A 57671-nucleotide genomic window follows, 5' to 3' on the forward strand; every position below is an offset into this window, starting at 1 on the left:
GATGTTCAATTCGAACGATTTCTACCTTATCAAATTGATGCAAACGGTTTAATCCACGAACGTGTGCACCCCAACTTCCAGCTTCTCTTCTAAAACAAGGCGTGTAACCTGTACATAAAACTGGTAATTCATTTTCTGATAAAATTACATCACGAAAAATATTTGTAACCGGAACTTCGGCAGTTGGAATTAAATACAAATCGTCTTTTGCATCATGGTACATTTGACCTTCTTTATCTGGCAATTGTCCTGTTCCATAAGCTGAAGCTTCGTTTACCATATGTGGAACTTGATATTCTAGGTAACCAGCATCTGTGTTTTTATCTAAAAAATACGAAATTAAGGCACGTTGCAATTTGGCTCCTTTTCCTTTATAAACAGGAAATCCTGGAGCTGTAATTTTAGTTCCTAATTCGAAATCGACTATGTCGTATTTTTTTATTAAATCCCAATGTGGTAATGCACCATCGTGCAAAACTGGGATTTCGCCAGATTCAAATACATTTAAATTATCATCAGCACTTTTTCCAGCAGGAACAATGTCTGCTGGTAAATTTGGAAGCAAGTACATTTTTTGCAACAAATCGTTCGCTAAAGTTTCAAGACGTTCTGACGCGTTTTTACTCGTTTCTTTTAGTCCAACATTTTTTAACTTTAAAATCTCGGCTTTTGCTTTTTCACCAGTTTTCATTAAATCACCAATGTCCTTGGATAACTTATTAGATTCTGCGAGAGCATTATCCATTTCGGCTTGAACCGCTCTACGATTTTCATCAATAGCCACAACTTCGGCAACCAACTCTTTGGCATCCATATTTCGTTTTGCCAAAGCGGTAATTACTTTCTCCTGATTCTCTCTAATAAATGCTATCTGTAACATATCCTGATTTTTATAAGTCCGCAAATTTAATGAAATGTTTTTATTAAACAGAGGAATCTCGTTCAATTGAATAATTGTTAAAAATTAAATGGATTACATCCGCATTTTATATGTAAATCTTATTATTACCTATATTTGAATAAAATTTCTACTTTTTAATGAAAAATAATTACCTCTTTGCCTTTTTGCTTTGCACTTTAGCAACCTTCTCGCAAACTACTACTTTTGAAATTGCCGAAGCAGAAATGAAATCGGCTTCACAATTGATGGCGTTTGCTACCAATCCGAACACGGCAAATTATGACGTTACCTATCATAAATTGGAATTCACAGTTAATCCGGCAGTACTTTTTATCACAGGGAAAGTCACCACTACTTTTACGGCTTTGGCCAACATGTCAACCGTTACTTTCGACTTGACTGATGAACTAACGGTGAGTTCGGTTACTAAAAACGGGATACCTTTGTCTTTTGTTCAAAATGGCAATAACGAATTGGTCATCACACTTCCAGCCATGCAAATTGCAGGAACTTCTGCAACGGTTGTCATCAATTATTCAGGAGCTCCAGCTCAAGGCGAAGATGCTTTTACCATAGATTCTCATGATGGAACTCCAGTGCTTTATACCTTGTCAGAACCTTATGGAGCACGAGATTGGTGGCCTTGCAAACAGGACTTGAACGACAAGATTACCGCTATTGATGTGTATATTACAGCTCCATCTATTTATACAAGTGTTACCAATGGACTGGAAATCGCTCAAACTAGCAACGGAAACGGAACAAAAACCACACATTTTCAGCACAATTATCCAATTCCTGCCTATCTTATTGCCATTGCCGTAACCAATTATCAGGTTTTCACCCAAACTGCAGGAACAGCTCCTAATGAATTCCCGATTGTCAATTATTTATATCCGGAAAATGCTGAATCGGCTCAAAACAGCTTGGCGGTAACGCTACCGATTATGGATTTGTTCGAAGATTTGTTTGAAACCTATCCTTTTGCCGATGAAAAATATGGTCATGCCCAATTTGGTTGGGGTGGAGGAATGGAACACACGACGGTTTCGTTTATGGGAAGCTTCGGCAGGGGATTGATTGCCCACGAATTAGGACACCATTGGTTTGGAAATAAAGTAACTTGTGCCTCCTGGAACGACATCTGGATCAACGAAGGTTTTGCAACCTATATGGAAGGTTTGGTGGTTGAAAATTTTGATGGAGAAAATGCCTTTATAAATTGGAAAGACGGTTTGATTTGGAACATCACTTCGCAACCAGGAGGTTCGGTTTATGTTCCCGAAAGTGATATTTTGAATGTAAATAGAATTTTCAGCGGAAGACTTTCCTACAATAAAGGAGCGATGGTCGTGAACATGCTTCGATGGAAATTGGGCGATGCCAACTTTTTTCAAGGTTTAAAAAATTTTCTGGCCGATACTGATTTAGCATTCGCTTATGCGGGAACGGAGGATTTGAAAACACATCTCGAAACCATTTCGGACGAAAGCCTAACTGAATTCTTTGATGATTGGGTCTATAAACAAGGGTATCCAAGTTATTCCATCGAGGCACAAAATATCGGAAACGGACAAGTGAAGTTTATCGTAAATCAGACACAATCGCATCCTTCGGTTTCGTTTTTCGAGATGCGACTTCCTGTGAGAGTTTACGGAAATGCGGGTCAAGAAATGGATTTGGTTTTGAATAACACCTCAAACAACCAACAGTTTATCGAGAATGTTCCGTTTTTGGTTACGTCTTTCGATTTTGATCCGACAAAGGAAATTATCAGTCAAAATAATGTTACTATTTTATCTACTGAGGGCTTTCCTTCTGTTAATGAATTGGTGCTTTTTCCAAATCCATCTTCTGAAATAGTGCAGTTAAAAGTTCCTCAAGATATAAAAGTACAAGAAGTGATTTTCTACAATACCATCGGACAAATCATTAAAACCTCCACCGAAACTTCATTGAATGTAGCTGATCTTGCTTCGGGGGTTTATTTTGTAAAAGTGTTTACGGATTTTGGGGTGAAACAGATTAAGTTTGTGAAGGGGTAGTTTTTAACAACTGAATTACTATTTCAATATCTTGTATTGACATTTTTATTACCGACTCGATTTGTGATTTTCCATTCGAAATTAAAAGCACGCCTTTATTTTCATCTTCATATCCAGCTGGTTTAATAGAATATACAATTGCATTTTTATCAATGCTTTTTTCACCATCTTTGAACCATTTATAGTCTGCGAAATATGTTATTTCATCATTCTTAAAGACGATAACTTCTTTACCATAACGATTCCATAAACTAACACGCAACATGTAAAATCCAATTAAAGAAAATATTCCTAGCACCAAAATTCCTCCAAATTTTATTCCTTCTCCTTGAATCGCATTAAAAATTAATCCAAAAATGGGAAGGGTAAAACATAAAAATGTAAAGAGAAATAAAACACCTTGTATAAATAATGGCGATTTTACAACTTGAAGTTTTAATTGCTGGTTTTCAAATGAAAATTGACTCATATCTTTTACTAATTTAATAAACTCGTTAACTGTAAAATTATTTTTACCACATAGATACATAGTTTTCGCCAAAATTAAAAGATATCTCATTTTATATAGCCGAACATAGCTATCCTATTTGGTGCGAGATAAGTTATGAACCCAAAAATTAGTCTAATATCTCCCTGTTTTTACAAATTAATTTGTGAAAATTTGTGTAATTCGTGTTGAAAATTTCAACTACTGAATCGCCTTTATCCTAGAAGCCAAAAAGGTAATAAACAACCCGAAAACCCCAATAAAAGCAAACGAAAATTTCAGTCCAAAAGCTTCGGCTATATAACCAATTATAGGTGGTCCCATCAAAAACCCGAGAAAACTTACACTCGAAACTATTGTTAAAGCTTCACTCGGAGAAACGCTTTCATTTTTTCCAGCAACACTGTAAACCATCGGAACGATAGTGGAAACTCCCAATCCAACTACCATAAAAGCTATTGTAGAAGGTATCAAATAAGGAAAAAACACAGCCGTAAAAAGTCCAGCCGAAATCAGAACCCCGCTGATTTGCATTACTTTTTTTCTGCCCAATTTGAGAATAAATTTATCGCCTACAAATCTTCCGGTAGCCATCATAATCATAAACGAAGTATAACCAAGAATTACCAACGCTCCAGGAGCTTTTACGATATCTTTAAAATAAACCCCACTCCAGTCGAACATCACGCCTTCGCTTGCCATACAGCAAAAACCAATGACACCGAGCCATAAAAGTGTGGCATCGGGTTTGGTGAAAAACTTCTTCTTTTCGAGTTGTTTTTTGGCTTTAGCCTTAATCAGATGCTTGAAATTAAGCGACATCACAACGAGAACAAGCCCAAAAACAATGATAAAATGGATGTAAGGTTTAAGTCCGAAAGCCAACATGACCAAACCAATCAAGGCTCCGGTGAATCCGGCCGTGCTCCAAGCTCCGTGAAACGACGACATGATGGTTCGCTTGTAAAGTCCTTCGGCATAAACGCCTTGTGTGTTAACCGAAATATTCGTGAAATTTCCAAAAATCCCGAAGATAAAAAGCACTAAAGAAAGTTGCAACGGCGTCGAGGCCAAACCAATATTGGTCATCATAAAGGCATACAAAACCATGGCAATCAGAATCGTCTTGTGGCTTCCAAATTTGGCAACAAGTCTTCCAGAAAACGGCATTGCTAGAAGTTGCCCTAGCGGAATGGCAAACAAAATTGTTCCCAATTCGCTTTCGCTTAAATTTAACGAAGCCTTCAAATCGGGAATTCTGCTGGCCCAAGTCGAGGAACACAATCCCATGGCAAAATAAAACAACGAAACAGCCCAACGAATCCTTATTAAATAAGATTCCTTTGCATACTTGTAACCTTTTAATTTGGGGCGGGTGTTGAACCTGTTGATAAACCTGAATTCCATAACAACATCTTGGTTTGAGACCACAAATGTCCGATATTTTCCAATGCCAAGAAGCAACACCATTCATTTTTCCGAACTTTTGAGAAAAGGTCAATTATAAATAGTGATACCTCAAAAAAAGAAACTTTTAGCTTGTTATTTTTTACCTTTTAAGTTACAGACTAAAAAACTATATTTGCCGATTAAATCCTTACCTTTAGAGGGATAGGCGAAAAGCGAGGAAGAAAGTTGAATTTAAAAATAATTTGGCTTCGGGATTGCGTGAGGGATTGGACGAAAATCCTTTTCTTTTTTTCTTTAAAAAAGAAAAGATTGTAGGGAAAGCCCGACCCTTGTGGTCACGCCAAAATAATAATTGATACAAAACGAAGATGAAAAATATTAGGAATTTTTGCATTATTGCACATATTGACCACGGGAAAAGCACATTGGCCGACCGTTTGCTTGGTGCTACACAAACCGTAACAGCCCGTGAAGAAAAGGCCCAGTTGCTTGACAATATGGACTTGGAGCGTGAACGTGGTATTACCATTAAAAGTCACGCCATCCAGATGGAATACAAATATAAAGGTGAAGACTATATCCTGAACCTGATTGACACCCCAGGACACGTCGATTTTTCGTATGAAGTTTCGCGTTCGATTGCCGCTTGCGAAGGTGCTCTTTTGATTGTTGATGCTGCACAAAGTATTCAGGCACAAACAATTTCTAACTTGTATTTGGCTTTGGAAAACGACTTGGAAATTATTCCGGTTTTGAATAAAGTTGATTTGCCAAGTGCCAATCCAGAGGAAGTTAGCGACGATATTATCGATTTATTAGGTTGCAAACTGGAAGATATTATCCATGCTTCGGGGAAAACTGGTTTTGGTGTCGAAAATATATTGGCTGCCATTATCGAAAAAATTCCTGCCCCAAAAGGAAACAAAGACGAACCTTTGCAGGCTTTGATTTTTGATTCGCATTACAACCCATTTCGAGGAATCGAGGTTATTTTCCGTGTAAAAAATGGGGAGATTAAAAAAGGGCAGAAAATTAAATTTATGGCCACCGGAAATGAATATTTTGCTGATGAAGTAGGAACATTAAAGTTGAATCAGGTCCCGAAAAGCGTGATTTCTACCGGAGATGTTGGCTATTTGATTTCTGGAATAAAAGAGGCGAAGGAAGTAAAAGTTGGGGATACCTTGACGGATGCCAAAACGCCAACTACTAATATGATTACGGGTTTTGAAGATGTAAAACCAATGGTTTTTGCTGGAATTTATCCGGTTGACACCGAAGATTATGAAGATTTGAGAGCTTCGATGGAAAAACTGCAGTTGAACGATGCTTCACTTGTGTTTACACCTGAAAGTTCTGCCGCTTTGGGATTTGGTTTCCGATGCGGATTCTTGGGAATGTTGCACATGGAAATCATCCAAGAACGTTTAGAGCGTGAATTTGATATGACCGTAATTACTACGGTTCCCAACGTTTCTTATTTGGCTTATACCAAAAAAGAACCGGAAGTTGGGTTTGTAGTAAACAATCCATCGGATTTGCCAGAACCTTCCCGTTTGGACCGTGTGGAAGAGCCTTTTATCAAGGCAACCATCATTACAAAAGCCGATTTCGTTGGTAACGTAATGAGCTTGTGTATCGAGAAAAGAGGCCAGATTACCAATCAAACCTACTTGACAACGGAACGTGTGGAATTGAATTTCGATATGCCTTTGGCGGAAATCGTATTTGATTTTTATGACCGATTGAAAACCGTTTCTAAAGGTTATGCATCTTTCGATTATTCCCCAATCGGGATGCGAACTTCAAAATTGGTTCGTTTGGATGTTTTGTTGAACGGTCAAACTGTTGATGCACTTTCGGCTTTGATACACGAAGACAACGCCTACAACATCGGTAAGAAAATGACCGAAAAATTGCGTGAATTGATACCAAGACAACAATTTGACATCCCGATTCAGGCAGCAATTGGAGCAAAAATCATTGCCCGAGAAACGATTAAAGCATTAAGAAAAGACGTTACTGCCAAATGTTATGGTGGTGATATTTCTCGTAAACGTAAGCTTTTGGAGAAACAGAAAAAAGGTAAGAAACGTATGAGACAGGTTGGAAATGTTGAGATTCCGCAGGAAGCGTTTATGGCGGTTTTGAAGTTGAATGATTAAATTGTATTAAGATAATTGTATTAAGTATTAAGACAGACCCGATGACGAAAGTTGTTGGGTTTTTTGTTTACAAGCATAATTTAATTAAATTTGTTTTATGGAAACAATCAAACTAAATATCGACCTTACTTTTAACCAACTTCTTGAAGCTGTTAAACAACTGTCTCCTAAGGATAGATTAAAAATCAATGATGCAATTTGGTCTGATGATATGGAAGTTCCTATTGAACATCAAAAAATCGTAATGGAAAGAATTGAAAAATCTAAACTAAATCCAGAAAGACTTTTGGATTGGGATGAAGTTTCAAAAAAATTATAATCTTTGAGTTTCAAATTAAAAATTGATATTGATGCGTTTCAAGATATTGAAGAAGCTGCAGAATGGTATGAATTACAATCTAAAGGTTTAGGTTTACGCTATAAAAGTCAAGTGAAAAAACAAATCAATTCCTTAAAGAAAAATCCTTATTTGTTTTCAATAAAATACAATAACATTCGTTGTCGAAGAATTGATAAATTTCCTTTTTTGATTCATTATCTAATTGATGAAGAATTTCAACTTATTAATGTTTTTGCGGTTTTTCACACCTCTAGAAATCCAGAAATCTGGCAAAGAAATATTAAATAAAATCTGCACAAAAACAAGGTTTCTTAAGCCATCAAACTTCCGCAAATCCCCAATCCGGCAATTAGATAAACCGTTGCCAAAATAAAGAACACCTTTGCTGATTTGGGTTGGTACTTTTTTATGGAAAAACCAATAATGGTAAATAAAAGTGGCGGACCAACCATTATGAGTACAAAAATCGCAACTAATCCATTTAAATTTCCTACTTCTAAAGCTGTCATATTATTTGTGTTTTAGTTCTTAATTCTTCCAATTTTTCTCGTTTTTCATCCCGGTAAAACAAATTCATCGTTTCAAACGGAATGATCTTATTGTCTTTGTTGACGATATGGACACATGATTTTTTGATAGCGCGAACATCAAAATTATAAGCATCAATAAATTGCATGATGATGATTCTAAACAAATTATCATAACCCAAATCTGGAGCATCAATATTTGGCAGACAACACAGGATGGATTTCAAATTTTCTTCGGCAACTTCAACTGAATTTCCTGTACTGAAAAGTTCAATCATTTTGCCTTGAAGTGCTTCGTCTTGTTCATAAATAATGGTGTTTTTACTGTTATCGAGCAAATCGTTTGGATTGATATAACGCGTCAACGGAAAAACCTCATCTCCTAATTTCAAGGCATATCCCATTACCAAAGCATCGGGATTGCAGGGAACCGGAAGCAAATCATCAGAATTAAAAATAGAAGTTTGTTCTAATATTTTCCTTCTAACTTCCGTCAAAGTCATCCTGTCGGTTGCGGGATTGAAATTCTCCAATCTTCCAGCAATTTGAGTGGGTTGAAACGTAACACCGCGAACACATTTTTGCTTCAAAGCAAAATCTATTATTTTCCCAATTTCATTATCGTTTAATCCTTTTTGAAGCGTCACAACCAAAGTGGTCGACAAATTCAATTCGTTCAGGTTTTCCAAAGCTTGTTCCCTAATTTTGCTTAAATCAGCACCTCTTAATTCCTGTAAAACGCTATCCTCGAAGGAATCAAACTGCAGATAGATTTCAAAATCTGGAGCATACGTTTTTAATTTTCTTGCAAATTCTTTGTCTTTGGCTATCTTGATCCCGTTAGTATTCAACATCAAATGTCTTATTGGAAGTGATTTTGCATAATCTAAAATCTCAAAAAACTGGGGATGAATTGTTGGTTCGCCTCCGCTTATTTGCACGACATCAGGTTCTTTTTCGTTCAAGACGATGGTGTCGAGCATCATTTTTACTTCCTCCAATGTTCGGTGTCGTCCATAAGAAGGCGAAGAACCTGCATAACATGTTGGACACGTCAGGTTGCATCTGTCGGTAACTTCAACAACCGTCAAACAGGAATGTTGTTCATGATCGGGACACAAACCACAATCATAAGGACAGCCGAAATGTGTTTTGGTGTTGAATGTGTAAGGTGTTTCAGAGGGCTTGTTATAGTTTCTGATGTTTTTATAGTACGGAATATCATCGGCAATCAGCACCTTCGAGTTCCCGTGTTCCGGACATCTTTTGAGCATATAGACATTATCATCTTCAAAAACAATTTTGGCATCAATCCGCTTCAAGCATTCCGGACAAAGGCTCAACGTGAAATCATAATAGGTATATTTTCTAACGGGCATTCTTTACAAGATTTAAAATTGTTTTACGGTAATAAAGCATACAAATTAAGCATAAAATCTGAATGGAACTCAATCCAGCTAAAAAGAAAGTATTGGGTTTTATAAACTCTATACAAAACCGGAAACCAAAATAGGCAATCATGAAATATTGAAACAGTAGTCCGTTTTTTAAATTTGTTCGTTTTAATTTCCATAGAAACACAAACAAAACAGCCAAAAACAGGAGTTCATACAAAGCAATTGGATGTCGCTTCAAGCCATCTCCAAGATTCATGCCCAAGAAAAAAGTGGTCGTTTTTCCATACGTAAATTCGTTTGTCCCTGATAGAAAACAACCAATCCTTCCGATAAAAATTCCTACGATGATGGGAAACGTAAACAAATCGCCAGAAGATTGTTTTTCGCCAATCATTTTTTTCGCTAATTCTACTCCTAAAAGTCCGCCAAATAATCCGCCCATGATGGTTTTGGTATTAAATAGATTCAGGAAAGAAAAAATGTCTGATATCCAAACAGGATTTTCTAGAAAGCCTACAATTCTCGAACCTAAAAAAGCTCCGATAGCAGCTCCTAGAATTATGGACAATCGATTGGTAGATTCAATAGTATCAGTAGTTTTTTTTCGTAGAAAGATATAATAACGATAACCTAGAAAGAACGCCAAATATTCTAAAATCAGATGAACATTGATTTCATATCCAAAAAGAATGGGTTCGAAGGGAAGCGTCATTTTATAAATGGATGATTTAAATATTTATTTGATGATGAAAAATCCGTTATTGTAAAGATGCAAAAAAATATTGTTTTTAGGCTTCTATGATAAAATACTATCTTTGAAAAAACCTTTCCAACATGGACGAAACCCCAAAAAAATTCGATAGAATTGTTGCCATCCTTATCCAATTGCAATCCAAGAAGATTGTAAAGGCACAGGAATTGGCAGAACGTTTTGAGGTGAGTTTACGAACTATTTATCGCGATATTCGGACTTTGGAAGCTTCGGGAGTTCCTATTTATGGCGAGGCCGGAATTGGCTATTCCTTGATGGATGGCTATCGTTTGCCTCCAGTGATGTTTACCCGAGAGGAAGCCAGTAGTTTTATTGCAGCAGAAAAATTGATGCAGAAGTTTACGGATGCGGAATTGGGAAGCCATTATGCTTCTGCTATGTATAAGCTGAAAGCGGTACTTCGGGGTTCGGATAAGGATTGGCTAGCTTCAATTGAATCGAGTGTGTTGATGCAAACTTCTGGCAAGACCATCAACGAGAAAGCTCCTAATGCTTTGGCTTTTCTGTTTAGAAGCATAGCCGAAAAGACCCAGGTTACTCTAGGTTACGAAGCCATTGAAGCCGATGGTATCACGGAAAGGATCATTGAACCTGTAGGTGTTTTTCACGACCACAACAACTGGTATTTTCTGGGCTATTGCCATCTTCGAAAAGATTACAGACAGTTTCGAACGGATCGAATCCATACGATTAAAAACACTACTATCCCATTTGCCATCGAGCACCAGCCATTGGATTTTTATCTTGAAAAAGAAAAGAAGCATTTGACCACGACAAAAATCATCATCCGGGTTGATAAAAAGATTGCAAAATATATTGACGAAGACAAAAAGCACCACGGCTTTGTTTCCGAGAAAACAATTGGTGGTGCTGTTGAAATGACATTTATGTGCCAAAATATCGACGAATATTTCCCTCGTTGGTATTTGTCGTTTGGCGATTATGCTTCGATTATTGAGCCTGAAGCATTGAGGGCAAGGGTTTTGGAATTGATTGAAAAAACAAAAACTGGACTACAATAAAACAAATTATCGCTCCCAAAAAAATGGCGGTTCGATTCCAAGAGCTCTCAAATAGACATATCCCTGACCACGGTGGTGCACTTCATTATCAATAAAATAGAAGATGTTTTGAATGATTGGGAATTCATATTGCCCAAAAAGGTTGAAGGTGTCGCTAAAATCTTCCATACTCAACTGTTCCCAGTAATTGTTGATTGTTTCTGTATCCTTGTCCCATTGCTCCAAAAATTGAGACTTGGTGGTGAATTTTTCGGCTTCTTCCTGAAAAGGTTCTACTTCACGGTTCACGATTCCTTTCAAACCTGGAGCTCCGATGGCGATTAGCTCGGATGTTAATTGTGCAAAGGTTCTCATACCTGCAATTGAAAATTCGAAAAAGTCTTTTTCTGGAAAAAGTTCGATTACTCGTCGGGTTAGGGTTCTGTGTCCTTGCCAGTGTTTTACTAAATCTTCTTGACTGATTACTTGGGCTGTTGCGATCATAATGTTGTTTTTTTAATGATTATACAGCAAAGATAAATCGGACAAGTGACAACAGTTTGTCAGTAGGGTTTGGGAAATTTAAAAAATATTTGAATTTTAAATGCTATCAAAGAAAAATCCCATAACACTCGGAACTGCTATGGGATTTATAAGAAAGATTATTGAAAATTATCTCTTCATCGAAAAGTGGGCCTTGAATTCCTTATCAAGTCCGTCACGGTTTTTGTATTCCAATAAAAACCAGTAATCAGTCGAAGGAAGTTGGTTGCCGTTTAAGGTTCCGTCCCATTCTTCGCCAGAAGCATTAAGGAATTTTACCATTTTCCCGAATCGGTCAAAAATATAGGTTTTTGCATTCAAGTCGGTCAAGCCTTTGATTCCCCAAGTATCGTTATAACCATCACCGTTAGGTGTAAAGAAACGAGGATAATTTAAGGCAAAAATCGTAAATTCTAAATCCTGGCAACTGTTCTTGTCGATAACCGTGATCGTATATTCTCCTTGATAGGCATACGGGAAGACGTTGCTTTCCTGCGGAACGCCGTGATTCAATTGAAACAAGTAAACTCCGGAACCTCCCGTTACATTTACGGTTATGGTTTGATTTTGACTAAAATCTTCTCCAACTGTAGCTGTAGCTTCAGCAGTTGAAGAAGCAAAAACCTCACAACTTGTAGTATTCGAACATCCTGAAATAGTATTGGTTACCGTAACTTCATAAACTCCTAATTCAGTTGCCACATGCCTATTAGTTATTGTTGGCAAAGGATTTCCATCCAAAGTCCAAACAAAAGTGTGGTTTAGATTCGGAACGCCACACTCAATCCTAACCGAATTTAAAGGCAATCCGGAAACATTACTTATACAAAGGTATTGGTCATCTAAAAGTGGTTGCGGAATGGCATAAACAGCTAGCGTAGTTTTGGCTTCCGGTGCACAACCGCTGTTTAAAGTATAAATGATGTCGACAAAATTAGACACTATTCCTGTAACAAGACCGTTGGCATCAACTGTGGCAATACTTTCGTCACTGCTGGACCAAGTGCCGCCCGGAGTTGCATTGGAGAGTTGAAGTGTTTCGCCAACACATAGTTTATCATCTCCTGTAATTGGTGTTATTGCAGCCGTTGCATCAATTGTAAAGTTGAAATCATCGCTACCGCCAGCGGTGCAAGTGGCATTGTTTTGCAAAAGAGTATACGTAACCAAGTGGCTTCCGGGTGTACTGGCTACAACATTTATCTGACCTGTTGTAGGATTGATGATCAAGCCAGGATCGGATGTAAACGTTCCGCCTGTTGTGAAACCTGTTGCTAGAGTTGGATTGACCGGAGGGTCATTTGGACAAACTGGTGTAGCATAAGTAAAACTCACAACAGGAGTACTTAGGCTCTGAATTACAACTGGAAAAATATCATCTCCAAAACCTCTACAAATACTAGGATCTGCGGTAACGGTATAAGTAACTATATAAGAAGCGGGAGTACTTGCCACTACATTGATTTCTCCTGTATTCGGATTAATAATCAAACCTGGATTGTTCGAAGTATAAGTTCCACCGGTTGTAAATCCTGCAACTGGAGTTGGAAAAATAGGTGAACTGCTTTCGCATATTGGTGATGGGTAGGAAAAAGCTGTTATGGGTGTTATGCTGCCTGTAATTTCTAAAGGAGCAGTAAATGAATTGCCACCTTGACAAATTGAAGGATCTGCTAGAACGCTATAAGTAATGGTATGAGGACCAACCGTACTTGAAGTGATATTGACTTCTCCTGTAGCTGCATTAATGATTAAACCAGGGTCAGAAGTAAATGTTCCTCCTGTTGTAAAGCCTGTTGCTGTTGTTGGAGAAACTGGTGCACTAGCTATACAAACTTGGGTTGGATAGGAAAAGCTCACTACTGGGGTGGTTTCTGCTACAAAAGCAACCAATGTGTTATCTGTTCCAACAAGTAAACAATTCGCAGGATTTGCTACAATTGTATAAAACACACTATGAGGTGCGGCTGTACTGGTTGAAGGGTTTATTTCTCCTGTTGTAGGGTTGATGGTCAATCCTGAATCGGATGTAAAAGTACCTCCTGGAGTAAATCCTGGGTTTAGAATTGGCATTACAGACGTACTGCTTTTGCAGATGTTAGTAGGATAAGTAAAGCCAACAACTGGAGTAATTGAACTTTGAATTACGACTGGAAAAGTATCATCTCCAAAACCCATACAGATGCTCGGATCTGCGGTAACGGTATAAGTAACTATATAAGAAGCGGGAGTACTTGCTACTACATTGATTTCTCCAGTATTCGGATTAATAATCAAACCTGGATCGTTTGCACTATAAGTTCCGCCAGGTGTAAATCCTGCAACAGGTGTTGGCAAAATTGGTACACTGTTCACGCAAACCGGAGAAGGATAAGAAAATCCGGTTATTGGTGTTATGTTGTTGGTAATTTCTAAAGGAGCAGCAAATGAATCCCCACCTTGGCAGATTGATGGATCGGCTAGAACGGTATAATTTATTGTATGAGGGCCAACTGTACTTGAAGCAATATTGACTTCTCCTGTTGATGGATTGATTGTCAGGCCTGGATCAGATGAAAAAACTCCTCCCGGTGTGAATCCTGAAGCTGTTGTTGGAGAAACTGGTGCACTAGTAGTACAAACTTGAACCGGATAGGTAAAATTGACTACGGGAGTAACTTCTGTCACAAATGTAACAAGAGCGGTATCTAGACCTGGAGATAAACAAGTTGCCGGATTTGCAACCACTGTATAAACAACGCTGTGTGGAAGTGGCGTACTTGCTGATGGATTTATTTCTCCGGTTAAAGGATCAATTACCAATCCAGAATCAGAAGAAAAAGTTCCCCCTGGTGTGAATCCTGTGGATAGAATTGGCATTACCGAAGTACTGTTTTTACAAATGTTAGCTGGATAGGAAAAACCTAGTACTGGTGTAATTGCATTTACTATTTCTACTGTAAAAGGACTTGATCCTCCAAGGTTGCAACCTCCAGAAGAAGCAATCGTATAGGTAATGATATAAGTATTAGGAGTACTTGTTGAAGCATTTATCTCTCCTGTTGTTGTGTTGATGGCCAGTCCGGCTATATTAACGGAATAAGTTCCTCCTGTTGTAAATCCTGTTGCAGGAGTTGGAAAAACTGAAGCACTTGTTGTGCAAATTTGTGTTGGATAAGAGAAGTTTGTTACGGGTGTGGTGGAGGGAATAACTTCCAACAAATCAGCATTACTCACTACAGTATTGCTTGTTGATGTTGCCACACAAAAATATTGATTGTTATCAAATGACAGCAAAACCGGATCAATAGTTAATGTATTGGTACTACTTCCTGAATAAGATCCTGTGTCAGTGACATCCAACCACATGTTAGAAGCATCCAGTACTTTCCATTGATAGGTAAATCCCGCAGGATTGCTCAATGTGGCCGAAAGACTTACTTGCCCATTTTCGCAAGTAGCAGGAATAGTAACCACTGGCATGGCTGGAGCGGGTATTACAGTTGTGGTATGCGAACCGACATTGCTACAATTTTCCGAATTGGATGAATTCCAATCACTTCCATTAAATACTAATTTGGGAGCAACCGCATTCGGATTTCTAATCATGCTAAAACCTGTATTGTTGGGTGTTTCAACAGTGTCAATGACTGATCCGTTTTGAACCAATTCCAATCTATCATCATCATTAAAACCAGTAGCAAAATTAGTACCCGTTACTGCTCCACATGGGATTGGACTACCAATTCCAATAAGATAAATACCTCCTGCTGGAACAATTCCAGACAAAGCGATTTCGTATGAAGGAGTTGTATCTCCAACATCTGCGTATCTTCTGATGGTGTAACCTGATAAGTCAATGGGGTTTGCTGTTCCGTTGTAAAGTTCTATAACACCTCCTGATCCTGCTTGAGCATCATAAAGTTCCGATATATATAAATTGGAAGCACTAGACCCAGTTGACTCGATTACTGCAAAATACATAACACCAGTGCCTTCACAGCCATTGGTAGTTACAGAAATTAAACCGCTTAAATTATTTCCAGCAGGAATATTTGCTGTTATTTCTGTATCGGAAATCACAGTAAAACTTGCAACATTCACACCGCTTAACTTTACCGCAGAAGTTCCCGAACCTGCCAGAAAGCCACTTCCTGTTATTGTAATGAATGTGTTTTCTGGTCCCATAGCTGGAGTGTGGCCCAAAATAGTTGGTGGTGTACAGGCTTGTGTGACGCTTCCTTGCAATTCAAAATCATCTAAATTAAAATTTCCTGCCCCTCCACCTGTCAAAGCAATTGTGACTGTGACTGTGCCTGTCAATCCTGCAACATTAGTTACATTCGTCGAGCCAACTGGAGCTCCTGTTTGAGGGATCGTACCATTCCCTACTGCAATCCCATTAATCGACATGGCCCAATTTTGTGGTCCTGCATTACTCCTTTTTCTCCAAAAATTAAAGGAAGTCACTGATACTTGATAATTTGCAGCAACATTGAATGTAAGTGTAATTGTATTTGCACCGTTTGTTGTTGTAATTGCATTTCCAGTAGATCCATTAGCATCCGTCCAAGCTCCATTAGTATTAGTCCATGAGGAATTGGAAAGATTTGGGGCTAAAGTTGTAGGAGCTACATTGTAGGGATGTGAATTTATATTTCCTGTACCAAAATTGTGAAAATAAATCTGTCCTTGAGCCTTGAATCCAAAAGCTAAAAATAATAATGAAAGAAAAAGTATTCTAGTACTATATTTTAGGGTAAATGTTTTTGTCATATTTTTTATGATATTATTGTGCACACAAAATGGGCGGCGAAAGTAGTAATTAAAATACTCCTCCGTATTTTTTCTATTTTATTAAAAGGTTAAATAATCCGGCTCAAGCCTATTGATTGCTACAGATTTGGGAAATTTCTTCATCAAAAAGCTCATCGGATTTCGATTTTGAGTTTACAAATATATAAGGATTAGCGTAACGCTGTGAAAAATGTGAATAAAAATCATTGTTTGTCAACTAATTTTACAATTTTACCAAGGTATTTCTCAACCAAATACATAAAAAAACCTCCGAGTATGTCGGAGGTTTTAGGGTTCAATGAAATGATAATTACAATTTCATCCTGTTGTCTTCAGAATTGGTATCAATCAATTTGTTGTAAGGATCAACTCCAACTTCCATCGGTTTTTCATCAACAATGATCGTAAGCTTATTGGCAATTTGATCAATTTTATAACGCTTGTTGTAGAGTTCATTTTCCAATTCAAAGTCGCCTTTCTTGGTTTTTTCTCCAAAAATTCCCACTTCGATAAAATCATTCAACGGATAGGATTCCAGATTTGGCTTCCCTTTATAAGTCAACATCTTGCCGTTTTTATCTTTAAATTCCTTTTTCCCTTTATCGTTTGATCGGTATTTGGAAACCGTAAATTTAATATCAACCTGATATTTACCATTTGGTAGCTTTTTAGAAGTTACCTTTTCTACCTTGTTGTCATATAAAGTAATGGTTTCAAACATATCCTCAATCAAATACTGGTATTTTTCAGGAGTTCCTTTACGGATGTGATTCACAAATTCAATCGAGTTCGTGTAGGGTGCTTCTTGAAACGCCACTTCTTTTACGTAGCCCTTCAAGATGTTGTTAAAGTTTTTCTCACCAAGATATTCGCTCATGGCATACAAAACCAATGATCCTTTTTGATAGTGGATATACTGCTGATTTTCATTATACATCAAAGGATTCTCATGTTTCCACTCAAAAGTTCTTCCCATCAAATAACCATCAAGGGCATCTTTCAAGAAACGACGCATTTGTGCTTTACCGTATTTATGTTCCAAAACTTTCAACGAGCTGTATTCTGAAAGCGATTCCGACATCAATGTAGCTCCTTTCACATTTGCTCCAATCACCTGATGGGCCCACCATTGATGTGCCACTTCATGCGAAATTACCGAAAACGGATAATCAACTGCATTTGGATCTTCTTCATCCACTTTGGCAATAAAACCAATGGCTTCAGAAAATGGAATCGTGTTTGCGAACGATTGTGCAAAGGTTCCCATTGTTCTTGGAAACTCGATAATTCGAACCTGTTTGTGCTGATATGGACTGAAATTCTCTGAATAATATTCCAATGAACGTTTCATGGCATCCATCATTCGATCCAAATTGTACTCGTGATCTTCATGATAATAAATTTCCAAATTCACCCCATTCGATTTCTCTTTTTTCACCTGATATCTGGCCGAATTAAAGGCATAGAAATTCAGCATTTTCTGATCCATTTTGTAATGGAAATAACGACGTCCGTTTTCTTTCCATTCCTTCTGAAGGTATCCTGGTGCGATTGCAATTTGATCTTCGGAAGTGCTTACCGTGGTTTCAAATGTAATCCAATCGGCTTCATTAGAGATATAAGTGTTTTCCCTTGCATGTGCATCATCTGTAGCAGCCATTCGTTCTTTGGCTGGCAATTTATATTTCTTACGGATATCATTATCGGCAATTTCTGCATATTCATTGTAGCCAAATGATGGAAACATCCCATTGTTTAGGAACGTTCCGTTTTCGATAACTGACGAACGGTCTTCCAAAAATGTATTCGGACGATTTTTCACTTCAAAGTTCACTAATAATGTATCACCTGGAAGTATAGATTTTTCTAATTTATAGATGTCAAAATAAAGCACGGTATCTTTTGACACTAATTTATTCTTTGCTTCGAATGTAATAGATTTCAAATTATCTCCATAGCTGATGAACAACGAATCGATGTTTTTATCGGTTTTGTTCACCATCACATATTTTACCTTTGCATTATAGTCGCGTTCTTGCGGGAAAATAGCCATATCTACCTTCACATCTACAATTCTTGGCTTTGGATAATTTTCGTATTTCTTGTATTTCTTTTCAAAATCTACTTGTTGCAACTCTAATTCTTGACTTGAATAATACGGCTGATCTACGGTGTCATGGCGGTATATAGCAGTTCCTAAACCTAAAAATGCAATTAAGGCTACAAATGTTGGAATCAAAATAGCCGGTCTCATTCTTCTGCCTGCAATTTTAAGACGCTCTTTGGCTCCGGAAAGAATTCCTCTTCTAAAGAATAAAAGCGTAACACCGTATAAAAAGGCAATAAACAATAGCCAATAGATTTTATAAATAAAAAATCCTCTAACAGATCCGTATTGGTTCATATCAGAATATTCATAATCCATACCGGAGTTGAAACTAAATATTGGATGTTCAATTCCCAAGGCCGAAACCGCCGGCAAAGCCAAAATCAAAACCAATATCACAAAGAATCCTGCCAAATAGTTTTTGAAAAACGATTGGATAAACAACGAGAACCCTATCAATACCACATGACCAATCAACCTAAATCCGAACAATTCCTTGATGTAATGCAGGATTTCGAAATTATAATAGCTGTAATATACTTGAACCAACATACAGGCAATCATCCCTAGAAAGAGAATTACAAGTGTCATTCTAAAAAGTGCCAAGAATTTTGACAAAAGCAACGTCCAGTTTGGTATTGGTGTAGAATCTACCAAATTCCCCATTCGGCTATTGTTGGCCAATTGAAGCAAATATCCAGAAAACAAAAAGATCAATATTCTGATGAAGAAGTTGAAAGTTCGCCCTAGATTATCCACAACTTTCCAAGTGACGGGATAGGTTCGCGTTCCATATAATTCCTGACCTAAAGAAAAACCAGATATCAATACAAATAATACTAAAACCGCAGCAATCGTAATGAAAATCCAGTTCTTTGTAATCAATTTAAATTCAAAACTAGAGATGCTCCAAGCTGTTTTTAGGTTTTGTATGAATGAATAATCATAATTTACTTTTGGCAAATTGATGCGAATGATGCTTCCGAAGTTGTTCTTTGTAATTCGTTCGGCTTTCTTTTTTCTGCCTAAAGTTAGTGGCGAATGCGTGAACGAAAAAGAAAAATACAAAGCAATGAATACCAAAAGCGACACTCCGATCCAAATCAAACGATTGTAAATAATTACCGCATCAAACGGAATATCTTTAGTGTTCTGTTCTTCGATTGTCCAGTATTTCGTTACATAATTCAATGCTTCAGATCCATAAGGTTCAACCAAAGCTGCAACATATTTATTGTCCATATCATTAGTGATATTCTCTAACAATGCTTGGAAAACAAAAAGCAAAATCACAAAAATAAAACCGATGTAAACATTTCTAGTCAAGGTTACCAAGGCAAAAATAATGCTTCCGATGAAGAAAATATTTGGAATCACAAAAATCACATAGGCTTGAAAATAGGCCCAAATATCAATTGGTCCTAAAAGACTTTCATTGGCGAAAGGCAAAACCGTAGCCAATAAAAATCCTAGTCCAATTGAAAAAGTAATGAAGATGGTTATAAAAAAACCACTCAAGAACTTCCCAACTAAATAATCAAATTTATTAAAGGGATAGGAATATAGAATCGTATGGGTGTTGTATTTGAAATCCCTATAAACAGTGGCCCCAATAACGGTTGGAATAATAAAATAGACCAATTGTGACAATTCACCTAAAATTGCATTGATGGCAATTGGTGAATTAAAAATCGTGTTAGAAGCAGTGGTGGCTCCAAAAAAATCAAAATATCCTACTATAAATGCCATTGCAAAAAAGGCAACTATGAAGAAAACCGCGAAATACAAATAAAAAGATATGTTCTTGAACCATCTTTTAAACTCAAATGAAAATATAGTGCCTAACATTATACCGTTTCTTTTTTAAGTGCAACAAAATATACATCTTCCAATTGAGGTTTTGCCTGAACGAAAGTTTCATTCGGTTGAAAATCGCTATAAACACGGATATTCAAAGTGTTGTCCTGATTATAGTTTGAAGAAATGATGTTGAAGTTTGTAGAAAATGCTTCAAATTCCTCACGGTCGATGATTCGCATCCACATTTTGCCTTCCAATTCTTTTTCGGCGTCGTTTGGAGTTCCTCTGTATAAAATCTGACCGCCGTTTAATATTGCAAGTTCGTGGCACAATTCCTTCACATCATCTACAATGTGGGTCGAAAAAATAACGGTGTGGTTCGTTCCTATTTCCCTTAAAACATTCAAGAAACGGTGACGTTCAGCTGGATCAAGACCTGCAGTTGGCTCATCTACAATGATTAGTTTCGGGTTGTTCAAAAGCAATTGTGCAATCCCGAAACGCTGTTTCATTCCGCCAGAATAACCGCTAACACTTTTATGACGAACGTCCCATAAATTGGTCACTTCTAAAACTTCCTTGATGATTTTTTTTCTGTCGGATGCAGAAGCAATTCCTTTCAATTTTGCAAAATATTCCAATAATTTTTCTGCCGACATATTCGGATATACACCAAATTCCTGCGGCAGATAACCTAAAATCTTACGCAAAGACATATTATCTTCCAAAACATTGATGCCATCAAATTCAATAGAACCTGAATCTGGTTTTTGCAAAGTTGCAATGGTTCGCATCAACGAAGATTTTCCGGCACCATTCGGGCCCAAAAGGCCAAACATTCCCGAACCAATTTCTAAATTCAGATTGTCTAAAGCTTTAACTCCGTTTTTATACGTCTTACTTAAGTTATTAATTTTAAGTTTCATAATTGGTTATTTTAAATTGATTTAAATAGTAAGTAGAACGACAAGCCTTTTTGTTACAGTTTATTTAAGCTTTTTTTTAGTGCGAAATAACCTCCGCAACTTTGTACCTTTGCAACTTTGATACTTAAAAATAATGATAGAAGATAAAACACCTCAACGAACAAGTATTTCGCAATTGGGCGAATTCGGATTGATTGACCATTTGACCAAAAATTTCGAAATCAACCAGCCTTCCACTTTGAAAGGGATTGGAGATGATGCAGCCGTTTTGGATTTTAAAGACAAGAAAATTGTGGTTTCCACCGATTTATTGATAGAAGGCGTTCATTTTGATTTGGCCTACATGCCCTTGAAACATCTGGGATACAAATCAGTCGTGGTGAATGTTTCCGACATTTGTGCCATGAATGCAAAACCTACACAAATCACGGTTTCTGTGGCAGTTTCAAACCGTTTCCCTTTGGAAGCCTTGGAAGAATTGTTTGCTGGAATCACACTTGCTGCAAAAGAATACAATGTGGATGTTATTGGTGGCGACACCACTTCTTCCCAAAAAGGACTCATCATCAGCATTACTGCTTTGGGCGAAGCCGATGCCGAAGAAATCGTTTACAGGGACGGAGCCAATTCTACCGATTTATTGGTGGTTACCGGTGATGTCGGTTCGGCTTATATGGGACTTCAGGTTTTGGAGAGAGAGAAACAGGTGTTTTTGGTGAACCCAAATTCGCAACCTGATTTAGATGCTTATACCTATTTGATCGAAAGACAATTGAAGCCAGAAGCCAGAAAAGATGTTCGAACGTTACTTCACGCCTTGGAAATAAAACCTACTTCGATGATTGATATTTCCGATGGTTTATCGTCTGAAATTATTCATTTGTGCAAAAAATCGAATGTTGGTTGTAATTTATACGAAGATAAACTGCCGATTGACCCTCAATTGATCAATGTTTGCGAAGAATTCAATATCGACAGCACGACGGTTGCCATCAATGGAGGAGAAGATTACGAATTGCTTTTCACCATCAAGATGGAAGATTTCGACAAGATAAAAGGAAATCCAAATTTTACGATTATTGGCCATATGACCCAGGAAAGTGAAGGAATTCACCTCATCACGAGAGCGAATACAAAGATAGAATTAAGGGCAAGAGGATGGAATGCTTTGAGTGAAGATTAATCACTCAAAGCAATTTTTGTAAGGGTTTAGGAGTTTGACTCCTCCATCATTTTAATCACAGTTTCACTCAGATAATTGTCTCCGGAAATTACTTTTTCGAATGCAAAAATAAGTTCTTCAAAAGTCAGATCGTTTTTCACCACCAAACCTTCTGGTTTTATGGTGTCGAAAAAATACTTGAACTTTAGTTTTTCGGTGTGCATCGTAAGGAGAAAAATTTTGCAGTTTGGCATTTTTTCTCTAATGAGCAAAGCTAAATCAACACCCGATTCTATTCCTTTTTCAAGATAGGTCGGAATACTGATGTCTAGAAAAGCAACATCAAAATCAATTGCACTTTTTGCAATAACATTGTAGCCTGTTTCGCCGTCAACGGCATCAGTAGTAATGATTTCATATTCGTCCTTCTTGAATCCGTTTAGCGTATTCTTATAGGCTTGAAGGATAAAGGGATGATCATCGACCATTAATAATTGGATAATTTTCTTCATTAGAGTATGTTTGTTTTGGGGTTTTTAACAGGCAATTCAAATATCAATAAAGTTCCACTTCCAATTTCGGACATTACAGTCATTGTGCCTCCGGAACTGTTTATTCTTGTTTTCATATTGCTGAGCCCGATTCCTTTTTTCTTTTTCAGATAATTGAACCCAACTCCGTCATCTTTTACGTTTAGCTCGATATTTGAATTAATTTTTGCGAAAGTAACAAAAACATTTTTTGCTTCAGCATGTTTGTTGATGTTTTGAAAGGCTTCCTGCAAAATTCTATAAAAATTAATCTTCGCCATGTTATCGATTGCATTCCAATCAATAGTAGGATCCATAGAAAAATTAACTTTAGCCTTGCAAACCGATTGCTGATTTTCAATAAAATTGGCTACCATCAATACAAAATTATTAAAAATTGCTGCTTTTTCGGAATTCAGGTCGTGCGAAATTTCGCGGATTTCCTGTTCGATTATTTTCAGCTCCTCGATATAGGTTTTGCGAGATTCAACCGCCTCATCATTATTTTGATTGTTTAGCGTTCCTAAATTGAGTCGGGTTCCAAAAAGTTTCCCTAGGATTCCGTCGTGCAAATCCTGGGCAATCCGTTTTTTCTCCAATTGACGCACTTCCTCAATTTTGTTTTGCTGGTTGAGCATGAGTTGGTAGATTTCCTCATTGGCCTTTTGCTGTTCCTGCAAGAGTTGTAGTTCCCTGTTTCTAGCTGCTTGGGAACGGATTACATAGATAAAAATACCCAACAGAATAATTCCTAGTCCTGTGTAGATTAAGGTTTTTCTTTGTTCTACTAGTTTGTCTTTTTCCAAGACAAGCTCTTCGGTTTCGTATTCTATACGGGAAAATTTATTTTTTATTCTTCTTTCTGCGAGTTTTAGGCTGTCGTCTATTTTATAGTATTCTGCGGAATATTGAAGTGCTTTTTTGGGTTCAACATTTGATAATTGTTTTAATGTAGCTAAAATATTTCTTTTTTCATTGTTGATATCTGCCAAATCATATGCTTCCTTAGCAAACTTTAATGCTTGAAATGAATCTTTTTTAAAAATATAATATTCGGAAAGATGAATTTTGCTTAAAACTATACCCGTACCATTAATACTATCTTTTATTTTTAATGCCTCATAAAACATTCCTGGAAGTTCATTATAATCACCAGCTTTAAACTTTGAATATGCTAAATTATCTTTTAGTGTGGCGTAGATATTTGGACGATCGTTTAAGATATTTTTCTCTTTAAGAGCCGATTCAAAAAAATCTATAGCTTCCTTATCCTTATCTTGATTTCTATATAATAATCCCATGTTATTTAATGTAATAGCTTTGAGATGATTTTCAGGTGAAATTTGAGAACTATTAGTTATTTTTAATGCTTTTTCATAGTATTCTTTTGCGAGTTTATATTCTGCCAATTCTCCATAGATTAGCCCTAGAAGATTATATGCCTCATAAAGTAATTCATCATTGTTAACATTCCTCAAGCTTTTTAAGGCATTAAAAACAGTTCTTTCAGAGCCTAAAAAATCACTCTCATTATGTTGTAAAATAGCCTTATTTAAAAGAGTCTTTGCAATATTTATATTGTCTTTTTGTTTAACATATAGCTTTTCGGCATCATATGTGAATTTATAAACACTATCAGGTATATTTTTATTAATATAATAATCAGACATATAGCTATATGCTTTAGCCAGACTTACTGTATCCCGAGCCTCTGTAGCTTTCTTGATAATTTGGAGGGTAGTTTGCTTATATTCTTCCAAATCTTCCATATTATAGTAACGATTGGCTACTTTAAAATAGTTAACCCTATTAAGAGAATCATTCTTTTCTTTTGAAATAATTGCAAAGGCTTTTTCATTGTAGAATTTTCTTTTTTCAAAAGGAATTGAATCATCATTTGCCTCTTCAAAAAAATAACTAAGGCTATCAACGACTCTCGTAGTAGCATTGTTTTCCCTTTCTGCTTTTTTACAGCCTGACAAAAAGAAAAAAAACAAGTAGAGAATTAGTAGAAAGTTTTTCAATATAATTAGAAATGATTTTCAAAAATAATAAAAATAAACACAAAAAAGGCTACCTTAAAAAGATAGCCTTTAATTTCAATGTTTTATTTGTTTAGTCTTGCTTTTTATTACCAGCACCCGTATTATTTGTTAATCCTCCTGTATCTCCATTATTCAAAGAAGCCAACAAAGTTGAGTTTGATTCGTTTTTCTTTACTTCATTAGTATTATAAGAAGTTAAACCTAAAACTGCGATTAAAACGATTGCTACGATTGCGATAAATTTTTTCATGATGTTGTTACTTTTGTGGGGTTATTTTTTATATTTTTTACTATCTTTTTAAATGATTGCTTCATTTTGATAGTGTAAAAGTATAGTAGCCCCAACTGATAATCAAACATTTAAAGACGCATTATGTAGATGCACCCCGTTCGTGAGTGGATGGGTGCTTTTGAGGGGTGGTTGATTTTGAAGAAAATCGATGAAAGGGAGGTTTTTATCGATGAAAGATTCATTTAGATAAAATTTAGTCAAATGAAGCGATAGTCAATCATAAAACCAAGAAGTTGCTTTTGATTCGTTGAACAGGAATCAATATTGAATTGAAAAATAAATATATTTAGAAATAACCTACAACTCCTTCCCTTCACTATTAGCAATCAAGCTAATAATCAAGTCAACGTTCTTCTTATAGGATTTAGAGAACGGCAATTGGATTTTGCTGTTCTTGATATACACCACATTGTTACCCAGATGAATTCTGGAAACATAGCTCATATTAATGATATAACTGTTGTGGATTCGCACAAATTGAGGAGGAAGTGTGTTCTCAAAGTGCTTTAATGTTTTGAAAGCCGTGATGGTATCGCCGTTATTGATGTATAAATCGGTAGAATTATTATCTGCTTGAAGATAGACGATATCATCCGTATCCACAAAACGATAATCACCATAGGATTTTATGCAGATGGTTGTTGGCGTCTGCTCTACGTTTCGCTCAAACTTCATGATTGTTTTTCGCAACTCATGGATGTTGATCGGTTTCAGCAAATAATCAAAAACCTCATTCTTCAAAGCTTCATAGGCCAATTCCTTTCCTTTGGTAAGGATGATGATCTTCGGCATATTTTTCACATAGCGATGAAGCTCATTGATTAATGCCAACGACAAACGACTTTCCTTATTGACAGGATCAATCTCCAGGACAATCAGTTTCGGGTTGTGTTCCAACACCAAATTAACCGCATCGTCATAATTATCAGCAGTTCCCAACAGGAAATAGTTCGAAAAGCTGTCAAATGCCGACTGCGTTTCCAGAACACTTTCGTGTTCGTCATCGATAATTATATAAGGATATTTCATTTATTTGTTGGGGTAATTTTCTAACTTACTGAAAGTTATAGCCAACAAAATTATAAATTAAATTTGAATATTATTATTTTTAAACCAACAAATGTTAATTTGCTTCGAAAACAAAAAAGCTTCCAGATTGCTCGGGAAGCTTTTTCAACAATTGGTAATGTTTTTCTTTTTAGAATTTAAACCCGAGATTAAAACCTGCACTAAATTCAATTTTAGTGAATTCTTCCGTTACTTCTTTGCTAAAGTTTCTTCCTATGTTGGCATAGGGCCCCATGACAAATCGGTTGTTGAAACTCCATTTATATCCGGCTCCAAGGCCTATGATAAAACTGTCCATATCAATCTTTGGAGTCAAGTCTGTTTTTTGATAATCACCAAAACGAAACTTCAATAATGGCGAAATTATAAAACCTGAACCATCATCGTGTCTGGAAATATTATAATTATAGGAAAGTTGGAAGCTGTTGGTGTTGAAATCCTCCACTTGCCTACCTATACTCATATTATAAGTATCGTTAATCAAAAGATCCAAACCTATTGATTGGTGTTCGTCCAGATAATATTCATACCCGATTTCAACAGAACCTAATGCAATGACATTCAGAATGTTGAACTTTACTTCATGTTGCGGAAAATCACCGCTTTGTGCATTTGCCAGAACCGTTCCAGCAAGCAACATCAGGCTTAAAATTGTTTTTTTCATAGCTATAATTGTTTTTGTTTTCGAAATATAACAATTATTACACTGAAAACAATTTAATTTCTGCCTTTTTCTTTCTTATAAATTTTATAAAGTGGCTCGCTTTGCCAAAATTCCTTGGTGTCAACGTTTATAATCGTGAGTGGTCCTTTGAATGCGGCACCGGTATCTACATTCCAAACATTGGCCATTTGCACTGGGGTTGTTTCTTCGATTCGTGTAACGGGAGTATGGCCAATATAAATCTCCTCATATAAGGTGAGGCGTTTTGGATAGCGAAGATTTTTTGTATCCATATTCGGATCCAGGGCCAAGGCGGTTTCCCACAAGGTTCTTTCCCAGTAGAACATTTTCGGGAAATATTCATACTCTACACCGTTCAAGTTTGTAAATCCGGCATGAACGAAAAGTCGGTTCTTTTTATCGAGATGATAATTCTCTAAAGTTTCCAAGAAGGCAATATGTTGCTCAATATTTTCGGTAGATATATTCTTGTAGGCATTAACAGTAGCTTCTCCTCCATGATGGAACCACATGTCGTTGTGTGTTTTTTCCTTGAACCATTTGAGCAATAAATCGTCGTGGTTGCCGCGGATGAAGACACAATTGTGGGTGGAATTTAGTGCTATCAGAAAATCCAAAACCTGAGGTGATTGGCTCCAGCCGTCAACATAATCGCCAAGGAAAATGAGTTTGTCTTTTGGGGTTACTTGTGCTTTTTCTAATACTTGCTCTAGGGCTTTTAGTCCGCCATGTATGTCGCCAATTGCGAAAGTCCTGCTCATTTGTTTTTTCTACAAAGTTATGAATTTGATAGTTCTTATAAAAATATAACATATTGAAAGCTTTTGTCGTGACCTTTGATTTTGAATTTATTGATTTATTCTAAGGTGGGGACTACGGTTACAAAAGGTAAAATGGTTTTCCCTCTAGCCCTGATGGTGCCATTGTTTGAGCTCTTGTCTCGTTCTTAAAAACGAGACAAAGCGAGTGGCTCCAGCAGGAACATGGTTTTGTGACACAAAACGACGATTCGCTTCTTAAAACTTAATTGATGTCGTATTTCATTTTCCTTAAAATTCGCATTGCTTCCTTAAACGACAAATAAACGGTTGTGTTGGGGTGCTTTTTTAATAGTGGCTTTGCATCAATCAGGATTTGCTTGGCCTCTTCAAAACCATTGAGATAGCAAATCATTAGAGTTGAAGGGAGGTTTTCGAGATCGGTGTTTTCCCTATTGGTTAAGGAGAACCCTTTTTCGAGTTTTGAAATCAAGGCAAGGTTTGAATTATAGATGTGAAACAGCATTTTGCGGTTGAATTCTGGTGGTTGGAAACGCATTTCCCTATCGATCTTATAATAGCCGTTTTCGAAGAAATGAATGCTGACTTTTTCGAGTTCGTAGAAGCTGGTTTTGTCGTTCAGTCCGAGGGAAACATACTCGGTTATGGTAAAAATATCATCATTGAATTCAATTGCAACTTCATCTAAAGCGGAATAAAACAACTTTATCTGTTCGTTGACGAGTTCAATATCAACACGGGAAAGATAGGTTTTGTCCTTGACTTTTTTGGGAATTCCGGCCCAGCAAACTACAAACAATTCCTTGAAAACCTTATACTTTGGCGACATGTCCTTGTGGCGGTTGTTCATGAAATCCATGACGCCATCGAGGGTATAGCCAATGCTGTTTCGGGAATTATTTTCGATGCTGATGACGGTTTCGGTATTCTGATAATTTTTTTCGGGTTCTTCATCAACTGGAACCGAGTTGCTTCCTCTCCTGACGAAAGTGGTATTGGCCAAAATGGTATGGATTCCTTTCTTGAAATAAGAAGCTTTGCTTTTGGGTTTTATCGTCACAAGCCCAATTACTTTGTCTTTCGGAAGATTCGGGAACGGAACATTCTCGTATTGGATTTTCGGTGGATTTTCGAGAAAAGCATTCACGAGGTTTTGAATCCTGCTGTCGTCGAAGAAATCGTCGCCAACAATTTCGTTGTCGTGGTCTTCAACACCAACCACGATATAAGAATTATTGGTTGGATTTGAGTTGGAAAGAGCACAAATATGTTTTAGAAATTTTGCTTTTCCTTCCCGTGTATGCAAATTCAACTGACGCTTTTTGTCATAAAAACTGCTCTCGTCGTTATGGGCGAGAAGGTTTTTTATTAAGAGGCGTTTGTTGATCATTATTATTTTTTATTGTTATTTTTTATTCCCGAGCCGAGTCTCTACAATATTGTCATCCCGACAGAGGAGGAATCCCCAAAAGTGGCTCTACAAACTTGAGCTTGATACTGAGATCCCTCCTCTGTCGGGATGACAAGTTTGAGGGAATTAGATAATCCTATTCACGATAGTCGAAGAAGCCTGAGCCGTACTCATTACCATCAAATCGGCAATATTCACATGATAAGGTCTCGTCGTCACAAACACAATAATATCAGCAATGTCTTCTGGCTGAAGCGGTTCAAAACCTTTATAAACATTTGAAGCCCTCTCAATATCACCTTTAAAACGAACCTCTGAAAACTCGGTTTCTACCATTCCAGGATGTATGGCCCCAACACGAATTCCATACGGATTCAAGTCCATTCGCATTCCTTGATTCAAGGCGTCAACGGCATGCTTTGTCGCACAATATACATTTCCGTTTGGATAAACCTCTTTGGCAGCTGTCGAACCAATATTGATGATATGACCTTTTCTTCTTTCAATCATCTTCGGAATTATGGCTTTTGAAACATACAACAATCCTTTTACATTGATGTCGATCATGGCGTCCCAATCGTCCAACTCACCGTTTTGAATGGGGTCTAAACCATGAGCGTTTCCTGCATTATTGATTAGGATATCGATGTTTGCAAAATCCTCGGGAAGCGAAGCAATACTTTCCTTGACCGATTTTTTCTGCCGAACGTCAAACAGCAAAGTATGTACTTCTGTCCGTTGCGAAAGCTCGTCCTGAAGTTCTGCCAGTCGGTCTTCTCGCCTTCCGCAAATGATGATTCTGTAATTGTTTTTGGCGAAAGCCCTTGCCGTTGCCCTACCGATTCCGCTAGTAGCTCCGGTTATTAAAACTGTTTTCATTTTTACTTTTTGAATATTTATGCAAACTGATCACTGATTACTGTCAACTAAATCAAGGAACCGGATTCCCCATGCTTTCTGTCCAAATGGCAAACCAATCTTCCTTGTCCAGAACAAGTTGAGTTGCATTGTTGATGTATTGCAAACGTGCTACATTCACAGTTCCTGCAACCGGAATAATCTTGGCAGGGTGTTGTAAAATCCATGCTAAAAGGATCATATCCGAACCTACATGGTATTTATCTACCAAAGTAGCCAGGAGAATTTTGAGCCTTCTAGTTTGGTTGGTGTCTTCACGGAAAACCGTTCCAAGCGGATTCCAAGCCATCGGGGTAATGTTGTGAAGTTGCATATAATCCAGACTTCCATCCAGCATCGATTCAAAATTAGTTGCCGAGAATTGAATTTGATTATAGTTGACTTCCGTTTTAGAACGAATCAATTCTGTTTGAGAAGATGTAAAATTCGACAATCCGAAATCCAAAATCTTTCCTTCCGCTTTCAGTTTTTCAACCGCTTCTGCAATTTCATCGGCTTGCATCAACGGACTCGGACGATGCAAAAGAAGAGCATCCAAATAATCGGTGTGCAAATTTTTTAATGATTGTTCAACCGACCAAATGATGTATTCTTTTGAATAATCATAATGCTTCACTTTATTATTCCGGTTTTCCGTTACATGTTGGATGCCGCATTTAGAAATCAACTGGATTTTCTTTCGGTCAATTTTACTTTCTGCGAAAGCTTTTCCGAACTCGGCTTCGGTGGTATATCCGCCATAAATATCGGCATGATCGAAGGTAGAAATTTTGTTTTCCAGACAAACGTGAATGAGATTTGCCATCTCAGATGTGGAGAGCTTTTTATCCCAAATTCCCCAGTTCATTGTTCCTGCAATTATTTGCGAAAACGCTGTTTTCATGATATGTTTTTTTAAGTTCTTAAAAATATAAAAACAAAATCACAATTCATCCTTAAAGCCAAAGGTTTCAAAGAAGTTTTAACCATTTTTTAACATCTTACTTCTAAAAAAAAAGTCAATTTGCACTGTTAAATTATTTCAACAAAAATAGTCTACTAAAAAAACAGAAATGGAAGAAAATACAGCTACTTTAGACATAAGGGCAATTAATGAAAAAATTGAAAGAGAAAGTGCTTTTATCGACCTTCTCAACATGGAAATGAATAAAGTTATCGTGGGCCAAAAGCACATGATTGAAAGATTGCTGATCGGTCTTTTGGGTCAAGGACACATCCTTTTGGAAGGTGTTCCGGGATTGGCAAAAACCTTGGCCATCAACACGCTTTCTCAAGCCGTTCAAGGTTCTTTCAGCAGAATCCAGTTTACTCCAGATTTATTACCTGCCGATGTTGTCGGGACGATGATTTACAACATCAAGTCCAATGAATTTTCAATTAAAAAAGGACCAATTTTTGCCAATTTCGTTCTTGCAGATGAGATCAACCGTGCTCCAGCAAAAGTACAGTCGGCTTTGCTTGAAGCGATGCAGGAAAAACAAGTTACCATTGGTGATACTACTTTTAAACTAGACAAGCCTTTCTTGGTTTTGGCCACTCAAAACCCAGTGGAACAAGAAGGAACTTATCCGTTACCGGAAGCTCAAGTCGATCGTTTTATGTTGAAAACCGTTATCGATTATCCAAAAATGGAAGACGAAAGAATGGTGGTCCGTCAAAACCTAAAAGGAGCTTTCGAAAAAGTAAACGCTGTTATTTCTGTTGACCAAATTTTGAGAGCTCAAGAAGCAGTTCGCGAAGTCTATATGGATGAGAAAATCGAGAAATATATCTTGGATATTATTTTTGCAACACGTTATCCTGAAAAATATAAATTAGAAAAATTAAAACCGCTTATCAGCTTTGGAGCATCGCCTCGTGGAAGCATCAACTTGGCAACAGCTGCTAAATGTTATGCCTTCATCAAACGTCGTGGCTATGTGATTCCAGAAGATGTTCGTGCCGTTGTTCACGATGTTTTACGTCACAGGATTGGTATTACTTATGAAGCGGAAGCGGAGAACATCACTTCTGTAGATATCATCAACAAAATCGTAAACGAAATCGAAGTACCTTAAATTAGTTGGCAGTTTTCAGTCGCAGTTTTCAGTTATTAAACAATGAAAACTGCGACTGAAACTGAAAACTGTGACTGAGACTGGAAACTGAAAAAATGGATACGAAAGAACTACTCAAAAAAGTACGAAAAATAGAAATCAAGACCCGAAGATTGAGTGATCATATCTTTTCGGGCGAATACCACACGTCTTTCAAGGGCAGAGGTATGACTTTTAGCGAAGTTCGTCAATACCAATATGGCGATGACATCCGGGCGATCGACTGGAATGTTACGGCTCGATACAACGAAGCTCACGTTAAGGTTTTTGAAGAAGAACGCGAACTGACGATGATGCTGATGGTGGACATCAGTGGTTCGGCTGGTTTTGGTTCTAAAAATCAATTCAAGGAAGATATTGTAACAGAAATTGCTGCAACAATGGCATTTTCGGCTACTCAAAACAACGACAAGATTGGACTTATTTTGTTTTCCGACCAAATTGAATTGTATATTCCTCCGAAAAAAGGAAAATCGCACGTCTTGAGAATCATTCGTGAATTGATAGAATTTCACCCTAAAAGCAACAAAACCGACATCAGCCAAGCTTTAAAATTCCTTTCGGGAACCCAAAAAAAGAAAGCTATCGTGTTTTTAATCTCCGATTTTATTGCCGATGATTATGAACATACCTTGAAAATTGCTTCCAAAAAACACGACATCACCGGAATTAGGGTTTATGATATACGAGAAGAAAAAATTCCAAATCTGGGAATGGTTCCGATGTTGGATACCGAATCGGGTGAAGTGCAATTGATCAATACAGGTTCCAAACAAGTGCGAATGGATTATGAAAAATACTATCACGAAAAGGTGAAGTTTTTCAAAGAAACCTTCAGCAAATGTGGTGCAGGAGCGGTCAACACAAGAGTCGACGAAAGTTATGTGACCAAATTATTGGGCTATTTCAAATCGCGATAATTCCGAAACAAGTTTAAAACCAATCAGGTTTAAATGACATGAGAATGAAAATAAAATTCTACATACTATTACTTTTATTTACAACTACACTTTTCGCCCAAAAACGGGTGGAGACGTCTATTGATACCACCAAAAATAAAATTGGAGCACAGTTCAATCTGACACTTCGAACTTTTGTAGATACTACCGAAACCGTTGTTTTTCCTTCAGGAAATAATTTTGGCAGAATGGAAGTCATCCGAAATTATGTGGTGGATACGGTTAAGAAAGACAACCGCTACGAACTCATCAAAAAATACGGATTGGCCCAATTTGATTCAGGAAAATATATAGTTCCGAGTTTGAAGGTTTTTATCAACCAGAAGCCTTATTTTACAGATTCACTTTCGGTAGAAGTTGCCAATGTTCCGGTAGATACCTTGCAACAAAAGATGTATGAAATCAAACCGATCATTGGAGCAGAATCCGCTTCGAGTGGCATCTGGAAATGGTTGCTGATTATTTTGGCTTTAGTAGGAATTGGATTCTTGGTTTATTATCTCATAAAAAAATATCAGAAGAAAAAAGTAGAGCAAGAAGTCTATAAAACTCCTATCGAAAAAGCAACAAGCTTATTAAATACACTTGAGAAAAAAGAGCTTTGGCAAAAAGGAGAAGTGAAAGCTTATTATAGCGAATTGACCGATATTGCTAGAAATTATATCGAAGAAGCTATTGAAATTCCAGCAATGGAAAGTACTACTTCTGAGTTGATTGTGGCTTTGAGAAATGCTTCCCAGAAAAAGAAAATGGCTGTTTCGCAAGAAACTTTAGAGAATTTGGAAAGGGTTTTAAAACAAGCCGATTTGGTAAAATTTGCAAAGTCTAAACCTTTAGATTTCGAAATTTCCGAAGACAAAAAGAAAATTGAAAAGGCAATCCTAACACTTGACAACGCCATTCCAGAAGAAGTTGTGGAAGAAGAGGACATCCTGAACGAAGCCCAACGTCAAAAACTCATCAAGGAAAAATTAAGAAAAAAACGAAATGCAAGAATCGGAATTGCAATTGCTTCGGTAATTGGATTGACGATTGGGGTTTTCACATTCTTGGTCTTTACCAAAGGTTTCGACTTTGTAAAAGACAACCTAATCGGACATCCAACCAAAGATTTGGTCGAAGGCGAATGGGTTTTGAGCGAATATGGAAATCCATCTGTAAGAATTGAGACTCCAAAAGTTTTGAAACGAATAGATGCAAAAAAAACGTTGCCTAAAGAGGCTTTTGCAGTGATAAAAGACATGCAATTATTTGGTTACGGTAGTATGTTGGATAATTTTTACATCGCGGTTTCAACACTACAATATAAGGAACAGATGGAAATCGATTTGGCAACAGCTCTCGAGGGTTCAGTCAGAATTTTTGAAGCACAAGGAGCTCAAAATATGATTCTGAAGCAAGAAGATTTTAGTACTAAAGAAGGCATTACAGGAAAAAAAGGATACGGCTCGTTCTCTCGAATTGACCCTGTTCAAAAGAAAAGCACCAAATTATATTATGAAGTATTGATTTTCAGTCAAGAAGGCGGACTACAACAAATTGTAATCTTGCATCAAGAAGGCGACAAATATGCAAACGAAATTTCCGAAAGAATACTAAATTCTGTTGAACTTAAAAAAGTAGCACAATGATGACAAACGTAACTTTTTTAAACCCAGGATTCTTTTGGCTGTTCCTTTTGCTTCCGCTTATAATCGGCTGGCAAATCTGGAAAAGAAACGAACAATCGGCCACTTTAAAAATGAGTTCGCTGAAAGGTTTTCAAACTTCGCCTTCGCTTTTGGCAAAATTAAAACCATTTCTATTTGTATTGAGAATAGTGGCTTTGGCTTCAATGATTGTGGCATTGGCCCGACCACGAACAGTTGACATCAGCAGTAAAACCAAAACCACAAAAGGAATTGACATTGTTTTATCAGTTGACGTTTCAAGTTCGATGTTGGCCCGCGATTTGAAACCAAACCGAATGGAAGCTTTGAAAAGAGTGGCTTCAGATTTTATAGAATCACGTCCTAATGACCGAATCGGTTTGGTGGTTTATGCAGGAGAAAGCTACACCAAAACACCCGTTACAAGTGACAAAGCCGTTGTGATTGACGCTTTGAGAGGTATCAAATTTGATAACGTTTTGCAAGATGGAACAGCAATTGGAACTGGTTTGGCAACTGCCATCAATCGATTGAAAGACAGCAAGGCAAAAAGCAAGATCATAATTCTGTTGACCGATGGTGTAAACAATTCAGGAACAATTGAACCTGAAACCGCTTCGGACATTGCAAAAGAATATGGAATCAAAGTATATACCATCGGTTTAGGAACCAACGGAATGGCGGAATATCCGTATGCTTTAGCAGCGAATGGCGATTTTGTTTTCAAGATGATGAAAGTGGAAATCGATCAGGAATTGATGAAAAGCATCGCTAAAAATACAGGCGGGAAATATTTCCGAGCAACTTCCAATCAAAAACTGGAAACCATCTACGATGAAATCAACAAGCTTGAAACCACCGAAATCGAAGAACTAAAATTCTATGATTACGATGAAAAATACAGGCCGTTCTTGATTTTTGCAGGGATTCTATTATTGTTGGAAATTGGATTAAGAAATACAGTCTATAGAAGTTTTATTTAAGCATAAAATACCAAGTTTTAGCTTCGGAAAAATCCGAAATCTAAAACTAAAATCTAAAATTTTTGATGGAATTAGACGAAAAAAAATATTTATACCTTTTATTGATCATCCCAATCCTTGTGGTGCTTTTCCTCTATAATTTATATTGGAAGAGAAAAAAACAACGCGAATTTGGGGATATTGAAATGGTTAAGAAATTAAGTCCAGAGAAATCTACTTTCAAATCCGTTTTGAAACTAGTGATTTACTTATTGGCTTTAGCGTGTTTGATAATTGCATTGGTAAACCCAAAAATAGGAACCAAATCCGAAACCGTAAAACGCCAAGGAATCGACATCGTTTTTGCTGTCGATGTTTCAAAAAGTATGCTTTGTGAAGACATCGCACCAAGCCGACTCGAAAAAAGCAAGCAGATTGTTTCGCAAGTCATCAATCAATTGGGAAGCGACCGAATTGGAATTGTAGCCTATGCCGGAAGTGCTTTTCCAGTTTTACCAATTACAACCGATTACGGTGTTGCGAAAATGTTTATTCAAAGTATGAATCCTGGAATGGTTTCTTCGCAAGGAACTTCTTTGGACGAAGCCATAAAATTATCTTCCACTTATTTCGAAGAAGACAGCGAAACAAGCAAGTTGCTGATTTTAATATCAGATGGAGAAGACCATTCCGAAGGAGCTTCAAGTGCTGCAGAAGAAGCCAATAAAGCAGGTTTGAAAATCATCACCATTGGAGTTGGAACCGAAAAAGGCGGCCCTATTCCATTAAAACAAAATGGTGTCGTGGAAAGCTTTCAACGTGATTTCAACAATGAAGTCGTGGTTACAAAACTGAATCCGAAGAGTTTGGAAAAAATTGCTAAAGCTACGAAAGGCGGTTATGTAAACGGAAGTAATACTAAAGAAGTGCTGGAATACATCAAAAATGCCTTGGACAATATTGAAAAAACCGAATTTGAATCGGAACAATTTACTGATTTCAATTCGCAGTTTCAATGGTTTTTAGGTATTGCTTTCGCCTTGTTGTTTGTTGACATTTTCCTTTTGGAAAAGAAAACCAAATGGGTAAAGAAAATGAATTTATTTAATGAAGAAAAGTCTGAAAACCCACTATAAGAAAATGAAAATGAAAGACTTGAAAAATATTTTTTTAATAGCGATAATCCTTCTTTCTTTTGCAGCAAAGGCACAAGAAAAGGACCAGTATTTGCCACAAGCCAACGAAGAATTCGATGCCAAAAACTATGTTGAGGCCGAAGCGAATTATAGGATTTCGCAATCAAAATTTCCTAAAAAAGCAATTGCTTCCTATAATTTAGGAAATACGATTTACAACATCAAGCAACCTTCGGAAGCCAAACTTTCGTATATGAAAGCGATTGAAGAATCAAAATCTAGACCTGAAAAACACAAGGCATTCCATAATCTTGGAAATGTTTTTATGAAGGAGAAGAATTATTCGGCAGCTGTTCAAGCCTATAAAAATGCCTTGATCAACAATCCGGCTGACGAAGAAACCCGATACAATTATGCTTTGGCGAAAAAAATGCTCAAGGATAATCCGCCTCCAAAAGACGACAAGAAGAAAGACAAAAAAGACAAGGACAAGGATAAAGACAAGGACAAGAAAGACGATAAAAAAGATCAAAATAAAGATAAAAAAGACGACCAAGGCGATAAAGACAAGGACAAAAAGGACGACAAGAAAGACGGTGATGGCAAAGACCCCAAAGACGATAAAAAAGAAGGCCAACCAAAACCAAAAGAAGGCGGCATTTCTAAACAAAGAGTAGAAAATCTTCTGGACGCCGTAAATAATGAAGAGAAGAAAGTTCAGGACAAAGTGAATGCCAAGAAAGTGAAAGGCAAGCCTGTTCGAACAGAAAAAGATTGGTAATTCGATATTCAAAAAAGTTTAGACAACAAATGAAAAAGTTTATTTTTCTATTATTTATAAGTGTTCAGGGACTTTTTGCTCAAGTAGAATTTGAAGCAAAAGTCAGCAAAACCACACTCGGAATCAACGAAAGATTGCGAATCGATTTTTCAATGAATGCCGATGGGGACAACTTTACACCACCTGATTTTGAAGGTTTCCGTGTTGTAAATGGTCCGATGCAACAAGTCAGTCAACAATGGGTAAACGGACGTGGCACTTTCAATAAAATGTATTCTTATTATTTGTTGCCAAGCCAACGAGGATCAATAACAATCAAACAAGCCAGTATAGAAATCAATGGGCAGATTTACAAAACGTCTCCCATAAAGATCAATGTCACGGCTGCTGTGGAAATGCCCAAAAATCCTAACGATGCACCACAGATTTCGGCTGACGATGCGATACATCTGGTGGCAGAAGTTTCCAAAACAAATCCGTATATCAACGAACCAATTACCGTAGTTTATAAACTTTATTTCAGTTACAACATCGGAATTACAAATTGGCGAGAGCTTGACAAGCCAAAATATAATGATTTCTGGAGCCAGAACATTGATATCAAACAACTCAAAGTGGAAGAAGGAACTTATAATGGAGAAAAAACCCGTTTTGTGGTTTTGAAGAAAGTGGTTCTTTATCCTCAAAAATCAGGAAAGCTTTCTATTGAGCCACTTTCAATGGATATGGATTTGGAATTGCCCACCAACAGAAGGAATATTTTTGGGCAGGTTCTTACAACCAAGGATAATAAAAGGGTTTCGGCTGGAGCCAAAACCATCAATGTTCGTGCTCTGCCAGAAGCGGGAAAACCTGCTAATTTCACAGGTGCTGTTGGAAAATTTACCTTCAGAGCTACTCCTACGAAAACTACTTTGAAACACGGCGAAAGTCTGGATTTGAATGTGATTGTAGCAGGAACTGGAAACCTGAAATTGTTTGATTTGCCAAAACCAGTTGTTCCGAGTGCCCTCGAAATGTATGACCCAGTTCATACGGAAAGTGTAAACACACCACTTTCGGGAATGACGGGAAATATTGCCGACAAATACACGGTAATTCCACAATACAAAGGAAATTATCCTATCAAGCCAATGAGTTTCTCCTTCTTTGATTTGGCTACCGGAACATATAAAACTATCACATCTCCAGAGATTATGATTAAGGTTTTGGATGGTCCAGAGAGCGAAAAAGCAGCTGTTGCTTCTTCGGATAGTACTTCGGGAGTAAACAAAAGGACGATTGCTGCATCAGCACAATTTCAGTTTATCAAACTGAAAACCAATTTGGTTTCAACCAAGAAAGACGACTTTTTCGGGAGCAATTTATTCTACGGATTGCTTTTTGCACCGTTATTTCTGATTCCGATTATCATGCTTTTCAGAAAGAAAAAACGTGCAATGGATCGTGATGTGGTTGGAAATAGAATCCGTCAATCGAATAAATTGGCGAAGAAATATCTATCCGAAGCTAGAAAACAAATTGCCAACAAAGAGTTGTTTTATATTGCTTTGGAAAAAGCAATGCACAATTTCTTGAAAGCAAAATTGAACATCGAAACATCTGAAATGAGTAAGGATAAAATCAGGGAAATTCTTTTATCAAGAAATGCGAATGAAAATACCGTTTCAAACTTTATAAACCTAACTGAAAACTGCGAATTTGCACGATATGCTCCTTCGTCAAGCGTATCGATCCAGCAGGATTTTGATAAGGCTGTTGCTATAATTTCAGAACTAGAAAAACAAATCTAAGTGCTATAATTCAAGAAAAATGAAAAATTTAATTTATATATTTTTATTAATCACCTCAACTTTCTTTGCCCAAACCGGCTTTGAAAAAGGAAATGAATTGTACCGAAAAGACCAGTTTCAAGAAGCAGTCGTTGCTTATGAAAGTATCTTGAAAACCAAAAAGGAATCGGCAGAATTGTATTTTAATTTGGCAAATGCTTATTATAAATTGAATAAGGTTGCACCAGCGATTTACAATTATGAAAAAGCTTTATTGCTAAGTCCAAACGACAAAGACATCCAAAACAATCTGGCTTTTGCCCAAAAACTACAGATTGACGACATCAAGCAAGTTCCAAAAGTAGGTTTTAGCAAACTCATTCAGGATTTTACTTCTTCTTATCATTACAATACTTGGGGTTGGATTGCAGTTGGATTTTCAACGCTGTTTTTATTGTTTTTTATTGGCTATTATTTCTCCCAAACTACTTTGCTGAAACGTGTTTTCTTTGTTGGAATGTTCTTGGCTTTGTTGGTAATTGTGTTAAGCGTTTCATCGGCTATTTTCGAGAGATCAAACTATGAAAACGACAAACCAGCGATTGTTTTTGCCGAAATCACATCTGTGAAAACAGAACCAAAACAAGATGCTCCTGACGCTTTTATGCTTCACGAAGGAACAAAAGTTCACGTTTTGGAAACACTTGACAATTGGAAAAAAATCGAACTTTCAGATGGAACTTTGGGTTGGATTGAACAATCGGCAATTAAGGAATTGAAGTAATTTAGTTGCAAATATCAAAAAGCGGAAATGACATTTGATGGTTTAGAATACATCTCGATTGAACATCAAACCACGGAATTTCCAAAGCATTTCCACGAAACGTTTTGCATTTCGCTGATTCATTTAGGAACAGAGCAAATTGATTTTGAAAATCAGAGCCTTTTTTGCGAAGCTGGAAGCATTTCGATTACCAATCCGTATGAGATACATTCCAATCCTTTAATTGATGCCAATGCTCCTTTGAAATTCGACACCATCTATATTCCAAATGAGATTATGAAATATGGTTGTGAGGGTAAAAATATCATCTTCCTGAATAGAAAAATCAGCAATAAAAACGCCAATCAATCCTTTATCAAGCTCAAAAAGGCAATTGAAAGTAAGAACGATACAGAAATCGACTTTTGTTTAAAACAATTTTTGACTGTTCTTCAATTTTATGCCCAAGAAAATAAGGACGAATATACCGGATTGAATTTTAGTAGTTTCAACCAAATCAACACCTTTGTAGAAAGTAATATTCACAATCGGTTTTGCTTGAATGAGCTTTCAGAATTAGCGAATATTAATAAATATGGTTTCGTAAAAAAATTCAAAGCATCCACAGGAATGACGCCGATGAATTATATTTTGATGAAAAAAATATTTTCCAGCAAGAAATTAATTGACCGAAATGCCGAATTGACTGAAATTGCTTATCAATATAACTTCACCGATTTAGCACATTTTTCCAAAACATTTAAACGCTTTATTGGAGTTTCGCCAACAAAATATAAGGAAGGGTTTCTGAAAAAATTAAATTGACCAATATTATACAAGTCATATTATTCTTATCGGTTTACATTTGAAAAAGTTTAAGATCAAATGAAACAACCTTACTTCTTCCTATTTCTAGTTTTTTTATTTTCAAACCTCACCTTTTCTCAATCGGTTGACGATGTATTTCCGCAGAAAAAAATGCGGAAAGATTTGGCAATTTTTAAAGATTTACGCCAAAAAGCAAATTCAGGTCTTTACAAATATCGAACTCAAAAACAGATTGACAGCATTTATTCTTGGGCTGACAATGAAATTAAATACCTTTCAACTTACAGGGATTTCTATAATTTGATTTGCAAACTCACTGATTTTGAAGGCAGTTTGCACAATGACACTTCACTTCCCGATAAAATTTTTCAAAATTTGCGAAAAGAAAAATCAGGTTATTTTCCTTTTCCAATTAAATGGATCGACGGGAAATGGCTAGTGAATTTTGAAAATGGAGAAATTCCTTTAGGCTCCGAGATTATTTCAATCAATGGAATTCCAATTGCTGAAATCATTTCAAGTCTATATAAATATTACACAACAGATGGTGAAAATTTAACGGGCAAAAAAATAGGCCTTCGAACTCATTTTGCACGCTATTTCAGGTTGCATTATGGTTTGAAAGACCAATTTATAGTTTCTTATAAAAAGCAAAATACTGAACAGATAGAGACCAAGACAATTTCTGGCGTAAGCCATAACGATTATTACAAGAACTTTCAAAACCGATTTTCAAAACCATACGACCAAATTTATTATGTTGATTTAGCAGACAATCAGAAATATAATTTTAAAAAACTGGATTCTTTAACGGCGAAGTTGACGATTTATTCTTTTGCAATGGGTGACGAAAAATCGAAAGAACATTCGGAATATGTGAAATTTCTAGACAGTGTTTTTATACAAATAAAGAAGGACAATATAAAAAATCTGATTGTTGATGTTCGTCAAAACGGCGGTGGAACAGACCCAAATGATCTTGTTACTTATTCCTATTTGGCTCAAAGAAATTTCCAAGAAAACAAGAAAGCATGGATAAGCTTTAAAAAAATTCCTTTGTTGAAGTATTATAATATAAATGTCCCAAAAATTATTCGACCGCTTTTGGTGGGGAAATTTAATAAAGAGTTTCAGGAGATTTTTCCTGTGGAAGAAAATCATCGTTTTTATCAAAATGAAAACAGCAACGACCATAAAATATGGACTCCAAACAAAAATGCATTTACGGGCAAAATTTATTTACTTATAAGTCCGGCAATTGCTTCGGCTGGAAGTTTATTTGCTTCAATGGCTGCCGGAAACGAAAATACGACAACAATTGGCGAGGAAACTATGGGTGGATATTATGGTCATAATGGACATACACCACTGGAATATAAATTACCAAAATCAAAAATTATAACTCAATTTTCTGTAGTTAATTTGGAACAAGATGTGCCTAAAAAAGAGCATCAAATCAAGAATAGAGGCATTATTCCTGATTATCATATTGTTCAAACGTATAAGGATTATTTAAAACAGGCTGACACACAACTGGATTTCGTGTATGATTTGATAAAGAAGAATTGAATTTTCAGTTTTCAGTTTTATCACCTTCTTTGAACTCCATAAACCAATTTTCAAGAGCCGGATAAACCAATCCTGAAATTTCCAAAGTTGGATAATAAATCAGAGATTCAACCAAAGTCTCTTTCTCTACAATTTCGGTTTTTTCATTGAATTTATGAAAGAAATGTAGCGAAACACTCAAAATCAAAATCGTTTTCAATAATCCAAAAAAACCGCCTCCAATTTTGTTTATCATTCCTAAACTTGCAAAATTTGCCAGTGTCGTAAAGGCTTTCGCCAAAGCCGTAATACCTACAACAACTAGAACAAATGTCAAGGCAAAAGCCACAATCTGAACTGTTTTTGGCGACCAAGAAACATGACTTTCAATTATGGATTGCGTCAAGAATGAAAATTTTATTGCGATATAAATCCCTAAAATTAGCGAAACAAAAGAAGCCAACTCTACAAAAAAACCATTCCAAACACCTCGGATGATGCCGTAGATTAGGAAACCGCCAAGGATGATATCAAATAAATTCATAATAAAAGATAAAACAGCCAAGATAAAAGACTTTAGTAGAAAAACAAAACACAAAACCTATCTTTGCAAACTAATTTTGATTAAGCTTTGAAAATCCTAAATCAAAAAATATTAAATCCTAAATCAAAATGTCTAGAGATATACAACTAAAAGAACGATGGGAAAAACTCGTTGAACTATTATCCAATCAGTTTTCGCAAGGCGAAGATTTAGATTTGGATGCCATTATTTACCTAATTGGGGTTCAGGAATTGGGAAAAGTCCACCGAACGTTCAAGAAAGACGAGAAACTCAACCTGATGCACATCGCCATTTGCCGACTTCTAGAACCGTATGGTTTTTATGAATTTGAACATTTCGATAACGACGGTTGGCCACATTACAAAGTAAAAGAAGCTTTACCACCTTTAAAAGCAGGAGAACAATCGGTTTTAATGAAAGAAGCCATTGTCAGTTATTTTCTTGAAAAAGAATTAATTGATTAAAGCAGTTGATTTGGTCGTAAAACTTCCAACTTCTAACTTCTAACTTCCAACTTTTTCCTAAATTTGCACCTCACATTTGAAGACGATGATAGACAAGATTAAAGAATATATTGGCGAAGCCCAAGCTTTTCAAACCGATAACAAGCAAACACTCGAAGAATTCCGAATCAAATTCCTAGGAAGCAAAGGCCTTTTGAAAGAGCTTTTTGCCGAATTTAAAAATGTTCCCAACGAACAGAAAAAAGAATTCGGACAAGTTATCAATACACTGAAAAACACGGCCGAAGAAAAAGTAAAATCCATCCAGGAATCCCTTGAAAACAAGGAAGAAACAAAAGGAATTTATGGCGATTTGACCCGTCCGGGCGAGCCTTTGTCCATCGGTTCCCGTCATCCCATTTCATTGGTGAAAAACCAAATCATTGACATCTTTTCAACCATAGGATTCAACGTTTCCGAAGGTCCGGAAATTGAGGACGATTGGCACAATTTCACCGCCTTGAATCTTCCAGAATACCACCCGGCTCGTGATATGCAGGATACATTTTTTATCCAAACCAATCCCGATGTCTTGTTGAGAACCCATACTTCGTCCGTTCAGGTTCGCTATATGGAAAACAATAAACCGCCAATCCGCACCATTTCTCCAGGACGCGTTTTCCGTAATGAAGCCGTTTCGTCACGTTCGCACTGTATTTTCCATCAAGTTGAAGGACTTTACATCGACAAGGATGTTTCTTTTGCCGATTTAAAGCAGACGCTTCTATATTTTACCAAAGAAATGTTCGGAAAATCAAAAATCCGTCTTCGTCCGTCCTATTTTCCATTTACAGAACCGAGTGCCGAAATCGACATCTATTGGGGCTTGAAAACCGAAACAGATTACCGAATCACGAAAGGAACAGGCTGGTTAGAAATTGGAGGTTGCGGAATGGTTGACCCGAACGTACTTAAAAACTGTGGCATCAACCCAGACGAATTCACGGGTTTTGCCTTCGGAATGGGAGTCGAGCGAATCGCAATGCTCTTGCACCAAATCGGCGACATCCGTATGTTCTATGAAAACGACATCCGTTTCTTGGAGCAATTCAAATCGAGCATATAAAGTATTAGGAGCGGAAGCTGTAGGGCATTTTGGGAAACCTTATTCCTGCCTTCCTTCCTCTCGTCCAAAAGACGAGATCCCTCCAGTCAGGGCTAAAAGAAAAACCATTTTCACTAAATAAACCATAAGCGAACGATGAGATTGCTTCGTTCCTCGCAATGACATGAAAAAAGACATCATCATCCCAAAAGTAGAAAACGTTTTTATGGCTGCCGTTCAAGAATGGAACGACGATTTCATGGAAAAGGTTTGGTACATCTATCTGGTAAACGACTCCGATTTTGATTTGGATAGTGTGATGGTCGTTTCAAAAGCATTTGGAACCATTGATGGCGAAATGAAAAAAACTTCGCTCCTGCGTCACGCTTTCGTGAAAGTTCCCGCTGTTTCTGTAGTAAAAGTAGAAATGGTGGAAAAAAGCGTCCTTGCTTTGAACAATGAATTTATGGTTACCTATTTTATCGGAAGTACTTTATACGATAAAAAATTTACTTTCAGAACCAACACCATCAACGAAAAGGCTACTGAAGAAGTGCCTATTTTGTTTGTTAATGGTGTTATTGTTCGTTAAACTATCTTTTTATTTAGAATGTCTTCTTGGGCTGAATTAATCCAACTTATCCGTTAATTTCTTGAATACCTTTTTGGCTTCTTTTCCTTCATATAAAATGCTGTAAACGGCATCAATAATTGGGGTTTTTGCACCATATTCCTGATTTAATTGATAGGCACTTTTTGTGGCATAATAGCCTTCGGCCACCATACTCATTTCCATCATTGCTGATTTTACGGTATAGCCTTTCCCGATCATATTTCCGAACATTCTGTTTCTGGAAAACACCGAATAACCTGTAACCAGCAAATCACCCAAATAAGCCGAATTATTGATATTCCGTTTCATCTTATGCACTTTTCGGATGAATTTTTTCATCTCACGAATTCCGTTACTCATCAAAACCGATTGGAAATTGTCGCCATAACCTAAACCGTGAGCCATTCCGGCTGCAATGGCATAAATATTTTTTAGCATTGCGGCATATTCTGTTCCGATAATATCATCGGTGATTTTGGCCTTGATGTAGTTTCCAGACAAGCATTTGGCTACAATCTTGGCTTTTGTGGCATCTCCACAGGCAATTGTTAGATAAGATAATCTTTCTAACGCCACTTCTTCTGCATGGCAAGGTCCAGTTATGACACCAATATTATCATATTCGATATCGTATTTTTCATGGAAATGTTCGCCAACAATAAGGCTTGTTTCTGGAACGATACCTTTTATGGCAGAGAAAATTACTTTTCCTTTCAGGCTTTCGGTAAGTTTTTGCAATTCGCCATTTAAGAAAGCAGATGGAATTGCAAAGATGATATAATCTGCATAGGCGACAGCTTCATTGATATCGCTTGTGAGTTTCAGTTTATTGATATTGAATTCAACCGAACTCAAATAATTAGGATTATGATGGTGTTGTTGTATATGTTCGATTGCATCGGTGTTTCGCATGTACCACGCTATTTCAGGGAGGTTTACACATAACATTTTAGCGATTGCTGTTGCCCAACTTCCACCACCGATTACTGCAAATTTTGGATATTCTGTCATTTTTTGGTTTTTTAGTACTTGTAAATTACTAATAAGCCTCAAAAATACTTAAAATACTAGAAAGAACACCGTTTTTACTTCCCAAGAATGTATTTGAGAATATAAATTTTAACTCAAAATTGTGATTATCAATACAATGTAGCAAAATCTTCTACGTTAATATAATTGTAAACAGTGAAGTGGTTATCCTGTTTACGCTATAAAAAATAATTTAGTTAGTTAAGATTTTGTTTTTGGTGTTTTGAAAAAGGCACTCCAGGATTTATTCCAGGAGTGCCTTTTGATTTTAGCAAAGATTTGCAGAAGTTTAAAGAATGCCTAAAGTTTTCATCTAGCCCCGATGGAGACTTTGTCTGAGCTCTTGTCTCGTTCATAAAAACGAGACAAAGCGAGTGGCTCCAGCGGGAATATGGTTTCCAAAAATGCCCTAGCGTTTCGCTCCTAATAGCTAGCTTCTACAATTTTGTGTACTTTCTCTGGAGTGATATTTTGTTTCTCGCCCAAAGCTTTCCAACCTCTATTTTCGAAACGCTCCACAATAAAATCGGCAGATTTTTTATAGTCTTCGGTATATTCAGACAGCTTGGTGTCCATTCCCATCAGGTGGAAAAACTCAACGGTTTTGTTGATGGCTTCTTTGGCAATTTCGTCGTCGCTTCCTGTTAGGTTGAAGATGCGTTTCCCGTATTGGGTGAGTTTTTCTTTTTTGGTTTCGAACATTACCGTATAAAGATTTGGGGCAATGATGGCAAGGGTTCTGGCGTGATCTATTCCGTAAAGAGCCGTGAGTTCGTGACCAATCATGTGAGTAGTCCAGTCGGTTATAACGCCTTTGTTGAGCAACCCGTTTAGTGCCATTGTGCAACTCCACATGAAGTTTGAAGCCAACTTATAATCGCTAGGGTTTTCTACGACTTTTGGTCCGATTTCGATTAAAGTTTGCAGAATTCCTTCGGCAATTCGGTCTTGCAGATAAGCATCTTGAGGATAAGTCATGTATTGTTCCATGACGTGAGTGAAGGCATCTACAATACCATTTTCGATTTGTCTTTTTGGAAGCGATGCAATAGTTGTTGGATCGCAAACCGAGAATTGAGGATAAAGTGCTGGACCTCCAAATGAAAGTTTTTCTTGGGTTTTGGCAATGGTTACAACAGTACTCGAATTCATTTCGCTTCCTGTAGCAGGCAAAGTCAAGACGGTCCCGAACGGAACTGGAGTTCCTGTTATAGGAGCCTTTTTTTGTAATAAATCAATCGGGTTTCCTTCGAAATTTACGGCAACGGAAATAAATTTCACGCCATCAATTACGGAACCTCCTCCAACTGCGAGAATAAAATCGAGGTTTTTTTCCTTGATAACTTCGACAGCTTTCATAAGGGTTTCGAAATGTGGGTTGGGTTCGATGCCGCCAAATTCGACGATTTCGTAGCCTTCAAGACTCTTGATGACTTGTTCGTGAACTCCATTTTTAAAGATACTTCCACCGCCATAGGCCAGAAGAATTTTAGCGCCTTGAGGAATTACTTTTGATAATTTTTCTATTTGTCCTTTCCCAAAAATATAATTGGTCGGGGTGAATAATTCGAAATTTTGCATGATTATTTTGTTTTAAGTAAAATTACGGAATTGATCAGGGAACAATTCGTAAGAATGTGTTAAGAAATTATTTCTTGATTAATTTCAATTCTTTTAAAATGGCTTCTCCAACTCCTTTTGCAGATTGTGGATTCTGACCTGTAACCAACCTTTGGTCAACGGTAACATGTTTCTGCCATAGACCTGATTTTTCAAACTTCGCTCCGCGTTCAATCAATTTTGATTCCAAAGCAAACGGAACGACTTTCTCCAATTTTACGGCAATTTCTTCTTCGTTGGTAAAAGCATTTACTTTCTTGCCGTCTACCAAATATTTTCCGTTACTTAATTTGATATTGACCAAACCAGCTGGACCATGGCAAACAGCACCCACGACACCATTGTTTTCATGGATGGTGGTTGCTATTTTGGCAATTTCGATGTTATCTGCAAAATCCCACATCGCTCCGTGACCACCTGCATAATAAATCGCAACATAGTCATTTGGATTCACTTCCGAAGGTTTCATCGAGTTACTGATTTTGTTGTGGTAAACGGAATCTTCCCAGAATTCCTTGTTCACCGGGTCGCTCAAATCAAAACCGTCAACGGGAGGCGTTCCGCCTTTTGGACTCACGAAATCAATTGTATAGTCGTCTTTCAACACTTCCCATGCATGGGAAACTTCCCCAAGATAATAACCTGTTGACTCGCCAGTATCTCCTTTTTTGTCGTGGCTAGAAACCACAAATAGAATTTTCTTTTCCATCTTTTTCGCTTTTTTAGTTTGTGCAATTCCTATTTCTGAATGTAGTGTGACAGCAAATAAAGTGATTGCCATCAAACCCGATGTAAGTATCTTTTTCATGATATAAATTGTTTAAAATTGATACTACAAAGTTCAGAAGAAACAGCTTTCCTGACGATGAGGGAAGTCACAACTTTTGTGTGACGAAAATCACTTTTTTGCCACAGATTCACAGATTAAAAAAGATTTATAAAATCTATGGCTATTATTTCGGTACTACTCTGACCCCAAGTGAGCGTTTATTCAGGAACCGAATCGGCTCAAGGTTTCACGGGAAACACCAAGGTAGGAAGCAATCAGTTTTTTAGGGACTTTTTGGAAAAGGATGGGATTGAGTTGCAACAATTGTTCATAACGCTGTTGCGGATTATTGTTCAGCATCGACAGGATTCTTTGCTGTAGGGCAATATAGCCTGCATTTGATTTTCTGCGGAAAAAATGTTCCATCTTATGCATTTCTGAACAGATTTTTTCACGGTTGTACAAAGACAGGCAAAGTACCTCGGTGTCCTCTACACAATCAATATTTAGTGTCGCTTTAGTCTGATTGAAATAGGCATTGAAATCGCAAATCCACCAATCCGGAAGTCCAAATTGCAGGATGTGTTCTTTTCCGTCTGGACTCGTATGATACAGTTTAAGACAACCTTCCAAAACAAAAAAATCATTGGGAACATCTTCGCCTTCTTGCACTAGAAACTGGTGTCTCTTGTATTTTTTTGGAGAGAAATGCGACAATATATACTCAAATTCACCATCTGTAAGTGGTGTGATTTTTTCGATTTGCTGTCGGAGGAGTTGACTCATTTTTTATTTGTTTGCCGTAGATTAAAAGGATTGCCACGGATTTTTTTTAAAGAAATTATATTTAATCTGTGGCTTAAATTACTTCTTATAAAACAAATTATGGTCGATATATTCCCAAACTTTGTTCGGAAGCATCGGCACCACATTTTTATTGTTCTTGATGCTTTCGCGGATAAACGTCGATGAAAGTTCAATCACAGGAGCTCCAACCCTATGAATTTTTGAATGGTTGATAAACTGGCTGTCAATTTCTCCCGAATTCAACCTTGGGTACACATAAATATCGTGGTTTTGAAGAATCACTTCATAGTTTTTCCATTTCTGGAGCGAGTTCAAGTTGTCTTCGCCCATAATCAAGGCAAACTCATGTTGCGGAAATTTCTCCTGCAAATGAGCCAAGGTATTTACGGTATAATTAGGCTGTGGTAATTTGAATTCAATGTCCGAGGGTTTTATTTTCGGGAAGCTTTCAGTTGCTAGAAAAACCATCTGAAGTCTATGGTAATCATCCAGCAAAGTATTTTTCTTTTTCAGCGGATTGTGTGGCGTCACGACCATCCAAATCTGCTCCAAATCAGAGTTCTCCGCCATATGATTTGCAATAATCAAATGACCAACATGGATGGGGTTGAACGTTCCGAAATACAATCCTATTTTCATTTAAACACAGATTTCACAGATTTCACAGATAATTTGTGCTAATCTGTGGAATCTGTGTTGAATATTTTTTAAATCATTTTAAGGTAATCCGATACTAATTTATAAGCATCCGTTTTGGCATTTTCAAGGTCATAATTTTTCAAGATGACATCAAATTTATGCGATTCTGCGATTTCCCTTTCGGCTTTCGCCAAACGCATCTGGATCTTTTCCTCGGTTTCCGTCTGACGAAAACGCAATCTTCTTTCGAGTTCTTCAACCGAAGGCGGACTCACAAAAATTGCCAAGGTCTTATCCGGAAATTGGCGTTTGATTTCCAATCCACCAATCACATCGATATCAAAAATCACGTGTTTGCCTTCGTTCCAAATACGGTCGAGTTCGCTTTTCAAAGTGCCGTAATAATTGTCCTTGTAAACCTCTTCATATTCTACAAAGGCATTTTCTTTAATCTTTTGCTGAAAAGCTTCCGCAGATAAAAAATAATAATCTTTTCCATCCACCTCATCTCCTCTTTTTTCGCGCGAAGTTGCCGAAATCGAAAAATCGAGATGCAATTCTTTCTGGGCTAATAAATATTTTACGATCGTCGTTTTTCCCGATCCCGAAGGTGCTGAAAAAACTAATAATTTTCCGTTACTCATTCTATTTTTCTTTTACTTTCCTGCAAGGTTTTCAGAACCTTGTAGGTCTGCTTTATTATAGATACAAAGTTTAAAACCTTGTAGGTTTTGTTTTATTATACCTACAAGGTTTTGAAAACCTTGCAGGATAAAAACTTATAATACGTTCAAAACCTGTTCCTTGATTTTTTCCAATTCATCTTTCATCTGCACCACCAATTTCTGCATTTGTGCATGATTGGATTTTGAACCCATCGTGTTGATTTCACGACCCATTTCTTGTGTAATGAAACCTAATTTCCTACCGTTTGCTTCATTTCCTGCAAGCGTTTCGATGAAATAATTCAAGTGGTTTTCCAGACGTACTTTTTCTTCCGTGATATCATATTTCTCAAGATAAAAAATCAATTCTTGTTCAAAACGATTGTCATCCAAATTCACTTTCAATTCATCAATTGCCGTGCGAAGTCTGGTTTTTACCGTTTGGATTCTTTCGCCATCAAGAGCCACCGTTTCGTTCATCATAGTCATGATATTGGCAATACGATGAAGAAATTCTTTCTCCAAAGCCACACCTTCCGAAATTCTGAAAGCTTGGATATTCTTGATTCCCTCTTCGATTACAACTTGAATTTGAGCCCAATCATTTTCGTCAATTTCATCACGTTCGGTCTTCAAAGCATCAGGCATACGAACCGCCATTTTCATCAATTCCGTTTCATCTGCTTCTGCATAAACTTCACGAAGCTGACTGATATAAGCCTTTACAATCGGAACATTCACTTTCGTAGAAGTCTGTTCGGCCGTGTTTTCCATAAAAATAGAAAAGTCGATTTTGCCTCTTTCCAAAACCGTCGACAATTGATTTCGCAAACCCAACTCCATTTCTCGGTAAACCGAAGGCATTCTCACATTCAGGTCCAATCCCTTGCTGTTCAACGATTTTATTTCAACAGTTATTTTTTTGGTCGGAAGCTGTAAAGTCGCCTTCCCGAAACCCGTCATCGATTGTATCATATATTTTTTAAAAAGAGTTCAAAGATAAGAAAAACTGTTCAGTCTTTGGTAGTCAGACCCTAAATGCGTGAATTATCAGGAGCGAAAGGTTCGGGCTTTTTCAGAATCCATATTCCTGCCATCCTTCCAAATCTTTTTATTTTTTTAAAGAAAAAAAATAAAAAGGATTTTCCCTCCTGTCAGGGCTATTGGGCCAACCCTAAATCCTCACTTTGCGACTTAGCGTCTTGGCGAGAAAAAAGTAGCTCGCAAAGACGCAAAGACGCAAAGTTTCTATTTCTTCTGTTGTGTCACCAAATAAACCCCAACAAAAATCAGTAAAGCAGAAATGATTTTAACCAAACTCAAAGAATCCTTGCCCAAACCAATCGCAAAAACTGTAGCAAAAAGCGGTTGCAGATAAATAAAAACAGCCACCGTTGTAGGTTTCAATTCCCGCATCGAAAGCAAATTCAATAAATAGGTCAGAAAAGTAGAAAAGACAACGACAAAACCAATTTTCCAGCAAATGCCTTCAGGCAATGATGCCACATCAAGACCTTGCAACTCCTTGTATCCAAAAGGCAAAACCATCAAAAACCCAAACAAATAAATCCATTTTACAAACGTAAAAGCATTGTATTTGTCCATCAGTTTTTTCACAATTATAAGATAAAAACCATACGAAACCGCATTGACAAAAACCAAGAAATTCCCCAAACTTGCATTAGTAGCGTTGCCGATGGATTTTCCGTAAAGGATTAAAAAAGCAGTCCCAACTAAACCTAAAATAATACCGAAAACCTTTCGTTTCAGCATTCTTTCTTTCATAATAATAGCCGAAAGAATCAGGACAATTATAGGTGTCGTGACCATAATTACCGAAGCAGAAATAGGCGAAGTATAACTCAAACCTTTAAAAAAAGTCAGCATATTAAAGGCTACACCAAAAAATGCTGCAGCGATAATTCGCGGAAAATCACCCAACATTATTTTTTCTTTTGGTATAAATAGCCAGGACAGCCAAAATAAAAGGACAGAACCTCCAACACGCAAAACGATAAAACCATAAGCATCAATGTATTCTGGCATGACGTCTTTGGCAATGGTGAACGTCACACCATAAATAATAGAAACTAATGTTGCGGCAAAAAGAGCGAGGTTCCTTTTCGACATTATTTCAAGACTTGCGTAACAGCATGAATGCTAGGCTGGCTGTTGCCGATGTAGATTTTTCCGTCGATGATGAAAACCGGACGACTTAAAAAAGTATAATGTTCCAACAAATATTTCTTGAAATCTTCCTCTTTCAAGTTTTTGTCTTTTAACCCTAAAGATTTGTAAAGCTGTGCCTTCTTGCTGAAAAGTGCTTCGTAACTTCCGGCAAGTTGATACATTTCCTCTAATTCCTCTTCGGTAATTGGATTCTGACGGATGTCGTGAAATTCCAATTTATCCATATTCGGAAGTGATTTGATGATTTTTCGGCAGGTGTCGCACGAAGCGAGGTAGTATATTTTGTTCATTGGGATTTATTTTGTGGTGCAAAGGAAATTCATTTTGGAATGAAAAATGGTATTTTCATAGAATAAAAGTTTATTGTGATGTATTTTACGGAAGCATGAATTTCCCCAGAAAACCAGTCCAAACATATAAACCTAATAACGAACCAATAATTCCGCCGATAATTAAATTGTATCTAAATCTAATAGGCACAAAAGAAAACACAACAAAGGAACATATTATGCAACCTAAAAGCCCCGTAATGATTCCAATTGTAGCAGAATGTAGATTTAACATTTCTGAAATCTTAGCTTCATCTCCATAAAATGAAAATTCACAAGTAATTAAAGCATTCACGAACGACATAGTGAGATTAAAGCATTGTCTTAGCCAAAAAAGAGATAAAAATGTTGCAACCCAATCTATTAATTTGAAATGATCATTGTTTCTTCTTCGTATTAATATTAAAACAAAACCAATCATTCCAGTAGAGATTGTTTGTATTGGTCCAGCCAAGAGTATTGATAATTCTTTCACCAAAAAAGCAGGGCTGTTTTCTATTTCAACATCAAACGAAACATTACTATGATGCAATGTAGGGTTAAATCCCAGCCTTTTAGCGACAAAAAAGTGACCACATTCATGAGAAACAGTCCCAATAATGGTCAATAGAATAAAAATTAGCGTAAACTTTACTATATGTAGTATTTCAAAATTTAATTTAAAAGAGTTCATCTATTCGGGAGTTAATTTCTGTAGATGAAATTACGAGTATTTTATTAATGAGTTTAAAAGAATTGTATTTTTACAAAAAAAACAATGCAATACGCTTTCGAAACTACCCTAACGAGCAGAAAACAATTAGCTGGTTTCTTAAAAAATTATACTCTGGAACAATTGAATATGGTTCCAGAAGGTTTCAGCAATAACCTCATCTGGAACATCGGACATACAATTGTGGTACAACAATTATTGGTCTATAAACTATCGGGATTGCCTACCATGCTTTCCGAAGAAATGATTTTAAAATACCAAAGAGGAAGCCGACCAGAAGGTTTTGTAGATCAAAAAGAAGTGGACGAGCTACACGAACTGCTTTTTAAAACCATCGACCAAACCATCATTGATTTTAAAAATGACATTTTCAAAAACTATCATTTGTTTACCAATAGTTTAGGATTTACAATTAAAAGTGCTCAAGAAGCCGTTGCTTTTAATTACTACCATGAAGCTATTCATATGGGAATTATGATGAGTATCCGGAAATTTATTTAACCAACAAATAAGGCTTCAACTCCTCATAAGTCAGCAATAAATCCTTCGGACCGTCTGCATACGAAGCCACTTCATAAGTATTGTAATACAGCAACAATCCTTTTTGTGTATAGAAAATACTCAAAGGCAACTCAAATACATCTTCTTCAAACATTAGTCCGGTGACGTTAATATTTTCTTCGGTTGGAATCTTATATTTCGTTCTGAATTTGTCTTCGGCGAAAGCCTTGAACTTGTTTAAATCCCTAAAAAGAAATTCTGTTGGGATGTTTTTTCCTGTTTTTGGATCAAAAAGCAACGAACGGATTCCTTCGTATCCGTGGGCTCCACCTGTAAAAGTGTAATGCTTTATTTTTATGTTGATGACGCTGTCGCTTTCGTAGGCAACCTTCCCTTCTATCTTGCCTTCCCAACCAAAAATTTCCTTTGGGTTTTTCGTTTTCATTTCGTCATACGAAGCGATAAAGGAATCCAAGAGTCCTTGATAATCTGTGGATGGATACGGTTTTTCTCCAAAATAAATAATTTCTCTTACCACCGAAAATACTTTCTTGTTGATGCTGTCGGCCACAATTGGAACATTATCGGCTACGGGAACGGTCAAAGTCACTTCAGGACAATTTTCAGTACAGGGCAACGACGATTTCTTTGAGAAATGTTCTTCCTTGAAGGTCAGTTCATTTTTACAGCTTGATAAAAAAAGTACTAAAATGGCGAGGGTGAAAAGCTTGTTCATAATAAAGAAATGTTAATAATAACAAAGGTATTGTATTCAAAATTGGCTTACACAAAATTAAACGGTAAATTTGTTGCATTATTTATAAAATTGAAGAAAAACGATATGAAATTGCCACAATATTCTGGCATTCACTTTACTCTTTAAAAACAAAACCAACTATATGAAATTTAATACAAAAGTTATACATGGTGGTCAACATCATGATCCAAGTACGGGAGCTGTGATGCCTCCTGTTTATCAAACTTCTACATTCGTTCAGACAAGTCCGGGAAAACCCCTCAACGAAAACTACGAATACAGCCGTGCGGCAAACCCAACACGTTCTGCTTTAGAAAATGCTTTCGCAAGCATCGAAAACGGAACACGCGGTCTGGCTTTTTCATCAGGTTTGGCGGCTACAGATTGCGTTTTACGTTCGTTTAAAGCCGGCGACGAAATCATTGCCATGGACGATTTGTATGGAGGAACCTACAGAATGTTTACCCGTATTTATGGGAATTCTGGAATCAAGTTTCACTTTGTAGATATGAATGATTTGGAGAAATTCCAATCCCTAATCAACGAAAACACCAAATTGGTTTGGGTAGAAACGCCAACCAATCCGCTAATGAAATTGGCCGACATCGAAGCCATTGCTAAAATCACTAAAAAGCACAACCTGCTTTTTGCGGTTGACAATACTTTCGCAACACCATACCTTCAAAAACCTTTGGATTTGGGTGCTGATATTGTGATGCACTCTGCTACTAAATATTTAGGAGGACACTCTGATGTTATCGCGGGAGCGTTGATCGTTAAGGATGAAAAACTGGGCGAACAATTGCATTTCCAACAATTTGCCACAGGAGCTACACTAGGACCAATGGACAGTTTCTTGGTATTGAGAGGTATCAAAACCCTTCACTTGAGAATGCAGAGACATTGCGAGAATGGAGAAAAAGTAGCTGCCTTCCTAGAAAATCATCCTAAGATAAAAACTGTTTATTATCCTGGACTAAAAAGCCATCCGTTTCATGAATTGGCGAAGAAGCAAATGAAAGGTTTTGGCGGAATGGTTTCGTTCACTTTTACGTCAGGCAAAAAAGAAGATGCCGTTTCCTTCCTAGAAAAATTAGAAGTATTCACGTTGGCGGAATCTTTAGGTGGTGTTGAATCATTGGCGAATCATCCGGCCTTGATGACACACGCTTCCATTCCGGAAGACAAGCGAAAAGAAATCGGAATCAGTGATGATTTGGTTCGATTGAGTGTTGGTGTGGAAGACATCGACGACTTGCTTGCCGATTTGGAAAAAGCGTTGAGCTAAAAAATTTAAAATAATGATGTAGAAAAGGTCTCAGGATGCATAACCCCGAGGCCTTTCTTTTTTTCTTACTTTTGCGATGGAACATTATTGCAAACTTAAAACCTACAATTTTGAAAAATACTCCAACCCTCCTATCCGTCTTGTTCAGCCTCTTTTGTTGTTCAATTGCAACTGCCCAAACCGACAATAAACAACTCATTCTAGGTTGTTGGGAAGTCCGACAGGTGATCTTCACCAAGGAAGTCGAAGATTCAGATGAAATAAGTATGGAGGCACTTGGAACGATCATTTGTTTCGAAAAGGACGGGAAGTTCATCAACAAAAAAGGCGAAACTATCGCTAAAGGAAACTACAAACTCTCTGAAAACGGACGAACGCTTTATCAAAATTCCGAGTCGGATATAGCTGCACCAAGTAATCATATTCAAGAAGACATTCCCGGTCAGATCATGATGTTGAGCAATACCGAACTTCAAATTCAAGCCCAGGAAATGATTCTTTACTTTAGAAGGGGAGAATAATTCGTTTTTGATTAGTCGATCGAAGCATAGACCTCTATCCCAAATCCGAGGATGTTCGGAAGGTATTCGCCTTGAAAGTTATGACTGATCGTTACTTTATATTTTCCAACTTCTAGTGGGAGATTTTCGAAAACATTTACATATAAATCGCAGATGTCTCCTGCACAATCGCCATTATCTTTTCCGTTTTTATCCGTTATTTCGAGGGTAATGTTTTTGGTTGTAACCGTTTTATCAGGGTTTTCAATCGTAACTAGTAAAAGAACTGACGGAAATTGATAGCCAAAGATATGGGCAAAATGTATGTCCATGTTATAATTAGTTGCACCTTGGGTAATTTCAAACTCATACGTCCTTACATCTGTTTTTTGCCAACGTTGCTCTTCGAAATTCCTTTCAAATTTGTCGTACACAGTGTTTTTTTCGCAGGACGAAAGTGCAACAAGCATTAAAACGGCTACTACTCTACTAATTTTCATGATTGATGGTTGTTTAGGGATTTATTTGTCTAAGATAACTTAAAAACGATTTGCTACA

Annotated in this window: 54 protein-coding genes (1 of these 54 only partly in view); 22 read left to right on the forward strand and 32 right to left on the reverse strand. The window is 36.9% G+C overall.

From position 1 onward, the window contains the following. Positions 1–880, reverse strand: the 5' portion of a protein-coding gene (gene serS / locus J2X31_RS14535; protein WP_310027622.1) for a serine--tRNA ligase. The gene continues 392 nt to the left of window position 1, outside the view; 880 of the gene's 1272 nt are visible here — the first part of the coding sequence; it begins with the start codon at positions 878–880; the stop codon falls past the left edge of the window. 158 nt (positions 881–1038) lie between these two features. On the opposite strand from serS, the gene J2X31_RS14540 reads away from it, so the two are divergent. Further along, positions 1039–2946 (forward strand): M1 family metallopeptidase, encoded by a 1908-nt coding sequence (locus J2X31_RS14540; RefSeq protein WP_310027623.1) that lies wholly within the window; start codon positions 1039–1041, stop codon positions 2944–2946. Here the strand turns inward: J2X31_RS14540 and J2X31_RS14545 are convergent. Beyond that, positions 2927–3505, reverse strand: a complete 579-nt coding sequence (locus J2X31_RS14545) for a hypothetical protein (RefSeq protein ID WP_310027625.1) — start codon at positions 3503–3505, stop codon at positions 2927–2929. The two genes, J2X31_RS14540 and J2X31_RS14545, sit on opposite strands and share 20 nt — an antisense overlap. A gap of 129 nt (positions 3506–3634) precedes the next feature. Continuing rightward, positions 3635–4840, reverse strand: a complete 1206-nt coding sequence (locus J2X31_RS14550) for an MFS transporter (RefSeq protein ID WP_310027626.1) — start codon at positions 4838–4840, stop codon at positions 3635–3637. Between the two features lie 371 nt (positions 4841–5211). Here J2X31_RS14550 and lepA point away from each other — a divergent pair, with 371 nt between their 5' ends. The 3 genes from lepA (at position 5212) to J2X31_RS14565 (ending at position 7636) form a co-directional block, all read left to right on the forward strand. Then, positions 5212–7008, forward strand: coding sequence for a translation elongation factor 4 (lepA, locus tag J2X31_RS14555; RefSeq protein ID WP_310027628.1), 1797 nt, complete (start codon positions 5212–5214; stop codon positions 7006–7008). Positions 7009–7105: 97 nt separating this feature from the next. Next, positions 7106–7327, forward strand: a complete 222-nt coding sequence (locus J2X31_RS14560; RefSeq protein ID WP_310027629.1) for a hypothetical protein — start codon at positions 7106–7108, stop codon at positions 7325–7327. Between the two features lie 3 nt (positions 7328–7330). Then, a complete protein-coding gene (locus J2X31_RS14565) occupies positions 7331–7636 on the forward strand; it encodes a type II toxin-antitoxin system RelE/ParE family toxin (protein ID WP_310027631.1) in 306 nt (101 codons plus the stop codon). Between the two features lie 23 nt (positions 7637–7659). On the opposite strand, the gene J2X31_RS14570 is transcribed toward J2X31_RS14565, so the two are convergent. Genes J2X31_RS14570 through J2X31_RS14580 form a run of 3 tightly spaced genes read right to left on the reverse strand, consistent with a single transcriptional unit; the run spans position 7660 to position 9984 of the window. Beyond that, positions 7660–7857, reverse strand: a complete 198-nt coding sequence (locus J2X31_RS14570) for a hypothetical protein (protein ID WP_310027632.1) — start codon at positions 7855–7857, stop codon at positions 7660–7662. Further along, positions 7854–9254: a radical SAM protein gene (locus J2X31_RS14575; protein ID WP_310027633.1), complete on the reverse strand. Its 1401-nt coding sequence runs from the start codon at positions 9252–9254 to the stop codon at positions 7854–7856. The genes J2X31_RS14570 and J2X31_RS14575 overlap by 4 nt, the downstream gene beginning before the upstream one ends. After that, positions 9244–9984, reverse strand: a complete 741-nt coding sequence (locus J2X31_RS14580; protein WP_310027634.1) for a prolipoprotein diacylglyceryl transferase — start codon at positions 9982–9984, stop codon at positions 9244–9246. The genes J2X31_RS14575 and J2X31_RS14580 overlap by 11 nt, the downstream gene beginning before the upstream one ends. A 122-nt stretch (positions 9985–10106) precedes the next feature. Between J2X31_RS14580 and J2X31_RS14585 the strand changes: the two genes are divergently transcribed. After that, positions 10107–11066, forward strand: a complete 960-nt coding sequence (locus J2X31_RS14585) for a helix-turn-helix transcriptional regulator (RefSeq protein WP_310027635.1) — start codon at positions 10107–10109, stop codon at positions 11064–11066. A gap of 6 nt (positions 11067–11072) precedes the next feature. Here the strand turns inward: J2X31_RS14585 and J2X31_RS14590 are convergent, their stop codons facing one another. The 4 genes from J2X31_RS14590 to J2X31_RS14605 form a co-directional block, all read right to left on the reverse strand. Beyond that, a complete protein-coding gene (locus J2X31_RS14590) occupies positions 11073–11549 on the reverse strand; it encodes a DinB family protein (RefSeq protein WP_310027636.1) in 477 nt (158 codons plus the stop codon). Positions 11550–11717: 168 nt separating this feature from the next. Then, entirely contained in the window at positions 11718–16343 is a 4626-nt protein-coding gene (locus J2X31_RS14595) for a T9SS type B sorting domain-containing protein (protein ID WP_310027638.1), read from the reverse strand. Positions 16344–16674: 331 nt separating this feature from the next. Beyond that, positions 16675–20319, reverse strand: coding sequence for an ABC transporter permease/M1 family aminopeptidase (locus J2X31_RS14600; protein ID WP_310027639.1), 3645 nt, complete (start codon positions 20317–20319; stop codon positions 16675–16677). Then, positions 20319–21197: an ABC transporter ATP-binding protein gene (locus tag J2X31_RS14605; protein ID WP_310027640.1), complete on the reverse strand. Its 879-nt coding sequence runs from the start codon at positions 21195–21197 to the stop codon at positions 20319–20321. Before J2X31_RS14605 ends, J2X31_RS14600 begins: the two co-directional genes overlap by 1 nt. A gap of 133 nt (positions 21198–21330) precedes the next feature. Between J2X31_RS14605 and thiL the strand changes: the two genes are divergently transcribed. Next, entirely contained in the window at positions 21331–22380 is a 1050-nt protein-coding gene (thiL, locus tag J2X31_RS14610) for a thiamine-phosphate kinase (protein ID WP_310027641.1), read from the forward strand. A gap of 26 nt (positions 22381–22406) precedes the next feature. Here the strand turns inward: thiL and J2X31_RS14615 are convergent, their stop codons facing one another. The 9 genes from J2X31_RS14615 to J2X31_RS14655 form a co-directional block, all read right to left on the reverse strand. Continuing rightward, complete coding sequence (locus J2X31_RS14615; protein WP_310027642.1) at positions 22407–22871, reverse strand: response regulator; 465 nt, start codon at positions 22869–22871, stop codon at positions 22407–22409. Continuing rightward, positions 22871–24871: a tetratricopeptide repeat-containing sensor histidine kinase gene (locus tag J2X31_RS14620; RefSeq protein WP_310027643.1), complete on the reverse strand. Its 2001-nt coding sequence runs from the start codon at positions 24869–24871 to the stop codon at positions 22871–22873. Before J2X31_RS14620 ends, J2X31_RS14615 begins: the two co-directional genes overlap by 1 nt. Positions 24872–25004: 133 nt before the next feature. Next, positions 25005–25184, reverse strand: coding sequence for a hypothetical protein (locus tag J2X31_RS14625; RefSeq protein WP_310027644.1), 180 nt, complete (start codon positions 25182–25184; stop codon positions 25005–25007). 339 nt (positions 25185–25523) lie between these two features. Continuing rightward, entirely contained in the window at positions 25524–26255 is a 732-nt protein-coding gene (locus J2X31_RS14630; RefSeq protein ID WP_310027645.1) for a LytR/AlgR family response regulator transcription factor, read from the reverse strand. A gap of 169 nt (positions 26256–26424) precedes the next feature. Beyond that, the gene (locus J2X31_RS14635; protein ID WP_310027646.1) at positions 26425–26958 is read right to left on the reverse strand and encodes a DUF3575 domain-containing protein; all 534 of its coding nucleotides are present in this window, start codon (positions 26956–26958) and stop codon (positions 26425–26427) included. Between the two features lie 53 nt (positions 26959–27011). Next, positions 27012–27740: a metallophosphoesterase family protein gene (locus J2X31_RS14640; RefSeq protein ID WP_310027647.1), complete on the reverse strand. Its 729-nt coding sequence runs from the start codon at positions 27738–27740 to the stop codon at positions 27012–27014. A 262-nt stretch (positions 27741–28002) separates the two neighbouring features. Further along, on the reverse strand, positions 28003–29148 hold the full coding sequence (locus tag J2X31_RS14645) for an ATP-binding protein (RefSeq protein WP_310027648.1): 1146 nt from the start codon (positions 29146–29148) through the stop codon (positions 28003–28005). Positions 29149–29295: 147 nt separating this feature from the next. Further along, the gene (locus tag J2X31_RS14650; RefSeq protein ID WP_310027650.1) at positions 29296–30048 is read right to left on the reverse strand and encodes an SDR family NAD(P)-dependent oxidoreductase; all 753 of its coding nucleotides are present in this window, start codon (positions 30046–30048) and stop codon (positions 29296–29298) included. Positions 30049–30100: 52 nt separating this feature from the next. After that, the gene (locus J2X31_RS14655) at positions 30101–30973 is read right to left on the reverse strand and encodes an aldo/keto reductase (protein WP_310027702.1); all 873 of its coding nucleotides are present in this window, start codon (positions 30971–30973) and stop codon (positions 30101–30103) included. 166 nt (positions 30974–31139) lie between these two features. On the opposite strand from J2X31_RS14655, the gene J2X31_RS14660 reads away from it, so the two are divergent. The 10 genes from J2X31_RS14660 (at position 31140) to J2X31_RS14705 (ending at position 42602) form a co-directional block, all read left to right on the forward strand. Beyond that, a complete protein-coding gene (locus tag J2X31_RS14660; RefSeq protein ID WP_310027652.1) occupies positions 31140–32144 on the forward strand; it encodes an AAA family ATPase in 1005 nt (334 codons plus the stop codon). Between the two features lie 95 nt (positions 32145–32239). Continuing rightward, positions 32240–33103, forward strand: a complete 864-nt coding sequence (locus tag J2X31_RS14665) for a DUF58 domain-containing protein (RefSeq protein WP_310027653.1) — start codon at positions 32240–32242, stop codon at positions 33101–33103. Between the two features lie 44 nt (positions 33104–33147). Next, on the forward strand, positions 33148–34773 hold the full coding sequence (locus J2X31_RS14670; RefSeq protein WP_310027655.1) for a phenylalanine--tRNA ligase subunit alpha: 1626 nt from the start codon (positions 33148–33150) through the stop codon (positions 34771–34773). Further along, positions 34773–35774 (forward strand): vWA domain-containing protein, encoded by a 1002-nt coding sequence (locus J2X31_RS14675; RefSeq protein WP_310027704.1) that lies wholly within the window; start codon positions 34773–34775, stop codon positions 35772–35774. Before J2X31_RS14670 ends, J2X31_RS14675 begins: the two co-directional genes overlap by 1 nt. 65 nt (positions 35775–35839) lie before the next feature. Continuing rightward, a complete protein-coding gene (locus J2X31_RS14680) occupies positions 35840–36889 on the forward strand; it encodes a vWA domain-containing protein (protein WP_310027656.1) in 1050 nt (349 codons plus the stop codon). Then, on the forward strand, positions 36861–37670 hold the full coding sequence (locus J2X31_RS14685; protein WP_374725228.1) for a BatC protein: 810 nt from the start codon (positions 36861–36863) through the stop codon (positions 37668–37670). Before J2X31_RS14680 ends, J2X31_RS14685 begins: the two co-directional genes overlap by 29 nt. A 29-nt stretch (positions 37671–37699) precedes the next feature. Next, entirely contained in the window at positions 37700–39463 is a 1764-nt protein-coding gene (locus tag J2X31_RS14690; RefSeq protein ID WP_310027657.1) for a BatD family protein, read from the forward strand. Positions 39464–39482: 19 nt separating this feature from the next. After that, a complete protein-coding gene (locus tag J2X31_RS14695; protein ID WP_310027659.1) occupies positions 39483–40226 on the forward strand; it encodes a tetratricopeptide repeat protein in 744 nt (247 codons plus the stop codon). 27 nt (positions 40227–40253) lie between these two features. Beyond that, positions 40254–41030, forward strand: coding sequence for an AraC family transcriptional regulator (locus tag J2X31_RS14700; RefSeq protein WP_310027661.1), 777 nt, complete (start codon positions 40254–40256; stop codon positions 41028–41030). A gap of 60 nt (positions 41031–41090) precedes the next feature. Further along, on the forward strand, positions 41091–42602 hold the full coding sequence (locus tag J2X31_RS14705) for a S41 family peptidase (RefSeq protein ID WP_310027663.1): 1512 nt from the start codon (positions 41091–41093) through the stop codon (positions 42600–42602). A 4-nt stretch (positions 42603–42606) separates the two neighbouring features. On the opposite strand, the gene J2X31_RS14710 is transcribed toward J2X31_RS14705, so the two are convergent. Then, a complete protein-coding gene (locus J2X31_RS14710) occupies positions 42607–43125 on the reverse strand; it encodes a CvpA family protein (RefSeq protein ID WP_310027664.1) in 519 nt (172 codons plus the stop codon). Between the two features lie 128 nt (positions 43126–43253). On the opposite strand from J2X31_RS14710, the gene J2X31_RS14715 reads away from it, so the two are divergent. The 3 genes from J2X31_RS14715 to J2X31_RS14725 all read left to right on the forward strand — a co-directional run bounded on the left by J2X31_RS14715 (position 43254) and on the right by J2X31_RS14725 (position 45286). Then, positions 43254–43610, forward strand: coding sequence for a hypothetical protein (locus J2X31_RS14715; protein ID WP_310027665.1), 357 nt, complete (start codon positions 43254–43256; stop codon positions 43608–43610). 85 nt (positions 43611–43695) lie between these two features. Further along, the gene (gene pheS / locus J2X31_RS14720) at positions 43696–44715 is read left to right on the forward strand and encodes a phenylalanine--tRNA ligase subunit alpha (RefSeq protein WP_310027667.1); all 1020 of its coding nucleotides are present in this window, start codon (positions 43696–43698) and stop codon (positions 44713–44715) included. A 163-nt stretch (positions 44716–44878) separates the two neighbouring features. Continuing rightward, a complete protein-coding gene (locus J2X31_RS14725; protein ID WP_310027669.1) occupies positions 44879–45286 on the forward strand; it encodes a hypothetical protein in 408 nt (135 codons plus the stop codon). Positions 45287–45322: 36 nt separating this feature from the next. Here the strand turns inward: J2X31_RS14725 and J2X31_RS14730 are convergent, their stop codons facing one another. The 10 genes from J2X31_RS14730 to J2X31_RS14775 all read right to left on the reverse strand — a co-directional run bounded on the left by J2X31_RS14730 (position 45323) and on the right by J2X31_RS14775 (position 54028). Beyond that, complete coding sequence (locus J2X31_RS14730) at positions 45323–46318, reverse strand: NAD(P)H-dependent glycerol-3-phosphate dehydrogenase (protein WP_310027670.1); 996 nt, start codon at positions 46316–46318, stop codon at positions 45323–45325. Between the two features lie 441 nt (positions 46319–46759). Continuing rightward, complete coding sequence (locus J2X31_RS14735) at positions 46760–47917, reverse strand: iron-containing alcohol dehydrogenase (protein ID WP_310027671.1); 1158 nt, start codon at positions 47915–47917, stop codon at positions 46760–46762. Positions 47918–47984: 67 nt separating this feature from the next. Next, the gene (locus J2X31_RS14740; RefSeq protein WP_310027673.1) at positions 47985–48764 is read right to left on the reverse strand and encodes a type 1 glutamine amidotransferase domain-containing protein; all 780 of its coding nucleotides are present in this window, start codon (positions 48762–48764) and stop codon (positions 47985–47987) included. A 183-nt stretch (positions 48765–48947) separates the two neighbouring features. Continuing rightward, on the reverse strand, positions 48948–49511 hold the full coding sequence (locus J2X31_RS14745; RefSeq protein WP_310027675.1) for a Crp/Fnr family transcriptional regulator: 564 nt from the start codon (positions 49509–49511) through the stop codon (positions 48948–48950). Between the two features lie 78 nt (positions 49512–49589). Next, on the reverse strand, positions 49590–50171 hold the full coding sequence (gene nadD, locus J2X31_RS14750; protein WP_310027676.1) for a nicotinate (nicotinamide) nucleotide adenylyltransferase: 582 nt from the start codon (positions 50169–50171) through the stop codon (positions 49590–49592). A gap of 68 nt (positions 50172–50239) precedes the next feature. Next, complete coding sequence (gene gmk / locus J2X31_RS14755; RefSeq protein ID WP_310027678.1) at positions 50240–50815, reverse strand: guanylate kinase; 576 nt, start codon at positions 50813–50815, stop codon at positions 50240–50242. A 135-nt stretch (positions 50816–50950) separates the two neighbouring features. After that, positions 50951–51811, reverse strand: coding sequence for a YicC/YloC family endoribonuclease (locus J2X31_RS14760; RefSeq protein ID WP_310027680.1), 861 nt, complete (start codon positions 51809–51811; stop codon positions 50951–50953). A gap of 273 nt (positions 51812–52084) precedes the next feature. Continuing rightward, a complete protein-coding gene (locus tag J2X31_RS14765) occupies positions 52085–52966 on the reverse strand; it encodes a DMT family transporter (RefSeq protein ID WP_310027682.1) in 882 nt (293 codons plus the stop codon). Beyond that, entirely contained in the window at positions 52966–53316 is a 351-nt protein-coding gene (locus J2X31_RS14770; protein ID WP_310027683.1) for an arsenate reductase family protein, read from the reverse strand. Before J2X31_RS14770 ends, J2X31_RS14765 begins: the two co-directional genes overlap by 1 nt. Positions 53317–53401: 85 nt before the next feature. Then, positions 53402–54028 (reverse strand): hypothetical protein, encoded by a 627-nt coding sequence (locus J2X31_RS14775; RefSeq protein ID WP_310027685.1) that lies wholly within the window; start codon positions 54026–54028, stop codon positions 53402–53404. An 84-nt stretch (positions 54029–54112) separates the two neighbouring features. On the opposite strand from J2X31_RS14775, the gene J2X31_RS14780 reads away from it, so the two are divergent. Then, positions 54113–54568: a DinB family protein gene (locus tag J2X31_RS14780; protein ID WP_310027686.1), complete on the forward strand. Its 456-nt coding sequence runs from the start codon at positions 54113–54115 to the stop codon at positions 54566–54568. Here J2X31_RS14780 and J2X31_RS14785 read toward each other — a convergent pair. Further along, entirely contained in the window at positions 54561–55304 is a 744-nt protein-coding gene (locus tag J2X31_RS14785) for a PdaC/RsiV family protein (RefSeq protein WP_310027688.1), read from the reverse strand. The genes J2X31_RS14780 and J2X31_RS14785 overlap by 8 nt on opposite strands. A gap of 124 nt (positions 55305–55428) precedes the next feature. On the opposite strand from J2X31_RS14785, the gene J2X31_RS14790 reads away from it, so the two are divergent. Both J2X31_RS14790 and J2X31_RS14795 read left to right on the forward strand, forming a co-directional pair. Then, positions 55429–56613, forward strand: coding sequence for a cystathionine gamma-synthase (locus tag J2X31_RS14790; protein WP_310027706.1), 1185 nt, complete (start codon positions 55429–55431; stop codon positions 56611–56613). Between the two features lie 110 nt (positions 56614–56723). Further along, positions 56724–57134, forward strand: a complete 411-nt coding sequence (locus J2X31_RS14795; RefSeq protein ID WP_310027690.1) for a hypothetical protein — start codon at positions 56724–56726, stop codon at positions 57132–57134. Between the two features lie 11 nt (positions 57135–57145). Here the strand turns inward: J2X31_RS14795 and J2X31_RS14800 are convergent, their stop codons facing one another. After that, a complete protein-coding gene (locus J2X31_RS14800) occupies positions 57146–57613 on the reverse strand; it encodes a gliding motility lipoprotein GldH family protein (protein WP_310027692.1) in 468 nt (155 codons plus the stop codon). Positions 57614–57671: the final 58 nt, after the last annotated feature.

The organism is Flavobacterium arsenatis, assembly GCF_031456785.1.
GTDB lineage: Bacteria > Bacteroidota > Bacteroidia > Flavobacteriales > Flavobacteriaceae > Flavobacterium > Flavobacterium arsenatis.

Coding starts and splice junctions, on each gene's coding strand:
- J2X31_RS14540 (WP_310027623.1), top strand. CDS start 1,039: ATGAAAAATAATTACCTCTTTGCCTTTTTGCTTTGCACTTTAGCAACC.
- J2X31_RS14545 (WP_310027625.1), bottom strand. CDS start 3,505: ATGAGATATCTTTTAATTTTGGCGAAAACTATGTATCTATGTGGTAAA.
- J2X31_RS14550 (WP_310027626.1), bottom strand. CDS start 4,840: ATGGAATTCAGGTTTATCAACAGGTTCAACACCCGCCCCAAATTAAAA.
- lepA (WP_310027628.1), top strand. CDS start 5,212: ATGAAAAATATTAGGAATTTTTGCATTATTGCACATATTGACCACGGG.
- J2X31_RS14560 (WP_310027629.1), top strand. CDS start 7,106: ATGGAAACAATCAAACTAAATATCGACCTTACTTTTAACCAACTTCTT.
- J2X31_RS14570 (WP_310027632.1), bottom strand. CDS start 7,857: ATGACAGCTTTAGAAGTAGGAAATTTAAATGGATTAGTTGCGATTTTT.
- J2X31_RS14575 (WP_310027633.1), bottom strand. CDS start 9,254: ATGCCCGTTAGAAAATATACCTATTATGATTTCACGTTGAGCCTTTGT.
- J2X31_RS14580 (WP_310027634.1), bottom strand. CDS start 9,984: ATGACGCTTCCCTTCGAACCCATTCTTTTTGGATATGAAATCAATGTT.
- J2X31_RS14585 (WP_310027635.1), top strand. CDS start 10,107: ATGGACGAAACCCCAAAAAAATTCGATAGAATTGTTGCCATCCTTATC.
- J2X31_RS14590 (WP_310027636.1), bottom strand. CDS start 11,549: ATGATCGCAACAGCCCAAGTAATCAGTCAAGAAGATTTAGTAAAACAC.
- J2X31_RS14595 (WP_310027638.1), bottom strand. CDS start 16,343: ATGACAAAAACATTTACCCTAAAATATAGTACTAGAATACTTTTTCTT.
- J2X31_RS14600 (WP_310027639.1), bottom strand. CDS start 20,319: ATGTTAGGCACTATATTTTCATTTGAGTTTAAAAGATGGTTCAAGAAC.
- J2X31_RS14605 (WP_310027640.1), bottom strand. CDS start 21,197: ATGAAACTTAAAATTAATAACTTAAGTAAGACGTATAAAAACGGAGTT.
- thiL (WP_310027641.1), top strand. CDS start 21,331: ATGATAGAAGATAAAACACCTCAACGAACAAGTATTTCGCAATTGGGC.
- J2X31_RS14615 (WP_310027642.1), bottom strand. CDS start 22,871: ATGAAGAAAATTATCCAATTATTAATGGTCGATGATCATCCCTTTATC.
- J2X31_RS14625 (WP_310027644.1), bottom strand. CDS start 25,184: ATGAAAAAATTTATCGCAATCGTAGCAATCGTTTTAATCGCAGTTTTA.
- J2X31_RS14630 (WP_310027645.1), bottom strand. CDS start 26,255: ATGAAATATCCTTATATAATTATCGATGACGAACACGAAAGTGTTCTG.
- J2X31_RS14635 (WP_310027646.1), bottom strand. CDS start 26,958: ATGAAAAAAACAATTTTAAGCCTGATGTTGCTTGCTGGAACGGTTCTG.
- J2X31_RS14640 (WP_310027647.1), bottom strand. CDS start 27,740: ATGAGCAGGACTTTCGCAATTGGCGACATACATGGCGGACTAAAAGCC.
- J2X31_RS14645 (WP_310027648.1), bottom strand. CDS start 29,148: ATGATCAACAAACGCCTCTTAATAAAAAACCTTCTCGCCCATAACGAC.
- J2X31_RS14650 (WP_310027650.1), bottom strand. CDS start 30,048: ATGAAAACAGTTTTAATAACCGGAGCTACTAGCGGAATCGGTAGGGCA.
- J2X31_RS14660 (WP_310027652.1), top strand. CDS start 31,140: ATGGAAGAAAATACAGCTACTTTAGACATAAGGGCAATTAATGAAAAA.
- J2X31_RS14665 (WP_310027653.1), top strand. CDS start 32,240: ATGGATACGAAAGAACTACTCAAAAAAGTACGAAAAATAGAAATCAAG.
- J2X31_RS14670 (WP_310027655.1), top strand. CDS start 33,148: ATGAAAATAAAATTCTACATACTATTACTTTTATTTACAACTACACTT.
- J2X31_RS14675 (WP_310027704.1), top strand. CDS start 34,773: ATGACAAACGTAACTTTTTTAAACCCAGGATTCTTTTGGCTGTTCCTT.
- J2X31_RS14680 (WP_310027656.1), top strand. CDS start 35,840: ATGGAATTAGACGAAAAAAAATATTTATACCTTTTATTGATCATCCCA.
- J2X31_RS14685 (WP_374725228.1), top strand. CDS start 36,861: ATGAAGAAAAGTCTGAAAACCCACTATAAGAAAATGAAAATGAAAGAC.
- J2X31_RS14690 (WP_310027657.1), top strand. CDS start 37,700: ATGAAAAAGTTTATTTTTCTATTATTTATAAGTGTTCAGGGACTTTTT.
- J2X31_RS14695 (WP_310027659.1), top strand. CDS start 39,483: ATGAAAAATTTAATTTATATATTTTTATTAATCACCTCAACTTTCTTT.
- J2X31_RS14700 (WP_310027661.1), top strand. CDS start 40,254: ATGACATTTGATGGTTTAGAATACATCTCGATTGAACATCAAACCACG.
- J2X31_RS14705 (WP_310027663.1), top strand. CDS start 41,091: ATGAAACAACCTTACTTCTTCCTATTTCTAGTTTTTTTATTTTCAAAC.
- J2X31_RS14710 (WP_310027664.1), bottom strand. CDS start 43,125: ATGAATTTATTTGATATCATCCTTGGCGGTTTCCTAATCTACGGCATC.
- J2X31_RS14715 (WP_310027665.1), top strand. CDS start 43,254: ATGTCTAGAGATATACAACTAAAAGAACGATGGGAAAAACTCGTTGAA.
- pheS (WP_310027667.1), top strand. CDS start 43,696: ATGATAGACAAGATTAAAGAATATATTGGCGAAGCCCAAGCTTTTCAA.
- J2X31_RS14725 (WP_310027669.1), top strand. CDS start 44,879: ATGAAAAAAGACATCATCATCCCAAAAGTAGAAAACGTTTTTATGGCT.
- J2X31_RS14730 (WP_310027670.1), bottom strand. CDS start 46,318: ATGACAGAATATCCAAAATTTGCAGTAATCGGTGGTGGAAGTTGGGCA.
- J2X31_RS14735 (WP_310027671.1), bottom strand. CDS start 47,917: ATGCAAAATTTCGAATTATTCACCCCGACCAATTATATTTTTGGGAAA.
- J2X31_RS14740 (WP_310027673.1), bottom strand. CDS start 48,764: ATGAAAAAGATACTTACATCGGGTTTGATGGCAATCACTTTATTTGCT.
- J2X31_RS14745 (WP_310027675.1), bottom strand. CDS start 49,511: ATGAGTCAACTCCTCCGACAGCAAATCGAAAAAATCACACCACTTACA.
- nadD (WP_310027676.1), bottom strand. CDS start 50,171: ATGAAAATAGGATTGTATTTCGGAACGTTCAACCCCATCCATGTTGGT.
- gmk (WP_310027678.1), bottom strand. CDS start 50,815: ATGAGTAACGGAAAATTATTAGTTTTTTCAGCACCTTCGGGATCGGGA.
- J2X31_RS14760 (WP_310027680.1), bottom strand. CDS start 51,811: ATGATACAATCGATGACGGGTTTCGGGAAGGCGACTTTACAGCTTCCG.
- J2X31_RS14765 (WP_310027682.1), bottom strand. CDS start 52,966: ATGTCGAAAAGGAACCTCGCTCTTTTTGCCGCAACATTAGTTTCTATT.
- J2X31_RS14770 (WP_310027683.1), bottom strand. CDS start 53,316: ATGAACAAAATATACTACCTCGCTTCGTGCGACACCTGCCGAAAAATC.
- J2X31_RS14775 (WP_310027685.1), bottom strand. CDS start 54,028: ATGAACTCTTTTAAATTAAATTTTGAAATACTACATATAGTAAAGTTT.
- J2X31_RS14780 (WP_310027686.1), top strand. CDS start 54,113: ATGCAATACGCTTTCGAAACTACCCTAACGAGCAGAAAACAATTAGCT.
- J2X31_RS14785 (WP_310027688.1), bottom strand. CDS start 55,304: ATGAACAAGCTTTTCACCCTCGCCATTTTAGTACTTTTTTTATCAAGC.
- J2X31_RS14800 (WP_310027692.1), bottom strand. CDS start 57,613: ATGAAAATTAGTAGAGTAGTAGCCGTTTTAATGCTTGTTGCACTTTCG.